At 56.7% G+C, this 57,671-nt stretch carries 51 protein-coding genes (2 of these 51 only partly in view); 30 read left to right on the top strand and 21 right to left on the bottom strand.

Features of this window, described 5'->3' with window-relative positions; translation table 11 throughout:
- From DFP86_RS09295 to hmpA, 4 genes are all read right to left on the bottom strand, one after another.
- Nucleotides 1-2,381 carry the 5' portion of a non-ribosomal peptide synthetase gene (locus DFP86_RS09295; RefSeq protein ID WP_243729356.1) on the bottom strand. The gene continues 250 nt to the left of window position 1, outside the view, so the window shows 2,381 of its 2,631 coding nt (coding positions 1-2,381); the start codon lies at nt 2,379-2,381; its stop codon lies off the left edge, out of view.
- A 234-nt stretch (nt 2,382-2,615) separates the two neighbouring features.
- The gene (locus DFP86_RS09290; protein WP_133680443.1) at nt 2,616-3,698 is read right to left on the bottom strand and encodes a methyltransferase; all 1,083 of its coding nucleotides are present in this window, start codon (nt 3,696-3,698) and stop codon (nt 2,616-2,618) included.
- Between the two features lie 270 nt (nt 3,699-3,968).
- Nucleotides 3,969-5,066: an HPP family protein gene (locus DFP86_RS09285; RefSeq protein WP_133680441.1), complete on the bottom strand. Its 1,098-nt coding sequence runs from the start codon at nt 5,064-5,066 to the stop codon at nt 3,969-3,971.
- Between the two features lie 118 nt (nt 5,067-5,184).
- A complete protein-coding gene (gene hmpA / locus DFP86_RS09280; RefSeq protein ID WP_133680439.1) occupies nt 5,185-6,402 on the bottom strand; it encodes an NO-inducible flavohemoprotein in 1,218 nt (405 codons plus the stop codon).
- 554 nt (nt 6,403-6,956) lie between these two features.
- On the opposite strand from hmpA, the gene DFP86_RS09275 reads away from it, so the two are divergent.
- Genes DFP86_RS09275 through fdxA form a run of 14 tightly spaced genes read left to right on the top strand, consistent with a single transcriptional unit; the run spans nt 6,957 to nt 19,045 of the window.
- On the top strand, nt 6,957-7,550 hold the full coding sequence (locus DFP86_RS09275; protein ID WP_133680436.1) for a hypothetical protein: 594 nt from the start codon (nt 6,957-6,959) through the stop codon (nt 7,548-7,550).
- Entirely contained in the window at nt 7,534-8,448 is a 915-nt protein-coding gene (locus tag DFP86_RS09270; RefSeq protein ID WP_133680434.1) for a Gfo/Idh/MocA family protein, read from the top strand. The genes DFP86_RS09275 and DFP86_RS09270 overlap by 17 nt, the downstream gene beginning before the upstream one ends.
- Nucleotide 8,449: 1 nt before the next feature.
- Nucleotides 8,450-9,418, top strand: coding sequence for a myo-inositol-1-phosphate synthase (locus DFP86_RS09265; RefSeq protein WP_133680432.1), 969 nt, complete (start codon nt 8,450-8,452; stop codon nt 9,416-9,418).
- A complete protein-coding gene (locus tag DFP86_RS09260) occupies nt 9,419-9,979 on the top strand; it encodes a hypothetical protein (RefSeq protein WP_133680430.1) in 561 nt (186 codons plus the stop codon).
- The gene (locus DFP86_RS09255) at nt 9,976-10,665 is read left to right on the top strand and encodes an SDR family oxidoreductase (protein ID WP_133680428.1); all 690 of its coding nucleotides are present in this window, start codon (nt 9,976-9,978) and stop codon (nt 10,663-10,665) included. Before DFP86_RS09260 ends, DFP86_RS09255 begins: the two co-directional genes overlap by 4 nt.
- Nucleotides 10,666-10,672: 7 nt before the next feature.
- On the top strand, nt 10,673-11,044 hold the full coding sequence (locus tag DFP86_RS09250) for a RidA family protein (RefSeq protein ID WP_166642215.1): 372 nt from the start codon (nt 10,673-10,675) through the stop codon (nt 11,042-11,044).
- Nucleotides 11,031-11,867: a carbohydrate kinase family protein gene (locus tag DFP86_RS09245; protein ID WP_133680423.1), complete on the top strand. Its 837-nt coding sequence runs from the start codon at nt 11,031-11,033 to the stop codon at nt 11,865-11,867. The genes DFP86_RS09250 and DFP86_RS09245 overlap by 14 nt, the downstream gene beginning before the upstream one ends.
- Complete coding sequence (locus tag DFP86_RS09240) at nt 11,864-12,757, top strand: hypothetical protein (protein ID WP_133680421.1); 894 nt, start codon at nt 11,864-11,866, stop codon at nt 12,755-12,757. The genes DFP86_RS09245 and DFP86_RS09240 overlap by 4 nt, the downstream gene beginning before the upstream one ends.
- On the top strand, nt 12,754-14,634 hold the full coding sequence (locus DFP86_RS09235) for a B12-binding domain-containing radical SAM protein (RefSeq protein WP_133680419.1): 1,881 nt from the start codon (nt 12,754-12,756) through the stop codon (nt 14,632-14,634). Before DFP86_RS09240 ends, DFP86_RS09235 begins: the two co-directional genes overlap by 4 nt.
- On the top strand, nt 14,603-15,256 hold the full coding sequence (locus tag DFP86_RS09230; protein WP_166642214.1) for a hypothetical protein: 654 nt from the start codon (nt 14,603-14,605) through the stop codon (nt 15,254-15,256). The genes DFP86_RS09235 and DFP86_RS09230 overlap by 32 nt, the downstream gene beginning before the upstream one ends.
- Complete coding sequence (locus tag DFP86_RS09225) at nt 15,240-16,298, top strand: hypothetical protein (protein WP_133680415.1); 1,059 nt, start codon at nt 15,240-15,242, stop codon at nt 16,296-16,298. Before DFP86_RS09230 ends, DFP86_RS09225 begins: the two co-directional genes overlap by 17 nt.
- Nucleotides 16,298-17,947, top strand: coding sequence for a carbamoyltransferase C-terminal domain-containing protein (locus tag DFP86_RS09220; protein ID WP_133680413.1), 1,650 nt, complete (start codon nt 16,298-16,300; stop codon nt 17,945-17,947). Before DFP86_RS09225 ends, DFP86_RS09220 begins: the two co-directional genes overlap by 1 nt.
- On the top strand, nt 17,944-18,741 hold the full coding sequence (locus DFP86_RS09215) for an inositol monophosphatase family protein (protein ID WP_133680411.1): 798 nt from the start codon (nt 17,944-17,946) through the stop codon (nt 18,739-18,741). The genes DFP86_RS09220 and DFP86_RS09215 overlap by 4 nt, the downstream gene beginning before the upstream one ends.
- Complete coding sequence (fdxA, locus tag DFP86_RS09210; protein WP_133680409.1) at nt 18,722-19,045, top strand: ferredoxin FdxA; 324 nt, start codon at nt 18,722-18,724, stop codon at nt 19,043-19,045. Before DFP86_RS09215 ends, fdxA begins: the two co-directional genes overlap by 20 nt.
- A gap of 177 nt (nt 19,046-19,222) precedes the next feature.
- On the opposite strand, the gene DFP86_RS09205 is transcribed toward fdxA, so the two are convergent.
- The 3 genes from DFP86_RS09205 to DFP86_RS09195 all read right to left on the bottom strand — a co-directional run bounded on the left by DFP86_RS09205 (nt 19,223) and on the right by DFP86_RS09195 (nt 23,532).
- Complete coding sequence (locus tag DFP86_RS09205) at nt 19,223-20,359, bottom strand: hypothetical protein (RefSeq protein WP_133680407.1); 1,137 nt, start codon at nt 20,357-20,359, stop codon at nt 19,223-19,225.
- Nucleotides 20,325-22,421, bottom strand: coding sequence for a peptidase domain-containing ABC transporter (locus DFP86_RS09200; RefSeq protein WP_133680405.1), 2,097 nt, complete (start codon nt 22,419-22,421; stop codon nt 20,325-20,327). Before DFP86_RS09200 ends, DFP86_RS09205 begins: the two co-directional genes overlap by 35 nt.
- Before the next feature lie 142 nt (nt 22,422-22,563).
- On the bottom strand, nt 22,564-23,532 hold the full coding sequence (locus tag DFP86_RS09195; protein ID WP_133680403.1) for a hypothetical protein: 969 nt from the start codon (nt 23,530-23,532) through the stop codon (nt 22,564-22,566).
- A 729-nt stretch (nt 23,533-24,261) separates the two neighbouring features.
- Here DFP86_RS09195 and DFP86_RS09190 point away from each other — a divergent pair.
- A complete protein-coding gene (locus DFP86_RS09190) occupies nt 24,262-25,041 on the top strand; it encodes a fatty acid desaturase (protein ID WP_166642213.1) in 780 nt (259 codons plus the stop codon).
- Here the strand turns inward: DFP86_RS09190 and DFP86_RS09185 are convergent.
- The 8 genes from DFP86_RS09185 to DFP86_RS09150 all read right to left on the bottom strand — a co-directional run bounded on the left by DFP86_RS09185 (nt 24,938) and on the right by DFP86_RS09150 (nt 34,081).
- Nucleotides 24,938-26,704 carry a B12-binding domain-containing radical SAM protein gene (locus DFP86_RS09185; RefSeq protein WP_166642212.1) on the bottom strand — a complete coding sequence of 589 codons (1,767 nt, stop codon included), beginning with the start codon at nt 26,702-26,704 and terminating at the stop codon, nt 24,938-24,940. The genes DFP86_RS09190 and DFP86_RS09185 overlap by 104 nt on opposite strands.
- A gap of 171 nt (nt 26,705-26,875) precedes the next feature.
- On the bottom strand, nt 26,876-28,114 hold the full coding sequence (locus tag DFP86_RS09180; protein WP_133680397.1) for a type II toxin-antitoxin system HipA family toxin: 1,239 nt from the start codon (nt 28,112-28,114) through the stop codon (nt 26,876-26,878).
- Nucleotides 28,115-28,116: 2 nt separating this feature from the next.
- Nucleotides 28,117-28,452 (bottom strand): helix-turn-helix domain-containing protein, encoded by a 336-nt coding sequence (locus DFP86_RS09175; RefSeq protein ID WP_133680395.1) that lies wholly within the window; start codon nt 28,450-28,452, stop codon nt 28,117-28,119.
- Nucleotides 28,453-28,728: 276 nt separating this feature from the next.
- Nucleotides 28,729-29,616, bottom strand: coding sequence for an aldose epimerase family protein (locus DFP86_RS09170; RefSeq protein WP_133680393.1), 888 nt, complete (start codon nt 29,614-29,616; stop codon nt 28,729-28,731).
- On the bottom strand, nt 29,606-30,523 hold the full coding sequence (locus DFP86_RS09165) for an SMP-30/gluconolactonase/LRE family protein (RefSeq protein WP_208108279.1): 918 nt from the start codon (nt 30,521-30,523) through the stop codon (nt 29,606-29,608). Before DFP86_RS09165 ends, DFP86_RS09170 begins: the two co-directional genes overlap by 11 nt.
- On the bottom strand, nt 30,507-31,271 hold the full coding sequence (locus DFP86_RS09160; RefSeq protein WP_133680391.1) for an SDR family NAD(P)-dependent oxidoreductase: 765 nt from the start codon (nt 31,269-31,271) through the stop codon (nt 30,507-30,509). Before DFP86_RS09160 ends, DFP86_RS09165 begins: the two co-directional genes overlap by 17 nt.
- 18 nt (nt 31,272-31,289) lie before the next feature.
- Nucleotides 31,290-33,011 (bottom strand): IlvD/Edd family dehydratase, encoded by a 1,722-nt coding sequence (locus DFP86_RS09155; RefSeq protein WP_133680389.1) that lies wholly within the window; start codon nt 33,009-33,011, stop codon nt 31,290-31,292.
- Between the two features lie 110 nt (nt 33,012-33,121).
- Nucleotides 33,122-34,081 (bottom strand): LysR family transcriptional regulator, encoded by a 960-nt coding sequence (locus tag DFP86_RS09150; protein WP_133680387.1) that lies wholly within the window; start codon nt 34,079-34,081, stop codon nt 33,122-33,124.
- Between the two features lie 114 nt (nt 34,082-34,195).
- Here DFP86_RS09150 and araD1 point away from each other — a divergent pair, with 114 nt between their 5' ends.
- The 8 genes from araD1 to infA all read left to right on the top strand — a co-directional run bounded on the left by araD1 (nt 34,196) and on the right by infA (nt 42,786).
- On the top strand, nt 34,196-35,200 hold the full coding sequence (araD1, locus tag DFP86_RS09145; protein ID WP_133680385.1) for an AraD1 family protein: 1,005 nt from the start codon (nt 34,196-34,198) through the stop codon (nt 35,198-35,200).
- The gene (locus tag DFP86_RS09140) at nt 35,197-36,636 is read left to right on the top strand and encodes an aldehyde dehydrogenase family protein (RefSeq protein ID WP_133680383.1); all 1,440 of its coding nucleotides are present in this window, start codon (nt 35,197-35,199) and stop codon (nt 36,634-36,636) included. Before araD1 ends, DFP86_RS09140 begins: the two co-directional genes overlap by 4 nt.
- Nucleotides 36,637-36,748: 112 nt before the next feature.
- Entirely contained in the window at nt 36,749-37,807 is a 1,059-nt protein-coding gene (gene chvE, locus DFP86_RS09135; protein ID WP_133680381.1) for a multiple monosaccharide ABC transporter substrate-binding protein, read from the top strand.
- Nucleotides 37,808-37,920: 113 nt separating this feature from the next.
- A complete protein-coding gene (gene mmsA, locus DFP86_RS09130; RefSeq protein ID WP_133680379.1) occupies nt 37,921-39,465 on the top strand; it encodes a multiple monosaccharide ABC transporter ATP-binding protein in 1,545 nt (514 codons plus the stop codon).
- Complete coding sequence (gene mmsB / locus DFP86_RS09125) at nt 39,458-40,645, top strand: multiple monosaccharide ABC transporter permease (RefSeq protein WP_133680377.1); 1,188 nt, start codon at nt 39,458-39,460, stop codon at nt 40,643-40,645. The genes mmsA and mmsB overlap by 8 nt, the downstream gene beginning before the upstream one ends.
- Nucleotides 40,642-41,568: a 2-dehydro-3-deoxygalactonokinase gene (locus tag DFP86_RS09120; protein ID WP_166642211.1), complete on the top strand. Its 927-nt coding sequence runs from the start codon at nt 40,642-40,644 to the stop codon at nt 41,566-41,568. The genes mmsB and DFP86_RS09120 overlap by 4 nt, the downstream gene beginning before the upstream one ends.
- Nucleotides 41,569-41,579: 11 nt before the next feature.
- Nucleotides 41,580-42,230 carry a 2-dehydro-3-deoxy-6-phosphogalactonate aldolase gene (locus tag DFP86_RS09115; protein WP_133680372.1) on the top strand — a complete coding sequence of 217 codons (651 nt, stop codon included), beginning with the start codon at nt 41,580-41,582 and terminating at the stop codon, nt 42,228-42,230.
- Nucleotides 42,231-42,525: 295 nt separating this feature from the next.
- A complete protein-coding gene (infA, locus tag DFP86_RS09110; RefSeq protein WP_133680370.1) occupies nt 42,526-42,786 on the top strand; it encodes a translation initiation factor IF-1 in 261 nt (86 codons plus the stop codon).
- Nucleotides 42,787-42,889: 103 nt separating this feature from the next.
- On the opposite strand, the gene DFP86_RS09105 is transcribed toward infA, so the two are convergent.
- On the bottom strand, nt 42,890-43,093 hold the full coding sequence (locus DFP86_RS09105) for a cold-shock protein (RefSeq protein ID WP_133680368.1): 204 nt from the start codon (nt 43,091-43,093) through the stop codon (nt 42,890-42,892).
- A 399-nt stretch (nt 43,094-43,492) separates the two neighbouring features.
- Here DFP86_RS09105 and DFP86_RS09100 point away from each other — a divergent pair, with 399 nt between their 5' ends.
- The 4 genes from DFP86_RS09100 (at nt 43,493) to DFP86_RS09085 (ending at nt 48,393) form a co-directional block, all read left to right on the top strand.
- The gene (locus DFP86_RS09100) at nt 43,493-44,212 is read left to right on the top strand and encodes a TetR/AcrR family transcriptional regulator (protein WP_133680366.1); all 720 of its coding nucleotides are present in this window, start codon (nt 43,493-43,495) and stop codon (nt 44,210-44,212) included.
- Nucleotides 44,209-45,645 carry an efflux transporter outer membrane subunit gene (locus tag DFP86_RS09095; RefSeq protein WP_133680364.1) on the top strand — a complete coding sequence of 479 codons (1,437 nt, stop codon included), beginning with the start codon at nt 44,209-44,211 and terminating at the stop codon, nt 45,643-45,645. The genes DFP86_RS09100 and DFP86_RS09095 overlap by 4 nt, the downstream gene beginning before the upstream one ends.
- 82 nt (nt 45,646-45,727) lie before the next feature.
- Nucleotides 45,728-46,861: an HlyD family efflux transporter periplasmic adaptor subunit gene (locus DFP86_RS09090; RefSeq protein ID WP_133680362.1), complete on the top strand. Its 1,134-nt coding sequence runs from the start codon at nt 45,728-45,730 to the stop codon at nt 46,859-46,861.
- Nucleotides 46,862-46,869: 8 nt separating this feature from the next.
- Nucleotides 46,870-48,393, top strand: a complete 1,524-nt coding sequence (locus DFP86_RS09085; protein ID WP_133680360.1) for a DHA2 family efflux MFS transporter permease subunit — start codon at nt 46,870-46,872, stop codon at nt 48,391-48,393.
- Between the two features lie 207 nt (nt 48,394-48,600).
- Here DFP86_RS09085 and ssb read toward each other — a convergent pair whose 3' ends face one another.
- The gene (ssb, locus tag DFP86_RS09080) at nt 48,601-49,101 is read right to left on the bottom strand and encodes a single-stranded DNA-binding protein (RefSeq protein WP_133680358.1); all 501 of its coding nucleotides are present in this window, start codon (nt 49,099-49,101) and stop codon (nt 48,601-48,603) included.
- On the bottom strand, nt 49,102-50,463 hold the full coding sequence (locus DFP86_RS09075; protein ID WP_133680356.1) for an MFS transporter: 1,362 nt from the start codon (nt 50,461-50,463) through the stop codon (nt 49,102-49,104).
- A 122-nt stretch (nt 50,464-50,585) separates the two neighbouring features.
- On the opposite strand from DFP86_RS09075, the gene uvrA reads away from it, so the two are divergent.
- Nucleotides 50,586-53,402: an excinuclease ABC subunit UvrA gene (uvrA, locus tag DFP86_RS09070; protein ID WP_133680354.1), complete on the top strand. Its 2,817-nt coding sequence runs from the start codon at nt 50,586-50,588 to the stop codon at nt 53,400-53,402.
- Nucleotides 53,403-53,453: 51 nt separating this feature from the next.
- The gene (locus DFP86_RS09065; protein ID WP_133680352.1) at nt 53,454-53,897 is read left to right on the top strand and encodes a VOC family protein; all 444 of its coding nucleotides are present in this window, start codon (nt 53,454-53,456) and stop codon (nt 53,895-53,897) included.
- 6 nt (nt 53,898-53,903) lie between these two features.
- On the opposite strand, the gene mnmA is transcribed toward DFP86_RS09065, so the two are convergent.
- Genes mnmA through DFP86_RS09050 form a run of 3 tightly spaced genes read right to left on the bottom strand, consistent with a single transcriptional unit; the run spans nt 53,904 to nt 57,115 of the window.
- Nucleotides 53,904-54,986, bottom strand: coding sequence for a tRNA 2-thiouridine(34) synthase MnmA (mnmA, locus tag DFP86_RS09060; RefSeq protein WP_133680350.1), 1,083 nt, complete (start codon nt 54,984-54,986; stop codon nt 53,904-53,906).
- A 54-nt stretch (nt 54,987-55,040) separates the two neighbouring features.
- Entirely contained in the window at nt 55,041-55,484 is a 444-nt protein-coding gene (locus DFP86_RS09055; RefSeq protein WP_133680348.1) for an NUDIX hydrolase, read from the bottom strand.
- A 56-nt stretch (nt 55,485-55,540) separates the two neighbouring features.
- A complete protein-coding gene (locus DFP86_RS09050) occupies nt 55,541-57,115 on the bottom strand; it encodes a YdgA family protein (protein WP_243729348.1) in 1,575 nt (524 codons plus the stop codon).
- A 199-nt stretch (nt 57,116-57,314) separates the two neighbouring features.
- Here DFP86_RS09050 and DFP86_RS09045 point away from each other — a divergent pair, with 199 nt between their 5' ends.
- Nucleotides 57,315-57,671, top strand: the 5' portion of a protein-coding gene (locus tag DFP86_RS09045) for a DesA family fatty acid desaturase (RefSeq protein WP_133680344.1). It continues 834 nt past the right edge of the window; the window shows 357 of its 1,191 coding nt (coding positions 1-357); its start codon is at nt 57,315-57,317; its stop codon lies off the right edge, out of view.

Here is a 57,671-nt window from a genome sequence, read left to right as displayed (position 1 = left end):
GTCAGCGAGTGGGCGAGCTTGGACCAGGCGGTGAATTTTTCCAGATCGAGATCCAATTCCGCCAGGCGCTCTGCGGGCGCGTTACGGATCAGCCAGGCGCGGAAGTCTTGTTCGGGCAGACCCGCGCGTAGTTTGTCCGGCAATTCGTCGGCCTGCTTTCTGTCGATGAGCGACAGGAAGAATGCCAGATGGACGGCGCCTCTGACCGGGTCGAATTCGCTCATCCGATGCTTGATATGCGGCGGTAGGTTGAAGATGCCGACAAAATCGACGCGTTCTCCCGCGGCTTCGAGCACTTTGGCGATCTCGAAGGCGACGGCGCCGCCGTATGAGTAGCCGGCAATGGCGTAGGGGCCGTGAGGCTGGCGCGCCCGGATCGCCGCGACATAGGTCGAAACCATCTCGTCAAAATCGGTGAAGTAGCTCTCCCCCTCGTTGAAGCCGCGCGCGCGCAAAGCATAGAACGGCCGTTCGTTGACAAAGTATTGCGCCAGGCTGACAAACACCAACACTTCGCCGACGCCTGGGTGCACGCAAAACAGCGGTGTTTTGTCGCCGCTGGTCTGCAGCGCAACGATCGGATCGTATTCGGCGATGTTCGGCGCACCGCCGGCTATGACGCATGCGGCCAGCGCGCGGACGGTCGGATGGGTCAAAATGGCGAGAATGGGCAGGCTGACACCGGTAAAGCGGCGTTCGATACCTTGCTTCAGTTTCAATATGTCGAGCGATGTGCCGCCCATATCGAAGAAACTGGTCGTGGCGCCGATCGCGTCGGGCGGGGTGTCGAACATCCGACCATAGATCTCCGCGATGGCGCGTTCGGTGTCGCCAGCGACGGGAACCCATTCGCCGCATTGGCGCACAGTCATTTCTTTGGTGCTGTTGACGTATTCGGCCAGCGATCCGTCCTCCAGGCGCCGGCGCAGTAAGGCGCGCTGGATTTTGCCCAGGCTGGTCTTGGGGAACGCCTCTCGCGGCAGCGGCAGAACCAGGCAGGGGCGGAATCCCCATAGCAGCAGCGTGGTGTTGCGGATGGCGATCATCAACTGGTGGAGCCGCGCTTCGTCCTGAACCGGGAAAGTCGGCGAGAAAGTCACCACCAGCTGTTCGGTGTCGGCGCCATGCTGACGTGTCGGGAAGGCGGCCACGAACAGCTTCTCGACACCATTGAGTTGGCCGATGGCGATTTCCAGCTCTTGGCTGAAGTAATTGGCGCCATTGACGATGATGCTGTCCTTGCTGCGGCCGACGAGGTGCAAGCGTCCGTGCTGGATGCGACCGATGTCGCCGGTGCGGAACCAGCCGTCGGCGGTAAAGGCGGCCTGGGTGGCCTCGGGGTTGTTGAAATATCCGCCGAACACCATCGGTCCCCGAACCTGCAGGTCGCCCGCTTCGCCTTCCGCCAGAGGGTGATCGGCCTCATCGACGACACGCATCTCCATCCCTTGGATCGGCTTGCCGAGCGCGGCGAATTCGCTGCCGATATCGCCGCCGGGGAATTCATGCGAAAAAATCGAACCGGCGCAGGTCTCCGTCATGCCGAAGCCCGGCGTGATCACCGACGCGGCAAGGCCGTGTGCTTCGAGCTGCAGGAGGAAGTGGCAGGCGGTTTGCACCACCACCGCCTCGCCGCCGGAAATGATGCGGCGCAGGCGCGAGAGGTCGAATCGCGGAGCCGGCGCCTTGACGCGGTCGAGCGCCGCATTGATTTCGCCGAACAGGAAGTTGGGGGTGAAACTCAGGGTGGCGCGATGTGTCTGCAGCAGCTGTAGGAACGACAGCGGATCGGCGAGAATATTCTCGGCGCCGACATGGACTTGGGTCATGCCGGCATACGTGGGCAGAAGCAATCCTTCGATCAGCGCCGCGACATGGTCGAACGAGATCCAGTTACAGCTGATGTCGGCAGGGGTCAGTTGCAGCCGATCTGTCTTGCCCGCCAGGCTGGCCAATAGATTGGCATGGCTGAGGACGACCGCCTTGGCGTTGCCGGTCGAGCCGGAGGTAAGGACGAAGACGGCCGGCCGGTGAGCTGCGACGCGTTGGACGACCCCCATTTGGTTGGCCTGGCGCAAGCCATCCACTGCGATGACGCTCAAGCCATGCGTCTGCAAGTCGCTTGGCGTTTTGATAATGAGCGCCGGGTGGCCGAGCAACTGATCGACGTGGTTCAAGTATTTTTCCCAACGGTCGGGGTCGTTTTTGATCTGCACCAGCGGGCAAGGAATATACCCGCCCAGGATGCAAGCCCAGAAAGCCGGGATGAAGTCTCCCGACTGTTCGAGCAACAAGGCGATTTTGTCGCCAGGCTTCAGACCCTGCGCCTGCAGGCCGGCCAACATCTGCTGGGCGTATTTCAGCAGTGCCGGGTACGGCATCTCCACGCGACGATGGATTTGTAGGTCGGGAACAAACCGGAGGCCGTGCGTCGGCTGACACGCGGCCGCGTGAAGCAGTAGGTCTCCGAGACACTCCCGTTTATCGCTCACTTGCGTCGTTTGACGGGCGGTTTGCGGGGGTTGTGCGAGCTCGATATTCATGCTGTACACCTCAAGATAATCTGGCCGATGCAGGCTGGCCGTTGGCGTCCGGCCAAGCCCGCAAAGGCCAAGTCAGGTTTTAAATTTTGTCCCCTCGATCACGCAGGTGGTCCCCGAAGTGGGGTTGATGCGGGTCAATTGCAGACCCGCGGCTTCATAAAGCCGTTTGAATTCTTCGATGGTGCGTTCGCGTCCGCCTGGATAGTTGACCAACATATGCAGGTCGAGCAGCTTGGCAAAATGAGGCTGGTTGGGGGGCGGAAGCACCATCTCGATCAGCAGGAGCTTGCCGTCCGCGGGCATGGCCGCGGCGCAGTTGGACACAAAGCGGATGGCGTGCGCATCGTCCCAGTCATGGACGATGTGTTTCATCAGGTAAATATCGCCGCCGGTTGGAACCGCCTCCAGAGCGTTGCCGACGATGACGTCGACGCGCGAGCTCAGGTCGCGCTCGGCAAACAACCGAAGCGCACCTTCCGCGGCATGTGGCAATTCGAGCAATATGCCCCGGGCTTTCGGGGTGGCGGCCAGAATCTCGGCCAGTAATAGACCGTGTCCGCCCCCGACGTCGACGATGGTTGCCGCAGCGGAGAAGTCGTAGGCGTCGACCACCGTCGGCGCCTCCTGCTCGCTCAGGCTCGCCATTGCGTCGTTGACGATCTCGGCCGCTTCCGGATGGGTGCCGATATAGTCGAATAAGGTTTGACCTGCCAGGCGATGGAATGCGCTTTGCCCTGTCCTGACGCTATAGAGCGTATTGCCCCACGACTGCCAGAGTATTTCTATGCCCATCTGGCGCACCAGGCTACGCAACGATCCCGGTCGCTCGCTCCGTAGCGTTTCGCTCAGTGCGGTATTGCGGAAAGTGCGCCCGGCATGTCCTTCCTGGAACAGGCCGACGCAGGTCAGGGCGCGTAGCAGTCGGTACAGCGCATCGGGATTCGCCCCGCTCGCCACGGCAAGATCGTTGACCGAGCGTTCGCCGTCGGCGAGATGGTCGGCAATGCTCAACTCCGCCGCCACGACGATCGCCTGCGATACCCACGCCCCGGTCACCAACCGCCGCATGGCCTGCTGCGCTTCCGCCTCGGTATTTTCATCCGGTTTTGCCGCGGGGACGGCAGGCGAGGGGGGCTGAACATTGTGAATAGCCATGGTTCCTCCTATCTGGCTTAAGTCGCACCGGGGGTGGTGCCATTAAAGCGGATATGCAATTTTCCTTGGCGGCGCGTGCCTAGGGCGAACCACTTGCTTGAAAGCGGCGGAGGGCTAGCCGTTGGATTTCTTTTAAATAATTTAAATGAATAAATTATTAATACAAATATCTATAGTAGATATCGACGGCTAGTCAATGGAAGATTTGTGATTGTAAGGTATTGAAAATTAAGTAATTTTACTGAGTTTTGAACGGGCGGGCAGGTGAGCTCAAGACTTGAACAATGCGGCAATCAGGTCGGATTGCGTAATCATACCGACCAGTTGCCTGTCGGCGTCGACGACTGGCATATGGTGCAACCCGCCATCGGAGAAGACCGAGGCCAGATCGGAAATCGGCTGGTGTGCAGCGACACATTGCACGTGACGGGTCATCACGTCGGCAACCGCCTGTTGCCGCCATGCCGGCGCACCGGATCGTCGGGCGGATTCGGTCAGGAAAAAATCGTGCAGCGTGATCATGCCGACCACTTGCCGTGTCGGATCGGTCACCGGCAATGCCTTGACCTTGTGATAAGACAGCTTGTCCCACGCCTCCTGCAGCGGTGCGTGCAAATCGACCCGGATCACATCGCGCGACATGATGTCCTCGCAACGGATGCCGGCGAAGTGCCGCTGCTGTGCCCGTTTCTCCGCATCGGCAATGATACTGAGCAGATCCTCTTCGCTGATGTCCAGCTCTTCGCCGAAGTTCGCCAGCGATTGTTCCAGGTCTTGCCGACTGATCCCGTTGCGCTCGCTTGGCATGGGGTCGGCCGTGTGATGCGCGTTCGGATGGGCATGCGGAAGATGAGGGTAGCGACGGTGCAGCAGGTTGTTGAATAGCAGCGCCATACCCAGCAGGACGGCGGAGTTGACGGCGACTGGAAACAAGATGAAATGGTAGCCCAGGCGGGTGATGGCCGGTCCGCCCAGCACCGCCGTCATCGCCACCGCCCCGCCGGGCGGGTGAAGACAGCGCAATTGAAACATGGCCGCAATGGCGAGCGCGACGGCCAGGCTGGTCGCCAATGCCGGGGAAGCGATGTAGTGTGCGCAACCGACGCCGATGGCGGCTGAAACCAGGTTGCCGCTCAGAATGGACCAGGGCTGTGCCAGAGGGCTGAACGGCACGGCAAACAGCAAAACCGCCGAAGCCCCCATCGGGGCAATGAACCACGGATTGAAACCGCCTAGCGCCAGATGGCTGATCCACTCGGTCAGCAACAAACCCAAACCGGCGCCAATACAGCTATAGACCCGCTCGCGCCGGCCCGCATTGAGGGCGGGCGGCAAGAACCCGTGTAGCCAGGCGGTCAGATTATTCATGTGTCGAAGTGCTGGCGTTAAAGCCAATATTGCCAATCATACCCATCCGAATAATGCTTTACGATATTTAATTGGTTTGTTCGCATCCCCCCGCCAAGCGGGGGGCTTATCCGCCGGATCAGCCGGCTATCGCATTCGAGCCGAACACTTCGTAATGAATGCGGGCACAATCAATGCCCCGTGCCAGCAAGCTGTCGCGTTGAGCCAGCATGAAAGCCACCGGGCCGCACAGGTAATAGTCTCCGTTTTCCGGCAGCATGTCGGCGTTCAGTTGCGCTAGATCCATGCGGCCGGCGCGATCGTAATCCACGCCAGGTCTATCCTGCGGACGCGGCGTCTCGTAATAAACCGCCACTTTCAGATTGTCATGCTGCTCGGCCAGTTGCCGGGTGTGCGCGTTCATCGCGTGAACCCCGCCATGCCGTGCTGCGTGCAGGAATCGGATGGTGCGCCGACTGGCGGTGTTGGCCAGATGCTGCAGCATGGATTGCATCGGTGTTTGTCCCACCCCGGCGCTGATCAGTACCACCGGCGTCTGGCGCTCTTCATGCAGAAAGAAGTCGCCGAACGGCGGGCTGACGTTGATGATGTCGCCTTCCTGCAGATGGCGATGCAATAAGCCGGAAACCTGGCCTGCCGGTGTATTTTCATGGGCATCTTCACGCTTGACCGAGATGCGCAGGTATTCGCCGTTCGGTGCGTCGGACAGGCTGTACTGCCGGGGCTGGGCCAAATTCAAGTCGCTAATGAAGTGACTCACGCTGATGTATTGGCCGGGACGGAATAGCGGCACTTTGCCCTCGTCGGCCGGGCGCAGGTAAAACGAAGTGATTTCTTCGCTTTCCGCCGCCTTGCGTTCCACTTTGAATGGGCGCCAGCCGCTCCAGCCACCCTCGGCCAATGCCGCTTCGCTATACAAGCGGTTTTCTTCGGCCACCAGCATGTCTGCCAGTTGGCCATACGCCGAGGCCCAGGCGTCGATCAAGGCGTCGTTGGCGGCGTCGCCGAGCACTTCGCGGATGGAGGCCAGCAGATGTTGGCCGACAATCGGATAGTGTTCGGCGCGAATGCCCAGGCTTGCGTGCTTATTGGCGATGCGCGTCAGCACCGGCGCCAGCACCGATGGGTCTTCGATATTCTCGGCATAACCCAGTACCGCCAGCGCCAGCGATTGCTGCTGTTGGCCGGCCTGCTGGTGGCTCTGGTTGAAGATATGTTTCAACGCCGGGTTGTGCCGGAACATTCGTTGATAGAAATGGCTGGTCAGTGCGACGCCGTGTTCTCTGAGAACCGGCACGGTCGCTTTGACCAAAGCACAGGTGGTGGCATCCAACATTGCAGTTTTCCCATAAAAGTATTTGTTGTTACCGTGGCTTTCGCGGTGCCAAAGGCCGGTAATTAAGATGCATTTAGAATACATTTTTATGTATGGGATGTCACTGCCTCTTCAGGCCGAGATGGGCTGCGGCGCTGTTTTTCTCTTCCTTGTTCCCCTCTTGTTTATCGTTTTCAACCATCTCGCTCATTCGAAAGACAAAAGCGCCAAGCAATTTAGATGACTTGTTGTGCGTCACTGACTCCAAAGGATGGGGCATCCCAATAGGTGTCGCACTGGCGGAGCGAGTCACATGGTGTCGGTCTGCGTTGGTAGTAATCCTCCTGGCATAAATGCCATTGACATTTAGAATGGGGTGTGTGATATTCCGGCGCTATGCCAATGCACTAATCCGGTGTCATTCAATTGTTCTTTTGCATAGTGTGCTCTGGGTGTCAAGGACAGAGCACACCTCTGAGAAGGTGTCGCCGTGACTTCACATTGCCAACGCTTCAGAAAGTGGCGGTTCGCATTTGGCCTTGCGGAAATTATTTATATGCAACAGGTGACATGTTTTGAATCTCACGCTTGAATTGCTAGCTCAGCACAAATCCATTTCCGTTGAAACACTGAATAAATTTTGTGTTCAACAGGCCCATCCAGGTTTTACCTTTCAATACTTCGGAGTTGATGGCGCCGAGGGGTGTTCGCGTCGACGCACTGGATTGAAAGGAGAAGGGAATTCCTTTTGGCTAGAGAGCGATAATCGAAATATTTCATTATATGCAAACTCACTCCGGCTACTGCCCATCCAAGAGGCCGTTTTTATTGTGGAGGGGGAGTCGGATTGCTGGAAGCTGTATGAAGTGGGGCTGCCCGCAGTGGGGGTTCCTGGGGGGGGTATGACACAACTGTTGGAGCAGTTGCGTTTGCCTTCCACTACCTGTGCTTATGTGGTTAGGGAGAATAATTTATCAGTTGCCACATTTGAGAGTGGCGTCGCCAAATATGTTTCTAAAGCGGTTGATGCTTTGCGTGAAAATAATATAAGTAGCCAAATTAAGATTGCAAATCTGCCATCGGTATACTCCGATATCTGTGATTTGCTCAATTCAAAGGCTGGTTTGGAAACGCTTAAACAGGTGATGAGAGATGCGGAGAACGTATAGCGTCGTAGGTCGTGGTTATGGGCTTGTTCACCATGAAAATATGGCGAGATTTACAGATTATTCGTTAGATGCGATTTATATCAACGATTTCTCCCATTTGTCTGATTCCCCGTTGAACCAATATTTCCGTCCAGTGCAGGATTTGGCAGCAGGGTCATCAGATATAACCTTCATATCATCGATCCCCGCAGCTCATTTTTCTCATATAACGTCCTGCAAAGGTCGTGTTATCGCCGATAAGCCTCTTGTCAATAGTATTGACGAGCTGGAAAAAGTTTCTGACATGATTGCCAAAGGGCGGTTAGCAGTTTTCTTTCAGTGGAGAAGTCATCCTCTGCTAGCTTTCTTGAAATCTATCTCGGGGAATATCGATCGTATCCAGATTGATTTCAATCACTCATTTCTTGCAAGTAGAGAAACAGCATTCAAATGGAGGCACCTTTCTGCGTTTAGTGCAGGAGGGGCTCTTGGCGATCTGGGTGTTCATTGTTTGGCAATCGTAGAGGAGATTTTCGGTAGTCTTGGCGATACTGTCGAATCTTCACTACAAATCCTCCATTCAGTAAGAACCTATCGTGGCGAAGATATTATTTGTGAAACGGATGATATTGGAGAAGTTCTATTAGATATTGACGGTAGAGCTGTGAAAATCACTTTCAACCGCTGTGCCGAACAAGATGAATTGCGCCTGCGGTGGTCTAGTGGCGGCGATAAAAATGCAGTGGTGCTTGATCCCAATACAGGTGCCGTTCTCTCCAGTTCGCTAGCTATGACACAAAGTGTGCCAAGGGATTGGCAGAGAAATTATTACAGATCACTCATTAACGATCAGTATATGGCAGATGTAAACAGTGAAGTTGAGATATGCAAGAGATACTTGGAAATTACGAGGCGCTAACATGCAACAGAAATTGAAATTGGCAATTGCGGGAATTGGTAATAATGCAAGCGCTTTGATGCAAGGCGTTACTTATTATGAATCACTACACCAGCAAGGCGTTAAACCCGAAGAGTGGCCAGGAATTCGGCAGAGTGTGCTTGGTGGCTTTAGTGTATTCGATATTGAGTTTGTGGCAGGTTTTGATATTGATGAGCGTAAAATTGGCCGCCCGCTAAGTGAAGCAATCTTTTGCGGAGAAAATAATTATCCCGTGATCGTAGCCAACTTGCCGGTAGGTCCATCCATTATGCGGGGTATTGCTGCCGAAGATGATGTAGCTGCCGTTGCCGAGGCGCTTAAGAGATCAGGTGCCGAAGTGCTGCTATATGGTCTGCCTACCGGTCTACAGCAGCAGGCCGAGTGGTACGCCGAAGCGGCTTTGGCTGCCAATGTGGCATTCGTCAATTGCACGCCTGAAAAAATTGCACGGACACCGGAGATCCTTGCGCGTTTCACAAAGCAAGGGACCGCGCTTTTGGGGGATGACCTAGCCTCTCACTTTGGTAGCTCTGTCATTCACAAAGGGCTTCTTAAGTTGATCTCTGACCGCGGATTGACGCTGCAGAGCTCATTCCAGGTCAATCTCGGTGGTAACTCAGACTTCAAGAATCTTGCGATTAACCCATCCTCCAAACGCGAGTCCAAGATGAATGCATTGGGAGGGGTCGATGCCGGCAAGGTTGAAGTGATTCCCTCGGGTGGTTTTTTGAGTCAATTGGAAGATACCAAGATCGCATACTTCAACATAACCGCAGCGGGCTGGGCGGGAACAGAAGTTGTCTTTGATGCAAAACTCAAGGTACAGGATTCATCGAACGCAGCCGGGGTGATTATCGACCTTGTCCGGGTCGCTGCGTCACAACAGCGCATGGGCTTGGGGGGGATGAGTCAGGAAGTCGCCTCATTGCTCAAGTCTCCAGGCATGTGAATGGATTCGATAAAAATACTAATAGAAGATGGCTTCGATGAATTTGATGTTCTTCCGATGTTAGCCATTCAATGCAAGCTAAATAGTGAAACGGATCCCACGATTACCTTTGTCGGCTGCGGCACTTCGTCTAAGTCTAAGACAGGTATAGAAATCCGTACGGAATCTATCGGCAACCAACTCCCGGGGATTTTAATACTTCCCGGGCATTCGGAAGACTATGTGGCTTCCGGTGATGCTCTGAAACTTATACAGAAGTGCTATAGGGAAGGTGTCAGGCTATTTTGTATTTGTTCGGGTTTAAGACTGTTGAAACAAGCGGGGGTTGGTGCCGAATCGGTGGTGAGCTGCCATTCACAAAAAATGGCTGAGTATGAAAATTATTTTTCTATTTCTCCTAATCGCATAACGATTAATCAGCAAATTGTCTCAATTGCCGGTAATGTCAACGACTATTACCTTAAGTCGGTGGAGGCAATATTGCTAGCTATAAAAATCGTTTCGCCAGAGGCATTTAGCCGCCTGACGGCAAGGTTAGAGATGGGGACGCACATAAAATGAGTGCCAGGGTAGCAATCATTAGCGGAAGCAGCCGGGGAATTGGTGCCGGATTGGCACACATGCTTCTTGCCAATGGATTCAAATGTTTTGGGTTGAGCAGAACACCAAATGAAGATCTGATTTCACATGATAATTACACACAGGTCATGTGTGATGTGCAGATTCCGGCTCAAATTGAGAGTGCCGTTAAACAGATAGCCAGCTCAGTATCAACCTTCGATTGTCTTGTTTTGAATGCAGGCATTGGAGAGTGGTTTGGTGCGACAAGCACCCCCTTAGCCGATTGGCAGGCGATGGTGAATACCAATATGTCGGCAAATGCGATTTTAGTGACGGAAGTGTTTAAAAATCTATCGCCGAGCGAGAATGCCAGATTGTTTGCTATATCAAGTGACGCCGCAGATAACGCCTATCCCAATCGCGCAGCATATTGCGCCTCCAAAGCGGGCTTCTCAATGTACGTCAAATGTTTGAGGGAAGAGCTGCGTTCGGCCTTTATCGGCGTGACAGAACTACGACTTAGTCGTGTAAACACGACGTTTCGTAATAAAAACCTTGGAAGCCGTCCTGGGAGCCTCGAGGTAGCAGATGTAAGCATGGTTGTAGAGAAGTTGCTTTCTTTGCCCAGCTATATCGAAGTACGCACGCTTGAGATCTCCTCAATTCACTCGACATATGGACAATAGAATTAGCATGCATAGCAAGCCGATTGGACATTACTCTCCTTATCAAACGGTACCGCTTTCCGATGGCACATTTATATTCATTTCAGGTCAGGTAGCCGTAGATAGTGATGGCAATACGATTGGATCGAATATTGGTGAGCAAGCAGTGGCCGTCTTTGAAAATCTTAAGGCTATCCTCGAGGCGTGTGGCGGCACTATCTCGGATCTGGTCAAGGTGACGATATTCCTTAGGTCTATGGCCGATTTCGAAGCATTCAATACCGTAAGAAATCGCTACTTTGATCAGCATCGGCCGGCGAGCACATTAGTAGAAGTCAGTGCACTGGCTGTTGAAGGACATCATGTCGAGATAGAAGGCGTGGCATATGTTCGGCGCTAGGATCGATGTATATGGCTCATTAAATCTGGATAACATCTTGTATGTTGAAGATCGATTTGGGGTTGAGGAGGCAACACGCGTAGTGAAGCGTGAGGTATGTCATGGCGGACACGGGGCCAACGTGGCAAAGGCCATTGTGGAAAATGGCCATGAAAGCGTCAGCTTAATATCGATGGTTGGCCAAGATGATGCCGGCGTTGCTCTACTGCAATCTCTTACTAAAACCCGTATTAATACCGAACGGGTTGCTGTGGACCCGATACTGCCAACTGGCCGGGTAGACATAATCGCCTATGCAGATAAGCGGAATTTATTGCTTTTCTCTAATGAGATATCAAGAAGCGAAAATTTTATTGAGCATGTGAGGAGCAGCTGGAAAGATGGGGCCGACATGTCGGTTATATTCGACTTGCCAACCGATTTGATGCTCTGGTTAATCGATAGGCTGGATCTTTCTCGTGCTGTATTGTGCCTAAACTCATTCAGTGCTCGCATCATTTCATTGCTCCCACCTTCAAAGTGGCCTAAATACGTCATTGCCAATATCGCAGAATTCAATGTGTCTGGTATATCGAGTGTACCTAAAGATAGCCAGGTAATTGTGACGTGCGGTAGCCAGGGGGTCAGGGTCTTGAACTCTGAAGGTGAAGCATTTTTTGAAGCCCCTTCAATCCCTGAGATTGTCGACACTATTGGTGCCGGAGATGCGTTTTCCGGTGCATTTGTTGCGGCAATGCAGCAAGGGCAAGCAATAGAATATGCTGTCAAATCGGCAATCAATTACTGTTCAAGAACTTTATCTATCCATGGGGCAAGGCAGTGACTCTGGATTCTCTGACTAATCATCCCCGAAAGTTGGAAATATTCAGCACGGATCCCTATTTTCGCGATGTCGTCGACGATATTGCTGAATTGGAGATAACAGACCTCAGCACCCTTAAGAGCTTTGTCCCCGTAATATTTCGTCCAGATAGTTTAATTACTGGGCATGCATTCGATGTGCTAGCTGCACTTGAGCGCGATGGCTATCGTTGTATTTGGGGAGATCGAATTCAATACAATCGATATACGATCCGCGAGTGCTGGAAATATCAGCTAAATGTTGCGACTAGAGAGCGAATCGATGCAATGGATTTGCTTTTGGACGGGTTGCCAGCATTTTATGCGCTCATGATTTGCAATGGCGCCGATAGCGATAAGCGTGGTGGTTTGCCGACACTGTTATCGAAACGAAAAGGCACAAGCAGTCCGACCACCCGTCAACCAGGAGATCTGCGACATTCTCTTTCGCGAGTGCAGGAGTCGGTACTTACTTTTATTCATATCCCAGATGAGTCTCTAGACTTTATTCGTGAGATGGGGATTTTTTTTCCATCAAATGTTAGGCGGAAAATACTTTCATTAAACAGTGCTGGTCGTTTTGATATCAAATGGGCGCTCCGCACTGTATTTTATGATAGTCCAAAGCATTCTTTAGCGTACAAAGATGCAAAAAGAGAAATTTTGGAAAGTTTGGCGCTAGATGATGTTTGTCATATACAGAATTTATTTTCAGCGCTTGAGGATGGAAAGATCAACTGGTTAAAACTTATTTCCGATGTTGAGCGTCTGCTTGGGCCAATGTCAAGAATGCACAAGATCGCCATTGCTGCACGATTCGCTAGTACACATTTCGCTAACGCTAAGCCGGTTATTGAGGACTGCCTAGTATGATGTCAATTCAGCCACTACGGCCTTTTTCCGCGGCACGAGTAGCAGCCGAACCAGAAGATAAAATTTGGTATAACACCGAACAGCGGAAATCAGTCGTTGTTTTGATACAGCCTTTTCTGTGGGAGGCTGCGGTTAAAAACAGAACAAAATTCACAGAAAGCCTAGCGTTGGCGTATTTGTCGGGGGCGCTCAAAAAGGCTGGTTTCGAATTTGAATGTATCAACGCCGAGATGGAGGTGCTTTCCGATGAGAAAGTCGTCGAAAGAGCCCTATCGATTGAAGATATTGCACTTGTCGGTATTTCTTGCAAGTCTGAGCGCTCCTATCGGCATGCCAAAAATATTGCAAAGCTGATTAAGCAAAATCGGCCAGATATTCATATTGCCATTGGCGGCATGATAGCCAGCAGCGCTGACGAGCTGGTACTTGCCGATTGCGAATATCTGGACACTGCATGCCGTGGAGAGGGAGAGTACCTCATCACCGAACTCGCCTATAAAATACTTTATGAGCAAGGCGTAAGCAGCATTCAGGGAGTGACTTTTCGCTCTAATGGCAAGATCATACGTAACCCATCCCGCAAACGCCTTGCAAATATCGATAATTTGCCGACGCCATTCCGCAGCGATTTCGAGTTCAAGGTAAAAAATAATCAAGACGTTTTTCCGTCTGCATACATGATGACCTCTCGCGGCTGCTTCGCATCATGTACGTTTTGCTCCATCCATCAAATCTATGGCGATCATAATGTCGTTCGGCGGAGTCCGCTCGATATTGTCAATGAAATGAAGTCGCTCATTGAAAATTATGGAGTACGCCGTTTTTCCTTTGTCGATGATTTATTCATTATGCCTTCGAACAAAGGACTGCGCTGGTTGGATGATTTTATCGGCGTGCTCGATCGCGAGAAAATTGACGTAAAATTTTACGCGGAAGTACGAGCGAATACAGTAAAACATGATCTCATTAGAAAACTGCAAGCGGTCGGCCTTTCCCATATCTTTATCGGAATTGAATCCGGTGTGCAGGCCATATTGGATAGGTGGCAGAAGGAGATCACAGTTGCTGAAAACGAGCAGGCAATCAATGAGCTTGAGCTAGCGGCTTTTCCGAAGGACAGTATTAATTTTGGGTATATTATGTTTGACCCGGAAATGACCTTTGAAGAGCTGAGGCAGAATTATGCCTGGTTACGTCAATCCGGTTTTGCCAAGGTCCAGCATCTTCAAAATAAGATGAATGTTTATTATGGTACGGAGGCATACAACCGTCTGGCCAAATCGTCCGATACGCCGCCTCCTGCACTTGGTGAAAGGTGGCGATATAAATTTCTAGATGGACGTGTACAAGTCTTTGAAGAAGCGTTTAGAAAATTCCATGTAAACCTGCAGGATAATAGCCTTGAAGAGTATGTGGCTGCGCAAGAAGAGTATCGCAGAGAGTCCAAAATATTTTTCGATATCTATGGAGATTGCCTGGAATATCGACTCTATCATGAAATCATGACTTTCCTGCATCATTCTGAGCGGCAATTATATTATCACTATTTTGATGAGTGCCTGCGTTGGCTCGCGGAAACGACGACTCTGGATGTGAGTGCATATCTAGATTTCGAATCCAGTGTTCGGGCCAAGATCTCATATAGGCTTGATGAATTACTTCTGGCATCCCGTTGTTTCAAGACTATTGTTAATCAGCGGCAATTAAAAGATGTAGAGACAGATTCATTCCCCGTGTTTGCACCCTTCCAGGACCATGAATTTGTTATTGAAAATTTTCAGTCTCCGTCGGCGAAAGATAGATATGAATCAAACGTGCGATTTGTTGGCATTAAACAAGCAGCAAGTGGAAATTTCCACGCTATTGTCCCGCATTGACTGGAATGATCTGCATGGGGCATACAATATATGCGAAGAAATTGCTGATCGATTGGTTGCTGAAGATGGTGCCCTGCTGAAAGTTTTCCTGCGTAATCTTGTTGAGCAAGAAGCGCTGCGTTCCCAATGCGAGCGGTTTAATTTATTTACTAAACTTGTGTTGTTAAAGGCGCCCAATGGAGCAAAAGTTCGTCTTCATCTTTTCGAAACTGAAGTAAAAGAGTTTCACAATCATCGTGCGCCTTTTTACTCGAGATTGCTGAGTGGGGAGTATGTGCATAAATTGTATGGCAATATTGAGTCCAGTGCTGATGGTGAAATAAAAAAGATGGAATTGCCTCCAGTTTTCATGCACAAATATACGAAAAATAGTGCCTATATATTGCCGTCAAGTTTCATACATTCGACAGAAGCTACCGTATTCCCCTCTGTTTCTCTCATGATACAAGGGCCGGCCGATCGTGAGTATTTGCAAATCTATAATTGTGATACGGGAGAGGTTCGTACCCGATATGGATGGGCGGTCACTTCTGAAATACAAGAAGGTGGCGAAATGCGGGTTGGTGACATGATTGAAGATATCACAGAAAAAATTGAGGTGGCCCTTGGCTGGAGAGCTTAAATCGCTGGTGGCCGAGGTCCAACTATGCTCGGCGATTATCACGCTTGGCCCGATGAAAGTGCGGGTTTGGTATACGCAGGAATACGCTTGCTCGTTAGATTTTTTCTGCCGCTGTGAGCACGTTTCTGATTCGCATGCCAGTGAAGTGGATTATGAGGTGTATCTGATAAGACGCTCAGCGCTCAGCGAGGAGACTGTCCGAAGGTTAGAGTCGCTTTCAGGGGAAACATTCCGCGATAAACGACTACGCGAGGGATTTTATCTTTCATTGCATTTTGGTCCGCCTGTGATTCGTCTGGTTGACTCCAAGTTTAAAGAATTCTTGTATTGTGGTGACTTCCCTCCGTCATTCATTTGGACTTACGTCACAAAATTTTTGTGCTCAATATATGCCATAGCTCACAATTTGATACACATAAAGGGCGCGCTTGCCAAGCTGCAAAATGGCAGTGGTGTATTACTCATCGGGAAAGGGAGTGGTGGAAAATCCTTCCTTCTAAAACATCTTTGTGACTCAGGCGCTCGCTTCCTGGCAAATACCCATGTTTTCCTGGATGGAAATTTTGGAATAGGCGTGGATACTGTCATACGTGTACGGAAAGGGGGCATCTATGACGAAATTATCGATAGTGGAGCCGCCAAGCCCTTCTTCGTCCGAGATCAATTTTCCATAAAACCGGAAGAAATATTTTTGATGGAGCGCAATCCAGTAAAGATATCAAAGGTGTTTGTCTGCGATTATTCTGGAAAACGCACAGAGGCATGTAGTATCCAGTCAGAGGATCTATATGCTGTTCTGAAGGATTTTGCTCATCCTGTAGGAACTTATGGGATGAAGGATGACTACTATGAGGCGCTCGGACAGGATATGAGGACCTATAGTACATTCATTTCGTCTGAATATAAAAAACTTCTAAATTTTTCTCTGCATACGAATGGTTTTTATATCGACTTCCCATTGAGAATCAAGTCGGAGTACCATCGACTAATGGAAGAACTAGGCTTGGAGTTTGATAAAATGACCGACTTCGTGAGGTTGTGATGACAAATAATGCTAATAATTTCTTGGGTTTAAAATTAACACACGATGGCTCGGTCGCACTCGTTCGTAATGGAAAGCTGGATTTCTGCTGGGAAGCCGAAAAAGTTGATGGGAATCGCAGATATGCTAATATTCCCGATTTGGAGCTCATGTTCCGAGTCTTGCGGCAGGAGGCTGTTGATATAGGTGACGTGGATGTGCTGTCTATCGATGGCTGGCGCAAACAGCATCGTAAGCAAGCACTGTTTGGCGAACCAATTGAATTTGATATTAACTCTTACATTAATCATTTTCCGAATACACTGGATCCATTTGACCCTGTGAATGGGAAAATTAAAGAATATCCGTTCGAAAGTTACGCACATTATATAAATCATGTATCCGTTGCCTATTTTTTAAGCCCTCACGCAAAAGCGCAGCCTGACCGAACTGTGCATGTGCTTGTATGGGATGGCGCAATGATGCCGGCAATGTACAAGGTTGACCCGGTAAAAAAATCGATAGAATTTGAATGTTTTCTATTTTTACTGTTGGGGGATGCGTATCACGAATTCGCACAGCATTTCTGGCCATTCGATGGCGGATTGGAGTGGCCGGCGACGCTTTCCATTCCCGGAAAGCTGATGGCATACACGGCGCTAGGAAAAGTTTCCAAGCCTGCCGTCCAGCAGTACGAGGAAATTTATGAATCAATATTCAAAGAAGCGATTCATACGGAGTTTGAAAGTAGGCAGCGCATTAAGCTTCTGATTCAGCAGGCCGTTCAGCTGCCCCTTATCGATCAAGATGCATTGGCGAGTTGGCATGAGTTCTTAGGGAAAAAGCTATGCCGTTCTGTCGAAGAGTATTTTTCTTCTCAGGCAGAACAAGATGCCGTGTTGCTCCTGGCCGGTGGCTGTGCTCTGAATATTAAGTGGAATACCGAGCTCTGCAAGGTTCCTGGCGTTGGCACTGTCTGGGTGCCTCCCGTTCCAAACGATGCAGGAAACGCGATTGGTGCCTGTCTCACGGCCAAAGCGGCTCGAGGAGATTTCAGCGCAGTCGCTTGGAGCGTCTTCTCTGGCCCGGAGATTATTCTCCCTGAGGAAGTGCCTGCGGGCTGGAAAAAGCAGCCGTGTTCTGTCGCGGAGCTCGCCATGCTCCTCGCATCGGGAGAGATTGTTGTATGTCTGACAGGACGCGCTGAGATTGGTCCGAGAGCGCTTGGCCATCGAAGTATCCTTGCGAGTCCTTTTGTAAAAGGTATGAAGGATAGATTGAATCTGATAAAAAAGCGTGAAAGCTATCGGCCAATTTCTCCGATGTGCCGGGAGGAGGCTGTCTTCAAGTACTTTGATGGGCCGACCTTAAGTGAATATATGCTGTTTGAAATGGATGTCCGCAGTGAATACGGCGAATTGCTTGCGGAGGCTTGCCATGTTGATGGAACCGCTCGAGTTCAATCTGTCAACGAGCAATTTGAACCGAAATTATTTCAGCTTCTTACCGAGTTTGAAAAACATACCGGCTACCCAATACTGTGTAATACAAGTGCCAATGATAATGGTACAGGTTTTTTTGGGAAAATTACAGACTGCATGAATTGGGGCAGAGTCGGGAAAATTTGGGATGGTGATGCTCTTTACACCAGAGAGAGTGAGTGGCAATGACGGATGTTAATATTCTAATTTCCGATGCGTTGCGAGGAATCGAACGAATAGGTTTAGATATTCTTTCTCCGGTGGTGATGGCGGAGAAAGAGTCGAGTGAACTTGTTTCAAATTTGGATCTCGCCATTGATGAATTCCTGAAACAGGCTTTGCCTGCTATTCGTCCTATCCCGTACATCAGCGAGGAAACGATCGACGGTGTGCAGAGTGCCGAGATGGAAGACATTCGCGATTTTTGGCTAGTCGATCCATTAGATGGAACAGTGAATGCCGTTCATGGGCTTCAGTACTTCAGTACGTCGGTTAGTCTTATCCTCGATAACCGTGTCGAGGCTGCGGCCGTTCTTAACATCCCGACAGGTGACATATTTTCCGCTACTCGTGGAGGCGGATTGGTAAAAAATGGCCAGCGGGTAACCATCCGAAAGAACCCCAGTAAAATTATTATGGCGACTGGTTTCGCCCATGACAAACGTTTGCATGCACTTCAAATCGAAGTGATGCGGCGTGTTTTGCCGAAGATCGATGATTTTCGCCGTTTGGCGTCGCCATGCCTCGACTTGGCCTTCGTGGCAGAAGGTGTGCTGTCTGGTTCATTCGAGTTCCTTAAGGCATGGGACTTCTGTGCAGGATCGCTCTTTCTTGATGAGGTTGGATTAACTCATAACCAGTCTGGGTTATTCCATCTGTCAGAACTTAATCGGCAGCATTGGTTTGTATGCGGCACTGCAGATATGGTCTGTTTAGTAACCAATATTTATGATGAGATAAGAAATGACCCATGTAGTGCTTGAGGGGTGCATTAATTGCAAATACACCACTTGTGTGGATGTGTGCCCGGTTAATTGCTTTCATGAGGGCCCCAATATGCTGGTGATTGACCCATTGGAGTGCGTTAATTGCGGAATTTGTATCCCAGAATGTCCTACGCAAGCCATTGTGCCGGAAAAGCTTTTGCAGGAACAAGAACAGCACATGTTGGAATTTAATAGAAAGTATGCAGGTATTTGGCCGGTAATCGACTCGATGAAACCGGCGATGCTCGATGCGGAAAAATGGGCGGGGTATGCCGATAAAGCACATCTTATCGAGTTCTGAGCCATCCACTTTGCCTGCATGCGGCACTGAGTTGCGCGAGAAGACATTGGTGCTGGTGCGCTGGTTTGACTCCGCCATACTCCAAACATTGGTGGATAGGTTTCTGGATCTTCAGGTTCTGCAAAGAGCCTGAAAAACAGGCTCTCTCATCTGCAAGCGGTGCCGCTACGTTGATCTTCAGTCTAAAATCGAATTACCAAAAAAATCCTTCATATCCTTTTCTGAAAGATTGTCGCCTTCAAAATTGACGATTTTATTCATTATGTCTGTTACAGCATTGATCTTTCCAATTAAAAAATGTCTCAAAGCGACATAATCGTTCTGTAGATTGGCAAGAGAGTTGACAGGTTGAGAGAGTGTGTCGTCAATAAATTTTATGAATGAATCTATATCAAAAGCCGTGGTTTTTAATTTGCCAATGATAATTAAAAATGTTTTCGCGAAATCGGAATGTAATGGTTTACGGAGTCTGCTTATATTATAGGCTTTTACACTAAAAGCAGTTGTAAACTTGCTGCTTGGCTTGTAGTGATTTCTTTCGGTTTTGTCACATAGAATCATCGCCTTGAGTAGGAAGTGACATCTTGTTGTTTCATATACAAAAAGAAGATATTGCAATACAATGGATAAAGTGCTGAACAACCGGAAGTCCTCATGCCCTAATGCCTCATCTGGGAGGTGCTCCTGGTTTTCTTCCTTCAAAGTCGAGGAGAATAGATTATCAATGAGTATATATGGGGCAGGGCATGCCTCACTCTTTCCAATTAACAGCTTGTTATCCTTTATGTACTGAATCATAAACTCTTGGTCGACATGTTCAGTAAAATCGATGCCGTTGTTGAGCATGTGACCAAGTAAGTGCATGATTCCTCTTGAGTACTTGAATGCAGCGGAATAGCGCTTGTCAATTTCAAAACTGTCTATGCCTTTATTTATTAGACCGCTTTTGAAGAAAAAATATGTCGGTGCCGATACCAGCGCAAAATTTAATATGTAATATTCCGCATAGGTAAGCTTTGAGGAAAGCCCAAGTGTGTTCTTAACGGTGGAAAAAATATTTAATATTTCAGGTTTGGATTTTATGATGCTCCTTAATGAATCCAAATTGATTTCCATTCCGAGCCGTTCATCACTATATTTGCATTTTTCATACAATATTCTATATTTGCCATTTTTAACGTATAATGAACCGCCCTCCAGTATTGGAACCCCATCTGTGTCCAAATAGTCCGAAGGTATGTTGATCAGGAGTGCTAAGTTTTTATTAAGATATTCATATTCAATCGGATACAGCGTTTTCTTTGATTCTTTCATGTAGGGCCCCATTGTTAAATTCGTACACTCTATCTGCCGAATCTATCGTTTCCTGACGATGCGCAATAATAATTCTTGTGGTGTTCATCTTTTTAATGGCCAAATTTACCTTTTCTTCTATGGCTATATCCAGATGACTGGTGGCCTCGTCTAAAATTAGAATTTTTGGCTTATGATATAAGGCTCTGGCAAGTAGGAATCGCTGCTTTTGCCCGCCTGATATTGATGTGGCACCTTCGCTTATTGTTGAGTCAAATTTCATGGGCAGCGAGTCGACAAAGCGATCGATAGAAGCTGCTTTGCAGCACTCCAGTACAAAATCTTCGTCACAATCGGCATTGAAAAAAGTTATGTTGTCCCTGATTGATCCTAAGAATAAGTGGTCGTGTTGCATCACGGTACCCACAAGTTGCCTTAAGTTGTTCAGGGGGAGTCGCTCGAAATTTATGTTTCCTAGCGAGATTTGGCCCTTGGTTGGTTTCAAAATTCCGCATAGTAGTTTTGCCAATGTGGATTTGCCACACCCCGTTTCGCCGACAATTGCCACGGACTCGCCTGGTCTGATTGTCAAGTTAAGTCCGCTGATAATAAATTTATCCTTCTCGCTGTATCTAAACCAAAGATCTTTAATCTCAATTCCGATATTTTTACCAGTTGCAACTGGAAAATCGCTTTTTAGAGAATTGTCCTCTATATCTGTTAGCAAAATATCGGCAACTCTATCCTTGTGAACTTTTAGTAAGATTAGTTCGATTAGACGGTCGCTTATAGAGGATGACCTGGCGCACAGCAGTTGTGCATAAGTGAGGCAGACAAAAAGCATCCCGACTGATATTTGTTTTGTTACAATTAATGTCCCGCCAATATAAATAATGAAAGTGATACAGATCCCATTAGCAAAAGTGGCGAACATGGTTATATTGTTTTGCAGCTGATTTTTTTTATACAGTGCATTAAACGATTCAGTGGCTCTGTTATACCACAAGCTTAATCTGAAGCCCTGTTTGTTGAATAACTTTACTGCCTGTATGCCCCTGACTGTTTCTAGGAAATGGCTCTGCTGCTTCGCTGTTCTTGCTACATATTCTTCGGTAAATTCAAGAAGCTTTGGCCCATTGATGTACCGGAATATGAAATTGGATAAAATGCAAAAGAAACAAAAAGCTGCAAACTGAGCTTGTATGTACATAAGAACTATGAGCGATGTAATTGACATGATGGAGTCAATCAATATTTCAACTAAATGTAGCGACAATGTTTTTTGTATGACATCAAGAGAGTTAAGTCGGGATGCGACATCACCAATCTGGCGTGAATCGAAATACGACATTGGAAGTCGAAGAAGATGGGATTGCAGATTAGACATCAGCGTCAAGCTCATGTTTGTATTGAGCTTGTTTACAATAAATTGCCTTGAACCTAAAAAAACCACTTGTGCTATAACCAAGCCCATCATCACACTTGCGATCAATTCAATACTAGCGCTTGGTGAATAATTGATGCTAGCATCAATGATTTTTTTTATACCTTGAGGCATTGCTAGCATTGTAATTTCTAGAAAAGCTGCCAAAAAAATGATTTTGCACAAATCGGCAACATTTGAATTATCCAATTTCAGTAATTTGAAAATAGATAGCTTTGGGAAATCTTTGGCTTCAAATTGATTGGATGGCGTGCACTCTAATGCAATCCCAGTAAAGGATCGTGAAAACTCTTCTTCGTCTAGTTGCTCTTTGCCGAAGGCGGGATTGTGAATGGTGTACTTTTTGTTTTCTACTTTTGTCAAAACGACGTAATGATCAAGATTCCAATGAAGGACAGCCGGAAGTTTTATATGGTTTATTTTTTCTAAATTTACTCGGACGGCTCTGCTAGTTAAATCCAGATCATTTGCAATTTCGATGAGTTGGGTTAGTGAGGCACCTCTCATTGAAATCTCATACATCTTTCTTGCATTTGACAGCGTATGATTCCGACCATAGTGAGCAGCAATCATCAGCAAGCAAGCTAAACCGCACTCGGTTGCTTCCGATTGCAATATTAGTGGGGTTTTGTTGTGCACAGTGGGTTAACCTAATACTAGATAGAGAAGCCAGATAAGCAACAGCGCAGTGGCCGTGCTAAGTATCATGATCCTGTTGGTGGATATGGAACCTGAGCAGAGAGGTTTTCCAATATGCCGTTCGCGGTATCCTACTAATGCCTCATGCCTGAATTTCATATTTTTTACTTACCAACTTTCGCTCGAAAATAAATTTTGTATGTTTATTAGCTTTTTCTTCTGAAATGTTAATATTTTTCTCGGCAAGATACTCATGCATGCACATCGCATCGTCCACAAGCTCGAGTGCATGCAAGATGAGAGAAAAATCTTTGTTTACTGATGCAAAAGGTGCGGGGTTGTTTAAATAAAGTGTGCCGGATATGAAGCTGATACTTGCTTTTTTTGAAATGACATACATTCTTTTGTTATCAGGAAAATTTTCTCCAAGTTCAGGAAGGTAGGTCAGTCTCCAGAAATACCGTGCTTTATCTATTAATTTGTCGAGCTGCCATTTTTTGTTTTCGTAAGATATTTCTCTTAATGCCTCAGTGGTATATTGATTTAATACATTTACATTCTTAATGAATTTTCTTGCTTGCTTTAATTTCCACTTGGCTCTAGTTTGCGTGCCGCCAAGGCTGGCCATGTATCCACTAAATGCATCATCCAGCAGTGAACTTGCAGTCAATATAGCAGAATCATAATCTTCCTCGGCGCAGAGACCATCAATGTCTTCTAGATGATTAGCTATGTTCCAAATATAAAATTCACTGACTCTTTTATCAAAGTCAACCCAGTCGATTATTTCTGTCAAACTGTCGCCATACAAGGGAATTGCTGTTTTTATCTTATGGCCAAATTTAATGAGATCATCGTTTAATTTTGCAGAAAATATGCTGTCTATTCGTTTTTCTAGTAATTCTTTTCCGATAAAGCAAACATCTGCTCTGATTCCATTGAAATTTAACTGCTTCCATGCCTCATTCTCTGCTTTGTTTTCAAATTGCACCACTAACAAATCGATATCCGATTTGGAATTGGCATAACCCTCAGCGACTGAGTTTATGAGGAAAACATGGCCATCTTTCTTGAGATCGATGGCTGATTCTTTTATTTTTTCAATATTCATTTTTTTTGAAAAGCATTGCTCGGAACTCCGAGCAATGCCTCTATCAAATGGGCAATTTACTGCTTGGAACGATTCGTACCGCCGTAAATCATCTCCAGATCTTCTGCTGCCAGTTCGATCACATCATCAATTTCCAGAAAATCTTCGTTATTAACGTTCATCATGATTCCTTTTATGGTTTGCCGAAATGGCTGTTTCATATTACAACGGCATATTTAAATTGTCAATCATATGTGGTATGTCGATCGAATTCAATATGCGGTTGTACTTATTAGTGGTTATTGCCGTTGTTGTTGTCTAAGCCGACTTTTCCCGCGAATCGCCCGCTGAGCGAAGTGGGGGCGGTAGGACGAGCTTTTAGGGCTGCGTTAATGACTCAGATAAGGTGGCTCGTGGCGAGTCGACGGTCTGTGAGGGGGGATGTCGAAAACGGCGTAAGGCCGCAAGCTGCTGGAGGCCATGGCAGCAGCATTTAGCGCCGCGGTTTTGTAACGGCGGGCTACATACAGCCACTTCAGCGGGCTTCGACTGTTGTGTTAACCAAAAAATGTAAGCATTTGGTATATCATTATTTTTATAGGGATTTCCTACCATTCCCCACCGGGCTGTCGCTGTTTGTACTTTCCATCGGAGCGAATGCATGCCGTGAATATTGCCGACTTCTCGACCGATGTTCCATCTGCGCCTATACCTTCGTACTTGACGCGTGGCGCGCATGAAGCGAAAGGGATGGGCAATCCGACTGTTTTGCTATTTACCCTGGCGCTGGGTGTGGGGGCGGCCGGCGTGACGGGGTATTTACGTTGGCACTGGCCTGACGCGGCCGTTCTGCTAATCGATGCGCTGGGTTTGTACCTGGGTTTTACCGTGTTGCACGATGCCGTTCACGGTGTCGCGCACGTCAATCGTCTGGCGAGCCGCCTCATGGCAACCGCGATCGGATTTCTGCTGACCTTTACCTATCCCTTCTTCCTGCGCATCCATTTGCGACATCACGCGCATACCAACTGCGCGGGAGCGGACCCGGACGCCATCCTCGCGGCGTTGCCGGCATGGGCCGCGCCTTGGTTGGGCGGGGTCTTGCTGTACGGTAGCTACCATTACAGCTTCTTTAGACAGAAATTGTGGCGCAGCCGGATGGAGTGCGTGGAGGTTGTCCTGTGCGATGCGGCGTACCTGGGTATTCTCGCCGGCGCGATTCACGGCGGCTGGCTGCACGGACTACTCGTTGTGTGGGTGCTGCCGTTGATCCTGACGCTACATTGGCTGGTCTATACCTTCGACTATCTGCCGCATGCGCCGCACGACAGCTCGGCCCGCCTGTACTGCGCGCGCGCTTATGGCGGTCGGTGGCTGGCCGTGCTGCATCTGAACCAGAACTACCATCTGATCCATCATCTCTGGCCTAAGGTGCCATGGTTTCGCTATCGGCAAGTCTACCTGGCGCAGGCCCCGGCACTGGCGAAGTTGGGCTGCCGGGTCGGCTGGAAAGAGAGGCCGCCGTCGTGACCCCGGCCTCCTCATGGCTCTCGGCCAGCGTGCGGTCGACGTAGTCGCGTAGCGCCAGCGCGTAGCTCCAGTTGGCGACGATCGTGCGCAGGCGGCGACTGAATTGACGCGGCTTAGCGAGCGCAAGCGCCAAGGACGCCAGGAAATATCCGCAGCGGCGCGGCCCGCCGCGCGCGATGCCATGGCGTAGGAGCCCGAAGAAGATCGATCCCCACTCCCTGGGCGGGAAATGGTAGTTCGGCGGAGATTCCAGATAGCGCAGCTTGTTCGCCAACCGCCGGTGGATGTTGCGGTCGTCGAGCAGTTCGCGATGCAGCGCGGCCGTGCCGTGCTGGAGCTCTGCCCGGGTCATTTGCAGCGGAATGATGTTGGTGGACATGCCCGCATTGATGAGGGCGCTTTGTACATCGTCCGAGACCAAACGTCCTTCCTTGGCGAGACGTTGGTAGAGCGGCGTGCGCGGCGGTGCCATCAGCATGCCGACCATGGCGAGGACGATGCCGGCGTCGACGATGAAGTCGCGTTGAATGTCGAATATGGACAGATCGTCCGCGTCGAAGCCGACGATGAAGCCCCCGAAAACGTCTATGCCATGGGCGTAGATGGCCCGGATGGCGGTCAGCATGTCGCCCTTGAGATTCTGGGTCTTGCGGGTCTCTGCCAGCGATTGTGCATTGGGGGTTTCGATACCGATGAACAGCCAGGCGAAGTTGGCCAGGCGCAGCAGCGTGAGAACATCCGGGTGGCTCGCCACATTGATGGTGATTTCGCCGCCGAACACGAAAGGGTAGCGATGACGCTGCTGGTATTCGACCAGAAAAGCCAACAGCGCTCGGCATGCCGCCGGGTGTCCGAATAGATTGTCGTCGACGAACACGACGTTGTGCACGCCGCGCAAGCGCATGGCATCCAGTTCGGCTTCGATTTGCTGTAGGTCTTTTTGTCTTGGCTTGCGGCTGAACATCACGATGATGTCGCAAAATTCGCATAGGAAGGGACAGCCACGCGAGTACTGGATGGCTCCGGCGAGATAGCGATCCCACTTGATCAGTTCATGGCGAGGGCAGGGGGAGCCGGCGAGGGGAACGTCGCCGGTTTCGACGTAGACCGACAGCGGGCGTTGCGCGGCGAAGTCCTGGCAGAACGTGGGCCAGACCTGCTCCGCCTCGCCCAGAACCAGGGTGTCCGCGTGCGGACCGTATCGTTCGGGGCACAGCGTGGCGTAGCTTCCGCCCGCCACCACATACCGACCTCGCTGCCGGAACGCATTCAATATTTCGATCTGCCTACCGGATTGAACCGACATGCCGCCCACCGCGACCAGGTCGACGTCGGCATCGAAATCGATCGACTCGATGTTCTCGTCGACCAAGGTCACCTGCCAGTCGCTGGGCGTGAGCGCGGCAAGCGTGGCTAGGCCTAGCGGCGGATTGACCGCCGCGCGGCCGGTGATGACATGCTTGAACACCCAATCGAACGTCCAGAAGCCTTCGGGGAAACGGGGGAGTACCAGCAGCAGACGCACCGGTCGGCTACCGATCCCGCTGAGCGCTTGGTGTTTCACCGTTGTGGCGAGCGGCACGCCGACGCTTCGCCCCTGCTTGCCGCCGCCGGCAACTATCGTCGCTCGCTCGGGTTTGCGGGCACTTCCCTGGGTATCCATATCCAACGCCATCCTCCGGGGTTGCAGGCATCCAAATTAACGCTAGGCCAGCGGCGGGGAGAGGGAAAACCGTCCTTATGGCCAGTACCTAAGAATTAAGCGGAACGGATGACGGACGGAGCCACGGCAGTGACCGGGGGTGGCATTGGCGACGCGAGTGATTAACCCCTTTCAGGGCAGACCGATAATCTCCGCTTGTCGTCGAAAACAAGCATCGACGCGTTTGATCGAAGCCGCGTCCGCTCCCAGCGACTCGAACAAGGGTTTCCAGCGACGGACACCTGCCGCAACCTCGCCGATGATCTGCTCGGCCTTGGACGAGTTAAGCCCAAAGTGGGGGGCTTGTTCGCGCGCGATATCCAGATGGGCATCCAGTTGCTCGCCTATGATGGCCATGCCCATATAGCCAAGATTAGTCAGTTGTGGAACCAGGTCGAACGCGGGAGACAAGGCATAACGATTCTCCCCGGTGTGTAGCACACCGTGGTTTTTGACGTGATCGTCGCTATTGTCGATGGCCATATTGAACACCATACGCCGGAACACTTGTTCCAGATCCGCGACGACCTTGCTGCCATATCGCCGCAATTGGTGTGCAAGTTTCATATAACTGCCTGCATTGGAGTGGTAAGGACTATCGGTAAATGCCGCCGCGGAGAGGTAGTGTATCCGGGCGCCATCCCCGATCTTGCCTGGGCGGTCGAAGCGTCGTAGCAGTAGGGCGTGAATTTTTCCAATGCGCGCCACTTCGAAGTGCGGAACCCGGATCCCACACTTCGCAGCCAGCGACAACGTGCACGCCTCGATCAGTTGGACATCGATCTCATCGTCTTTTGCCGGGAATTTGGCTATCCAAAGTTCATCGTTTCGCACTATCGACGCCTTCGGACGGGCGCCGCCAAGACTTCCTCCCTGGCCTAGCAGTCGCCGCAATGCCGGTGGCGCCTCCATATTGAATTCAAGCGCATGAGCGGCATGTGCCAGTTCTTCGAGGCTGAACGGTTGCAACGCGAGATCGAGTTCGAGAATTTCTTCCTGCTGCGAGGCAAAGACCATGGCACCGACACGGTCGGCATTGGTCTGCAGCAGAACATCCACATCGCTGATCGCCTGCCAGCCGTTTCGTGCTTGAATGACTAGCCGGCCCCAGGCGTCTGGCAGGGCATCTTTCAACGTTAGATTCAGTGCGCCGCCGTCACGGCTACGAGCGGCAGGCAGCGGCAAAATATCGGGCACGAGCGGCAGATAGGCGGGGTTGAGCGCAATGGCGTCATCCAATGCCAGATACTGCCGACCGTAAGCAAATATTCCCTCTTCCAGTACGCCGCGCTGCTGAAGTTTCGCTATGGCGGCCGGCACCGCCTTGCGCCGTCCTGGAAGCAGCATACCTGTGTAGATTGTGCGTTCCATTGTTAGAAGTCCAGGTCCGTACTTGATAGGGTTATGTTCCCGGATCGTACGCGTTTGGCCCGGCGGCCAGCGGCCAATGTGGCAGAAACCGGCGCAACCTCTTTCAGCGTTTCCAGTTGCCCAAGGAGCCAGAGCGCATTCGCGAAGTTACCCAGGCTGGCCGTTGGTTTTCCAGCTTCCAAATCGCGATAGGTATTGATCGCACACAGCATTTTTTCAGCCATCTGGGCAATCGTCAGGTTCTGGCCGATTCTGCTTGCTCGCAGTCGTTCACCCAGCGCCTCCAGTGCTTGTTTTGCCTCCGGGATAACTGTGACGGCGATATTTTTCTTAAGCATGATCAATTTGCTGATAGTTAGTCCTGTTAACGTTCACTATATTGCATATTTTTCGTGATAACAAGAAAGGATGGCGGTGATGCCCTGGTTGGGGGGGCTTGTGGCTTCGCGAAGGGTAATGACGATGGGGGTACTTTGATGCTTGATATCAATATACTAAATTTTATTGCCTGTAAATATCAATATAATGAACAATTTATCGGAATGGGCAGAAGAGGACGACGCATTTCCCGTTGCGGATCGATCCTGCCGGCCGGTGCCGAAAATGCAGGGCTATTACAGCAGCCGATAGCGGCAGCTCAGCGTCAACGTGTCGCCAGGCCTGAGCCAGTGGCCGCCGCGCAGGGCTGGCGCTGTGGCGGCGTGGTTGGCGAAGTCCGGCACGTGGGTGCAGGGCTCCAGACAGAAAAAATCCTGTCCCGCCGGGGTATAGAGCGCTACGAAGCGGCTATCGGCCTGCAGCCGTAGCGCGTGGCTGCCCCAATCGATGTCCGCATGGCGCTGCCAGCCGTAAAAGGTGCTGTCGAGCACGCGCCGGTCCGGCGACCAGCCAAATTGCAGTTGGCGTCGCAAGGCGGATGCCGGTACCGGCCGTAGCGGCAGAATGGCCTCGTCCACCTGCCAGAGCCCGGCGGCGTGGAGGCGGATGCGGCAGTCGGGCGAGCGTGGAAAGTATGGGTGCAAGCCGAGCCCGCAGGGGTGGGACAGCGGGTTGTCTCCGCGCAGGGTCAGCCGCAACGTGTGGCTAAAGCCGGCCTCGTCGAGGGTGATCGCCTGCTCGGCCAGGAAGGGAAACGGCCACTGGCCGCTGTCGACCGTCAACGACAGGATGGCGGCGTGCTCGCCGAGCTGCTCGGCCTGCCAGGGCAGGCGCCAGCCGATGCCATGCAGGCTATGGCGCGCGCCGTCCGGCAAGGTGCGCCATTGGCCGTCGGCATCGGGATAGCGGCCGTGACGCACGCGGCCGCAATGCGGCAGCAGCGGAAAACAGGCCATGCCCTCCACCGCGCTTTGACGCAACGCCTCGGCGCTCGCTGGCCGTAGCCAATGCCGCCGCTGGTCGCCTTGCTGGCTGTAACAGCGAGCGATGCTGCCGCCGATGTTTGGCGCCAGTTCCAGCCGCAGCGCGCCGTGGCGCAGCGTCAGCAGTGGCTCAGCCGCCATATTGCCATGCCGGCATGCCGCGCACCCCTTCGTTGTCCAGTTCGAACAAGCCGCCAGCCAGCGGCTCGCGTGCCAACTGCTCGGCACTCAAGCCGTCACGCGCGCTGGTGACGATCAGCCGATCGAGTCGCGGGCCGGCAAAGGTCAGGCTTGTCGGTTGCGATACCGGCAAGGCGACGCGGCGCAGCAAGCGGCCATCGTCGGCGAAGCGCGAGATACAGCCGGCGCCCCAGTGGGCGACCCATAGTGCGCCTTCGGCATCCACGGTCATGCCGTCGGGAAACCCCTCCGGCTTGCTGAAGCGCTTCCAGACGCGCCGCGGCCCCAGCGTGCCGTCGGCTGCCAACGGATAGGCATAGATGACGCGGCGGGCGGTGTCGCTGTGGTACAGCGTGCGCTGGTCGAGGCTGATCGCCGGGCCGTTGCAGATGCGATATCCGCGGTCGACGGTGTGTAGCACGCCGTCGGCGTCGAGTCGGTACAGACAACCGTCGGAACGGTCGGTGTCGCTGTCGTTCATCGAGCCCGCGAAGATCTGTCCGCCAGGGCCGGCCTTGGCGTCGTTCAGGCGCATGGCCGGGTCATGCGGATGCGGATCGACCAGTCGTTGCAGGCGCCAAGGATCGAGTTGCAGTAGGGCGATGCTGTCTTGCAGACCGACCACCAGACCGCCGGCGGCGCGTTCGATCGCCCAGCCGATCTGCGTCGGTAGCGTCCAGCTATCGAGCGCGCCGCTGTCGAGCGATAGCGCATGGAGCGTGGCCGCGCGGATGTCGACGAAGTACAGCCGGCTATCGCGTTCCGACCATAGCGGCCCCTCGCCCAGCGTGGCTTGGACGTCAAGCAGCAGGCGCGCTCCGGCGCCGTCGCGGGTCAGCGCGCCCATGCCGTCAGGTCCAGCCGGCATCGACGACGAATTCCTGTGCCGTGATCATGCGGCTATCGTCGGCGGTCAAGAAAAGCGCCATGTTGGCGATGTCCTCGCCTTGCAAGCGGCCAGGCAGACATTGGTTGTCGTCCAGCATCCTCTCGCCATTGGCGTCGACCCAAAGCCGCAATTGCTTGTCCGTCATGACCCAGCCCGGCGTCAGGGTGTTGACGCGCACGCCCTGTTTGCCCAGGTCGCGCGCCAACGCGCGAGTCAGGCCGATCATGGCCGACTTGCAGGTTTCGTATACCGGATAGCCGGCGCCTTTGATCTTCCAGCTGATAGAACTGAGATTGACGATGACGCCGGCGCCGGCCGCGGTCATGTCCGCCGCCGCGCACTGGGTCGCGAAGAAATGGGCGCGCAGGTTGATGGCGCTCATCTGCTCGAAATAGTCCAGGGTGACGTCTTGCAGCCGGTGGCGGTCGTCGTTGGCGGCGTTGTTGATCAGCGCCTGGATCGGTCCCAGCGCGGCGCGCGCCTGCTGAAACGCCTGGCGGATCTGCTCGACATCGGTCATGTCGCAGGCCAGGAACAGCGGTCTCGGCCCGACGGCGTCGGCAGCGGCGACGACCTTGTCGGCCGCGGCGGCGTCGCGGCCGGTGAAGGCCACGCGCGCACCCTGTCGGGCGAAGGCCCGCACGAGGTCGGCGCCGATGCCGGAGCTGCCGCCGCTGATGAAGACCGTTTTGCCGGCCAGACTGGGATAGCTAGCGTAGTGTGTCATGCCAAACCTTTGCTCGTGTCAGTGGGATTCGCGCGGTACTGGGGCGCCGCTGCCGCCCACTAGGAAATCGAGATCCGCGCCCAAATGGGCTTGTTGCACGTGATTGACGTAGAGGCGATACCAGCCGCGTTCGGGCTTGGCCGGCGCCACCCATTGTTGTCGCCGCCGAGCGAGTTCGGCCTCGTCGACGTGCAGATGCAGCTTGCGTGCCGGTACGTCCAGTTCGATCAGATCGCCGTTCCGCACCAGCGCCAGCGGGCCGCCGACGGCGGCCTCGGGCGAGGTGTGCAGCACCACGGTGCCGTAGGCGGTGCCGCTCATCCGCGCGTCGGACAGGCGCACCATGTCGGTGATGCCCTTTTGCAGCACCTTGGGCGGCAGTTGCATGTTGCCCACCTCGGCCATGCCGGGATAGCCTTGCGGCCCGCAGTTTTTCAACACCAGCACGCAGTGTTCGTCGACATCCAGTTCTGGATCGTCGATGCGGGCGTGATAGTCGTCGATGTCCTCGAACACCACCGCGCGGCCGGTGTGGCGCATCAGGGCCGGCGTGGCGGCGGAGGGTTTGATCACCGCGCCGTCCGGCGCCAGGTTGCCCTTGAGCACGGCGATGCCGGCATCGGGTTTGAACGGCTCTTGCAGCGGGTGGATGACGTCGCGGTTGTAGCAGGGCGCCTCGGCGCAGTTGGCGACCAGGGTACGGCCGTTGACCGTCCGCGTGTCGGCGTTGAGCCGGGGGGTGACTTCTCGGATGACCGCCGGCAGGCCGCCGGCGTAGTAGAAGTCTTCCATCAAGTATTTGCCCGAGGGCTGCAGGTTCACCAGGCACGGCATCTCGTGCCCGAGCGCGTCCCAGTCCTCCAGCGTGAGCGGCACGCCGATACGGCCGGCCAGCGCCAGCAGATGGATGACCGCGTTGGTACTGCCGCCGATGGCGGCGTTGATGCGGATGGCGTTCTCGAATGCCTGGCGGGTGAGGATTTTCGACATGATCAAGTCCTCGCGCACCATCTCGACAATGCGGCGGCCCGTGAGTTGCGCCAGACGGTTGCGTTGCGCATCCACCGCAGGAATGGCGGCGTTGCCCGGCAGCGACATGCCCAGCGCCTCGACCATGCTGGCCATGGTCGAGGCAGTGCCCATGGTCATGCAACTGCCCTTGGATCGCTGCATGCACGACTCGGAAGCAACGAACTCCTCCATGGTCATCTGGCCGCCGCGCACCATTTCCGACATCATCCACACGCCAGTGCCGGAGCCGACATCCTGGCCGCGGAACTTGCCGTTGAGCATCGGACCGCCGGACAAACCGATGGTGGGCAGGTCGCAGCTGGCGGCGCCCATCATCAGCGCCGGGGTGGTCTTGTCGCAGCCCATCAGCAGCACCACGCCGTCGATGGGGTTGCCGCGGATGGACTCCTCCACATCCATACTGGCCAGGTTGCGGAATAGCATGGCGGTGGGGCGCAGTTGGGTTTCGCCCAGCGACATGACCGGGAACTCCAGCGGAAAGCCCCCCGCTTCGTAGACGCCGCGTTTGACGAATTCCGCCAGTTCGCGGAAGTGGCCGTTGCATGGCGTCAATTCCGACCAGGTATTGCAGATGCCGATCACCGGGCGGCCATCGAACAGATCGTCGGGGTAACCCTGGTTTTTCAGCCAACTGCGATGCATGAATCCATCCCGGTCCTGCTTGCCGAACCAGCCCTGACTGCGTAACGGCTTTTTTGTTGTGGTCATGATGCGTTCCTTGGGTTCGCACGCGTTTGTGCATGATGGGCTGCATCTTAATCAGGGCTTGCGATGTTGTTCCAATGAATAAATCGGCTCAATAGATATTAAAAAACATATCAATTGGCCGGGGCGGCGGGATAGATCTCGGCGGCGACCTCCTTGAGCGCTGTCAGTACGATGTCGGCGCCGGGCGACAGGCGCTGGTCGCGCCGGGTGATGAAGCCGAACTCGTCCATTTTGCTGGGCAAAGCCAACGGCAGGATCTTCAGCATGCCGTAGCGGCCGTAATGGTCGGCAAGGCGCTGGGCGATCGCCGCCAACATGTCGGTGGACTCCAGGAGTGCCGTGGTCATCAGTTGCGCGGCGGTTTCCACCACGTTCATCGGCGGCTCGAGGTTTTGCTGACGGAAGGCCATGTCGACGCGATGGCGCAACACGCTGCCCGCTGGCGGCAGGATCCAACCCATGGCGGCCACGTCGCGCAGGCTCAGGCGGGGCACGCCGAGTAGCGGGTGTTCGGGACGGCAGGCGATGGCGATCGGCTCCTCGGCGATGCGTTCATAGATCAGATTGGTCTTGTCGTGTTGCTGCAGCAGGCGGCCGATGACGATGTCGAGCTTGCCGGTCAATAGCCGCGGCAGCAGCATGTCGCTGGTGTCGACCGCGACGTGAATGTCCAGTAGCGGGTACTGCTGTTTGACGCGGGCGATCGTGCGCGGCACCAATTGGGCGCCCGGGTCGGTGATGGCGCCGAGCCGTACCTGGCCCATGCGGCCCGACTTGAGCGCGCCGATCTCTTCCTGGGCCTGGTTTAGGTTCGACAGCACCATGCGCGCGTGCCGGATCATGATTTCGCCGTACCAGGTGGGTCTCATGCCGCGCGGCAAGCGTTCGAACAGGGCGACGCCCAGCGCATCCTCCAGTTCTTTCAGTAGCTTTGAGGCCGCCGGCTGGGTCATCAGCAAGGCCTCGGCGGTGCGATGGATATTGCGCTCCTCGTCCAGTGCCACCAATAGCAGCAATTGGCGCGTTTTCAGTCGGGCTCGGATAAACCAATTGGAATAGCTGCCTGCCATCTTCCCGCTCCTGTGATATCTATTTTGCTATTGATCTTAGTCATTATTTCATTAGAAGCATATCTTTCTGTCGGATAGCATGCAGCAGACATAGATCTCGTGCGGAAGGTGATCATGCTGTTGATTCAATATCTAGATCGGGGACGACTGCCCTGTGTCGGGTTGCTGTCGGAGGATGGCGAGCAGTGCCGCCCGGTGCTCGGCGCGGCGTCTTGTTATGACTTGGCCTGGGCCGCCATTGCCGCCGGGCGCGACCTGGCCGCCGAGCTGTCGACGCGCCGGCTGGGCGAACCGGTGGCCTTCGCCGAGCTTGCACAGGCCAGGTCGCTCTTGCCGCCGCTGACGCACGCGGACGCGGCGCATTGCCACGTCACCGGTACCGGGCTGACGCATTTGGGTAGCGCCGCCACGCGCGACCAGATGCATCAGGCTCAGGCCGAAGCCGACGGCAAGGCGCCAACCGACAGCATGAAGATGTTTCAGTGGGGCGTGGCCGGCGGCAAACATAGCCCCGGCAGGCCCGGCACACAACCGGAGTGGTTCTATAAAGGCGACGGCGGCATTGTCGTCGCACCCGGACAGCCGCTGCCGTCACCCGATTTCGCCCTCGACCACGGCGAGGAGCCCGAGCTCGTGGGGCTGTACCTGATCGGCCCAGACCGCCGCCCTTATCGGCTGGGCTTCGCCGTCGGCAACGAGTTCTCCGACCATGTGACCGAGCGGCAGAATTACCTGTATCTGGCTCATTCCAAGCTGCGGCCTTGCGCCATCGGTCCGGCGCTGCGTGTCGGGCCGCTGCCGGCGGACTTGACCGGCGAGAGCCGCATCGAGCGTGGCGGCAAGGTGTTGTGGCAGCGGACGTTCCTCACCGGCGAGGCCAATATGTGCCACAGCATCGCCAACCTGGAATATCACCACTTCAAATACGCACAGTTCCTGCGGCCGGGCGACGTACACCTGCATTTCTTCGGCACCGCCACGCTCAGCTTCGCCGACGGCGTGCACGTCGAGTCGGGCGACACCTTCGAGCTGCGGCTGCCGGGCTTCGGCCCGGCGCTAAGGAACACGGTGGCATTGGCGCCGACCCATTTCTCCATCGAAGCGGTGGTGAGCCTATGAACCTGCCTGTGTATCGCAACTACATCAACGGCCGCTGGGTGCACGGTTCCACCGTGGGCTTGGATGAGAACCCGTCCGAACTCGACGCGCCGGTGGGCGAGTATGTGCGCGGCAGCGTCGCCGATGCCGAGGAGGCGGTGGAGGCGGCCGCCGCGGCGCAGTCGGTGTGGGCCGATTGCGGCGTGCAGCGCCGCGCGGACATCCTGGACGCGGCCGGTACGGAGCTGTTGGCGCGCAAGCAGGAGCTGGGGCTGCTCTTGGCGCGCGAGGAGGGCAAGACCCTGCCGGAGGCGGTGGCCGAGGTGGCGCGCGCCGGACAGATTTTCAAGTTCTTCGCCGGCGAGGCGTTGCGCATTCCGGGTGAGAGCCTGGCCTCGGTGCGGCCGGGCGTCGAGGTGGAGATCCGGCGCGAGCCGGTCGGCGTGGTTGGCCTGATTACGCCGTGGAATTTTCCCATGGCCATTCCGGCGTGGAAGATCGCACCGGCGCTGGCCTACGGCAATACCGTGGTGTTCAAGCCGGCCGAGCTCGTGCCGGGCTGCGCCTGGGCGCTGGCGGATATCTTGCATCGCGCCGGGGTGCCGGCCGGGGTGTTCAACATGGTGATGGGCAGCGGCCGCCAGGTGGGGCAGGCCCTTGTCGCCCACGCGCAGGTCGACGCGGTCAGCTTTACCGGCTCGACCGCAGTCGGACGCCAGATCCGGGACAGTGCCGGGCGGCGCGGCGCGCGGGTGCAGTTGGAGATGGGCGGCAAGAATCCCCTGATCGTGCTGGACGACGCCGACTTGGAGGTTGCCGTCAATGCCGCCGTCAACGGCGCCTTTTTCTCCACCGGCCAGCGTTGCACCGCGTCTAGCCGCCTGATTGTGCAGCGGGGCATTCACGACCGGTTCGTGCAGGCGGTCAAGCAGCGCCTGTCGACGCTCAAGGTGGGCAACGCGGTGGCGCAGGGCGTGGAAATGGGCCCGGTGGTGGACGCCAAGCAGTTGCAGACCGATCTGGACTACATCCGCGCCGGGGTCGAAGAGGGCGCCAAGCTGCTGTATGGCGGCGACATACTGCCGCTCAGCCCGCGCGGGCATTACCTACAACCGACATTGTTCGCCGGCGCGCCGTCGATGCGCATTGCCCGCGAGGAAATCTTCGGGCCGGTGGCGGTGGTTTTGCCGGTCGGCTCTTTCGAACAAGCGATGCAATTGGCCAACGAGACCGAATTCGGCCTGTGCGCCGGCATCTGCACTCAGTCGTTGAAACTGGCCAGCCAGTTCAAGCGCCAGGCGGCGGCCGGCATGGTGATGGTGAACCTGCCGACCGCCGGCGTGGATTATCACGTGCCGTTTGGCGGGCGCAAGGCCTCCAGCGCCGGGCCGCGCGAGCAGGGGCGCCATGCCGTCGAGTTTTATACCACGGTGAAGACGGCCTACACCGCCGCCTGAATCGGGTTGTTGGGTCGTAAGGCCGTACCCGTCCCGCTTGCGGGGCATGAGGCAGTTCGCAGCCCGGTTGTGGCCGGCTGCACACTAAATAGAACAGACAAAGGAGATGACCATGAAACGACACGCCCTAGGCCTGCTGCTGGCGGCCGCCACCCTGATCCCTAGCTTCGCCCACGCCGCCGAGAAGGGGCTGGTGGCGATTTCCATGCCGACCAAGTCGTCGGCGCGCTGGATCTCCGATGGCAACAGCATGGTGAAATTCTTGCAGGAGCGGGGCTATCGCGCCGATCTGCAATACGCCGAGGACGATATCCCCAACCAACTGGCGCAGATCGAGAACATGATCACCAAGGAACCGAAAGTGCTGGTGGTCGCGCCGATCGACAACAAGTCGCTGACCGACGTGCTGAGCAAGGCGGCGAGCAAGGGCATCAAGGTGATTGCCTATGACCGCCTGATCCGCGACAGCAAGAACGTCGACTACTACGCCACGTTCGATAATTTCCAGGTGGGCGTGCTGCAGGGCGGGTATATCGTTCAGGCGCTACACCTGAAAGACGGCAAGGGGCCGTTCAATATCGAACTGTACGGCGGTTCGCCTGACGATAACAATGCCTATTTCTTCTACAACGGCGCCATGTCGGTGCTCAAGCCGTATATCGACAAGGGCAAGCTGGTGGTGCGTAGCAAGCAGATGGGCATGGATAAGGTGTCGACCCTGCGCTGGGACGGCGCCACCGCCCAGGCGCGTATGGACAATCTGCTCAGCGCCAACTACGGCAATGCCCACCTCGACGCCGTGCTGTCGCCGTACGACGGCATCAGTATCGGCATCCTTTCCTCGCTCAAGGGCGTGGGCTATGGCGGCGCCGGCAAGCCGATGCCGGTGGTGACCGGTCAGGATGCCGAGCTGCCCTCGGTCAAGTCGATCCTGGCGCATGAGCAAGCCTCCACGGTGTTCAAGGACACCCGCCAACTGGCGCGCGACACCGTCGGCATGATCGACACCATGCTGAGCGGCCAGAAGGTGCCGGTCAACGATACCAAGACCTACAACAACGGCGTCAAAGTGGTGCCGGCCTTGCTGCTCAAGCCGGTGAGCGTCGATATCGGCAACTGGAAGCCGGTGCTGGTCGGCAGCGGTTACTACCGGGAAAATCAGATTCACTGACGCCTTGCGCGATCCCAGGTCCGCCGCCGGCCGCGTCATGACGATGCAGCCGGCGGCGGTGGTTGACGCAGATCCGGGCCGGTTGGGCCGGACCCATCCGCATAGGTGGCAGAGTGGAAGCGATTCTGGAAATGCGCGACATCACCAAGGAATTCCCCGGTGTCGTCGCCTTGAGTCACGTTAATCTCAATGTTCGCGCCGGCGAGATTCATGCCATCGTCGGCGAGAACGGCGCGGGCAAGTCGACCTTGATGAAGGTGCTCAGTGGGGTCTACCCGCACGACTCCTATCGCGGCGATATCGTATTCGATGGCCAGGTGCAAGCGTTTGGCGGCATCGCCGACTCCGAGCGCCAGGGCATCATCATCATTCACCAGGAGCTGGCGCTGGTGCCGCAGTTGTCGATCGCCGAGAACATTTTTCTCGGTAACGAGCCGGCGCGATGCGGCGTGATCGACTGGGCATACGCCCATACCCGTACTCGGACCTTGCTGGACAGGGTGGGGTTGCGGGAGTCGCCGACCACGCCGGTATCCGAATTGGGCGTGGGCAAGCAGCAACTGGTGGAAATCGCCAAGGCGCTGTCCAAGAACGTGCGGCTCCTGATTTTGGACGAGCCGACCTCCAGTCTGAACGAAACCGACAGCGACGCCTTGCTGGACTTGCTGCTGGAGCTGCAGCGCGAGTCGGGGGTGACCTGCATCCTGATCTCGCACAAGCTCAACGAAATCGCCAAGGTGGCCGATCGCATCACCGTCATCCGCGACGGCGCGGTGATCGAGACCATGGATTATGCGGAAGGCGACATCAGCGAGGGCCGGGTGATTCAGCGCATGGTGGGGCGGGAGATGTCCGACCGCTATCCGCGCCGCACGCCGAAGATCGGGGACGTGGTGTTCGAGCTGCGCGACTGGCGCGTCCAGCATCCGGCGCATCCGGATCGGCTGGCGATCAAGGGTGTCGACCTGGCGGTGCGTAAGGGCGAGATCGTCGGCATCGCCGGCTTAATGGGGGCGGGCCGCACCGAACTGGCCATGAGCGTGTTCGGCCGTGCCTACGGCAAGCATGTCGGCGGCGAGGTGCGGCTGCATGGCCGTGCGGTGGATGTCAGCACCGTGCGTAAGGCCATCGACCACGGTATCGCCTACGTCACCGAGGATCGCAAGGCCTTGGGGCTGATTCTGCACGACGACATTGTGCGCAATATCACCTTGCCTAATCTCGACCGGGTGTCGAGGCACACGGTGATCGACCGCGGACGCGAGTTCCGCGCGGCGGAAGACTTTCGCGCCAAGCTGAAGATCCGTTCTTCCGGCGCGACCCAGCCGGTGATGGATCTTTCCGGCGGTAACCAGCAGAAAGTGGTGCTGAGCAAGTGGCTGTTCTCGCAGCCGGAAGTGTTGATTCTGGACGAGCCCACGCGCGGAGTGGACGTCGGCGCCAAGTACGAGATCTACACCATCATCAGCCAGTTGGCCGCCGAAGGAAAATGCGTGCTGATGATCTCGTCGGAGATGCCGGAACTGTTGGGGATGTGCGATCGCATCTATGTGATGAACGAGGGGCGGATGGTGGGCGAGTTCACCGCCGCACAGGCCTCGCAGGAAAATATCATGGGCGCCATCGTGCGTGCCTCGGGAGTAGCTAACTATGGATGAGACGGTTGTCATGCCCGCCGAGAAAAAACACTACGGCGGTTTCTTGCGCAAGAACCTGCGCGAATACGCCATGTTCCTGTCGTTGCTGGCGATCATGCTGTTCTTCCAGGTCAAGACCGAAGGCACGCTAATGATGCCGCTGAACCTGACCAATCTGCTGCTGCAGAACAGTTACATCGTCATCATGGCGCTGGCCATGCTGCTGGTGATCGTGGCCGGCCACATCGATTTATCGGTAGGGTCGGTGGCCGGCTTCATCGGCGCGCTGGCGGCGGTTTTGATGGTGCAGTATCAGCTGCCGGTCGCGTTGGCCGCCGTGCTGTGCCTGCTGGTTGGCGCGCTGATCGGCGCGGCGCAGGGGTATTTCGTTGCCTACCACCGCATTCCCGCTTTCATTGTCACCCTGGCCGGCATGCTGGTGTTCCGCGGCTTGACGCTGACGCTGCTGGATGGCCAGTCGATCGGCCCGTTCCCAGAGTTTTTCCAAAAACTCAGCTCGGGCTTCATCCCCGAGTTCATCGAGCCGCAAGGGCTGCGGCTGACCTCGCTCCTGATCGGTGCCGCGGTGGCGCTCTCGCTGTTGGCGCGCGGCATCCGCCACCGCCAGGCGCATCTGCGCCATGGCATGGAAGACGAGCCGGCGCCGTTCTTCTGGCTGAAGATGCTGGCCATTACTGTCTTCATCTTGTTTTTCAGCTACAAGCTATGCGATTACAAGGGGCTGCCAAACGTGCTGATCATCATGGGCGCGCTGGTGGCGGTCTACCACTTCGTCACTAATCACACCACCTTGGGCCGACGCGTCTACGCGTTGGGCGGCAACGAAAAGGCGACCCGCCTGTCAGGCATCGACACTCGTCGACTGGCCTTCTACACCTTCGTCAACATGGGTGTGCTGGCGGCGCTCGGCGGGCTGGTGTTCGCTGCGCGGCTGAACACCGCGACGCCCAAGGCCGGGCTCGGCTTCGAGCTGGATGTGATCGCCGCCTGCTTCATCGGTGGCGCCTCGGCCTCGGGTGGCGTGGGCAAAGTGATGGGGGCGGTGATCGGTGCCTTCATCATGGGGGTGATGAACAACGGTATGTCTCTGCTGGGCATCGGTATCGACTACCAGCAAGTGATCAAGGGACTCGTGTTGCTGGGGGCGGTATGGGTGGACGTGTATTACAAGAACAAATGACGCCGGCCGCCTTGATCGGGGTGGACTGGGGCTCCAGCAACGCCCGCGCCTTTCTGTTCGGTCGCGACGGCGGCGTGCTGGCGGAACGCGCCGCCGCTATCGGCATTGCCCATCACCAGGGCGAGGCTTGTGCTGGCGTGCTGGCCGACTGGCTCGGCGATTGGCTGAACGATTGTCCCGCCCTGCCGCTATTGCTGTGCGGTATGGTCGGTAGCCGCAACGGCTGGCGCGAATGCGGCTATCTGCCGACGCCGGCTTCCCTGGCCGATTTGGCCGCCAGCCTACACGCTTTCGACTGGCGGGGGCGCCAGGTGGCGATTGTGCCGGGCATCAGCCATGACAATCGTCGCGATGGCTTCCGCGACGTCATGCGCGGCGAGGAAACCCAGATCGCCGGCTTACCGGCGGTCTGTCCGCGGTTCGAACAGCTGGATTGGCTGCTGACGCCGGGCACGCACTGCAAGTGGATCCGGCTACGCCAAGGCGGCATCGCCGAGTTGGCCACCTATATGACCGGCGAGATGTACGCGCTGTTGAGCCGGCATAGCTTGCTGGCCGGGCTGATCGTCGAGGGCGACTGGCGGTCCGAGCCTTTCTTGCAGGGTGTGGAGGCGGCGGTGGCGCACCCGGACTGGCTGCACCAGCTGTTCGGCGTGCGCGCCCGCGGTGTGTTGGACGCCATGCCGGCCGAGGCGTTGACGTGGTGGCTATCCGGCTTGTTGATCGGCTATGAAATCCAGGCCGGTCTCGCGCGCGCCACCGACACGCCGGTTCGGCTATGCGGCATCGTTGCCGCGCCGCGCCTGGCGCACTGCTACGCCACCGCACTGCGGTCGTTCGGCGTCGATGCCGTCTGTATCGACGGCGACCAGGCTGCCGCGGCCGGTTTATGGTCGTTGGCCCGGCAGGCAGGGTGGTTATGAAGGGGAAAGCGATGGACAAGGTAGGCGATCCGCCGCTGAGCCTGGCGGCCGCCATGGCGGCGTTGCCGCTAGTGGCGATTTTGCGCGGCATCACGCCAGACGTGGTCGAGCCGGTGGCCGAGGCGTTGTATCTGGCCGGCTGGCGCATGGTCGAGGTGCCGCTCAACTCGCCCGAGCCGCTGGAGAGTATCCGCCGCCTGGCCGCGCGCTGGGGCGGGCGCATGCTGATCGGCGCCGGCACGGTGTTGTCCGCGGTTCAGGTGGGGGCGGTGGCGGCGGCGGGTGGCCGGCTGATCGTGGCGCCCAATCTGGACTTGAATGTGCTGGCGGCAGCGCATGACCAGGGCTTGGTCACGTTGCCGGGAGTGCAGACGGCCAGTGAGTGCTTCACCGCGCTGCGCCACGGCGCGCATGGGCTCAAGCTGTTTCCCGGCGAGGCGGTGCCGCCGTCCGCGCTCAAGGCGCTGCGCACCGTGCTGCCGGCCGAGGCGCGCATGTTGCCGGTGGGCGGCGTGACGTTGGAGAGCGTGCCGACTTGGCTTTCCGCCGGCGCGGATGGCTTCGGCATCGGCGGCGCGCTCTTCCGACCGGGGCAAGCGTTGGCCGAGACCCGCGAAAAGGCGGCCGCGTTTGCCGCGGCCATGCGTGAGCGTTTCCTGTGAGTTGGCCCGCCGTTTGGCGCGCCCATGAAAAATGGTTGAGCACTTGCTCAAGGTCGGGAGAGCGGTGGGTGCCTTGCCCCCGCTGTATTAAACGGTATTTAAAAAATTGACAAATCAATGATGTGGCATGCAAGATGCCACCATCTCTTCAAGGTGGCACGCCCGACCGCTGCCTGCCTCGCCTTAACTGCTGTCGTTCCGTACAGCACTTTCCGCCCAGGTTTACGAAGTCATCAACTACGCTGGCGTGTGTTCGTACGCGCTTGGCTCGCTACTTTTTCGTATTGGAACTACTGTGTCAAAAGAAGACATGATTGAACTGGAAGGCGTCGTTATCGAGATGTTGCCGGAATCCCGCTTTCGAGTCCGACTAGACAACAACGTGGAAATTCTCGCTTATGGCTCCGGCAAAATGAAACTGCACCGTATTCGTGTGCTTGCAGGGGATCGTGTCACTGTTGAAATGTCGCCCTATGACCTCACCAAGGGGCGAATCAATTTCCGACACCCAACAGCCAAGCTAGAGCATATGGCGCCAAGAAGGCCCAGACGTTAACAGCCACGCGCAGCGTGCTGGCTATAAGGTAAATAACTGAAAATAAATCGCTATTAATAAAAAAAGCCCCATGTGGGGCTTTTTATTATTGCAGAGGCAATGCTTACAGCGGCTGGATAGCGGTTGCAGCCGGGCCTTTTTGGCCCTTTGCTCTGGTGAAGCTCACTTTTTGGCCTTCATGCAGGGATTTGAAGCCATCCGCACGAATCTCGGAGAAGTGAGCGAAAAGATCATCGCCGCCATTGTCCGGGGTAATAAAGCCAAAACCTTTGGCGTCATTGAAAAATTTAACGGTACCTGTTTCCATAATGCACTCCTTGTTTCAGTAAGAGCAATACAATTGCCAGAAAGCATGATAGTCAAGGAATAGATATGGAAACAAAGAAGACCAACTTGGTGGGCAACGAGGTATCGATAGATATGGCACTTGAAAATCCTGCTGAGGCATTCTACTTGCCAATTGATAATCTGTCAATGGTGGTGTTTTGATCTTGAAATTTTTACCAAGTTTGTTGTTATGAGGTAACAAAGCAGTCGCTGCGTCTGATTAGGCCGCCTGTATTTGTCCCTCCGTTTCAAGCGTCCATTCTGTATCCAGTGCTGACGCCTCATTGCAAAGGCTGCGGCCGAAATCGTGCTGCCAAGCGTCAAAAGCCAAACGAACACTGTTCTTGACGAACGGTGTTCGTTTGGTTATTGTGCCGGAATGGAAAAGAAAAACTCCCCCTCTACCGTCAGCCGCCGCGCGCGGCCGGCCAAAGCGCCACTGAGCCGCGAGATCATCGTGCAGACCGCGCTCGACGTCCTCGCCCAAGGCGGCCTGGAAGGCTTGAGCATGCGCAAGGTGGCCGCGGCGCTCGATACCGGCGCGGCCTCGCTCTATGTCTACGTCGCCAATCTGAGCGAGCTGCATGGCCAGATGTTCGATGCCGCGGTTGGCGAGGTTTCGCTGGCGGCACCGGCCAACGAGACGTGGCGCGAAAAGCTCAAACGCGTGCTGATCTCCTACCTGGACGTGCTGATGGCGCGCCCAGGCATGGCGCAGCTGGCACAAGCAACGATCCCCTTCGGCCAGAACACGCTGCGGCTGGTCGAGTACATGCTGGGGCTGCTGCGCGAGGGTGGCATCGAGCAAGAGCGCGCCGCCTGGGGTTTTGACCTGCTGACGCTCTACGTCACCGCCATTGCGGCCGAACGCGGCTTTCGCGAGGCCCGCAGCGAGGTGCTGACGCACGTGAAGGCAACGCTGAGAAACATCTCCGCGGATGAGTTCCCCCACATCCATGCCACGCGCCACGCCATGACCTCGGGCGAATTCGCCCGTACTCCCTGGGCGATCGAGGTGATGATCGACGGCCTGATCCACTGCACGTTCCCACCGCTGGACACCCTCCCAGGCCAACCGGCAGAGAAGGGGCGTTCATGATCGACGCACGCTCGCCACGACGCTGGATCCTCGGTTTGCTCTGGGCCGGCCTCGGTACGATCGGACTGAACCAGACGATGGCGGCGACGGCGACATTGCCCGTGCCCAAGGCGGTCGACAGCTATGCCTCGACGCAAAGCCTGCTCTCGACGCCCTCATCCTGGCCCGGTGCGCGCTGGTGGACCCGCTATGGCGATCCGCAGCTCGATGGCCTGATCGACGAAGCGCTGGCCAATGCGCCGGATATCGCCGCCGCCCGTGCCCGCCTAACGCAAGCCGCCGCCATCGCCGGACAGACGGCCGCCGATCAGCACCCCAGCGTCACCGCCAACGCCGACGTCAGCGCCGAGAAGGCCAGCGTCAATATGCCAGCCTCGCGGCCAGGCAACTGGCAACACGCCGGGGAGGCCACGCTGGACTTCCGCTGGGAGCTCGACTTCTGGGGCCGGCAGCGTGCGCAACTGGCGCAAGCCATCAGCGAACGCGAGGCGCGGCGGGCGGAAGTCGCCCAGGCCAGCCTGACCCTGTCCTCCGCCATCGTCAGCGCTTATGCCGATCTGGCTCAGCGTTTCGCCGAGCGCGACGCGCAACAGCAAAGCACTCGCGTGCTGACACAACAAGAGGCCCTGCAACGGCAACGTGTCTCTGCCGGCATGGATAACCAGGTGGCGATGCTGCAAACGCAAAATCGCCTGGCGCAAGCCGAGGCGGAGACGGCGCGCATCGATGCCGGCATCGCCGAAACCCAGCATCAGATTGCCGCCCTGATGGGTGCCGGGCCAGACCGCGGGCAGGCGATACGGCGCCCCTCGGCCCGCATGCTGGTTGCCTACGCGTTACCGTCGCAGGTCACGCTGAACCTGATCGGACGGCGTCCCGACCTGACGGCCGCCAGGCTGAGGGTGGTGGCACACCGACAGCACATCGACGAGCGCCAAGCCGCGTTCTATCCCGATATCAGCCTGTCGGGCCTGCTTGGCTTGCAGTCGGTCGGCTTGAACGTGTTGACCCAGCGCGGGTCGCTGACCGCCAGCTATGGTCCCGCCGTGTCGTTGCCGCTATTCGATCGCGACGGATTGCGCGCTCAGCTGCGCGATGCGGAGGCGTCGTATGCCGAGTCGGTGGCGGACTACGACCGCTGCGTGGCGCAGGCGTTGCGCGTGATCGCCGACGTGGGCGCGGAGATCAACGCGCATCAGCGGATTCTTGCGCAACGGCAGGCCGCGCGAAACGCCACGGCTGCCGCGCGCGATATCGCCCGGCAGCGCTTCGCGCTGGGCATCGACGCCTATCTGGATGTGCTCGCCAGCGAACAGGACGCCATCGACAGCGAGCGCGACCTCGCGCAGCAGGAAGCGGTGGCGCTGAAATTGGACATCGCCTTGCAAAAGGCACTCGGCGGCGGCTACGCCGACCCGGCGACGCCGAACTAATCCCAAAAATTGATGACCACTTTGCCGCCACGCGCGGCAAAGCGGGATCGGTGTGCCCTCGGCACACGGAAAGGAGCTTCTCATGCCTCAGGAACACCCAACGACGGCGCCGCAAGATGGCACGGCCATGAAGGCGCTGCGCAAGAAACTGTTTCTCGCCCTGGCGGCCACGGTCGCGCTGGGCGCGGCAGCCGGCTACGGCTACTGGCGTCTGGTCGGCTCGCGCTACGTCGGCACCGACGACGCCTATGTCGCAGCGGACATCGCCCAGGTGACGGCGCAAACCGCCGGCGTGGTCAAGACTGTGCCGGTGGAGGATACGCAAGTGGTCAAAGCTTCCGACGTGCTGGCGCTGCTGGACGATAGCGATGCGCGTATCGCCGTGGAAGCGGCGGCGGCGGAACTGGAGCAAGCCAAGCGTCGGGTGAGGGGCTATCAGGCCACCGACAGTTCGCTGGCGGCGCAAACCCTGGCGCGCCAATCGGAAGTGCGGCGCGCCGTGGCGCAACTGGCCGCGGCGCAATCGGATGCGCAGCGGGCAACGGCCGAGTGGCAACGCCGCCAGGCGCTGGCCGCCACGGGCGCGGTCTCGGTGGAAGAGTTGGCCAAGAGCCAAAGCGCCATGGTGACCGCGCAAACCAACCTGACCGCCGCGCGCGCTGTCGCCAAACAGGCCGACGCGACCTACTCGGCCGCCGTGGGCACGCGTCAGGCCAATGCCACCCTCATCGACCACGCTTCGGCCGACGACAACCCAGAGGTGCTGTTGGCGCGCGCGCACTGGCAAAAGGCACAGCTCGATCTGGCGCGCACGGTGATCCGTGCGCCGGTGGACGGCGTTGTCGCCCGGCGGCAAGTCCAGCCCGGGCAATACGTGCAGGCGGGCAACCTGTTGCTCAACGTGGTGCCGTCGCGCCAAGTCCACGTCGATGCCAATTTCATGGAAGGGCAGCTGGCGCGCGTCCATGTCGGCCAATCGGTGCTGCTGACTTCGGACCGCTACGGCTCCGCGGTGCGCTATCACGGGTATGTCGAGGGCTTCAGCGGCGGCACCGGCGCCGTGTTCGCCGTCATTCCGGCGCAGAACGCCACCGGCAACTGGATCAAAGTCGTGCAGCGCTTGCCAGTGCGTATCCGCCTAGAGGTGGGGGAGCTCGCCGCCCATCCGTTGCAGGTCGGCCTGTCGATGACCGCCGCGATCGATTCGCGCTCATGAGGCCCGCCATGCCCGCCCACACGCCTCGAGACGAGACTGCCGGCAGTCTGCAGGGCTTGGCACTCTGGGCCGCGGCCTGCTTGCTTGCAATGGCCAACTTTATCGCGGTGATGGATATGACCATCGCCAATGTTTCATTGCCGCATATCGCCGGCGCCCTGGGCGTTTCGCCGACGCAAGGCATCTGGGTGATTACCGCCTATAGTGTCGCGGAAGCCATTGCCGTGCCGCTGGCGGGATGGCTTGCCGCCCGTTTCGGGCCGGTGCGCGTGCTGGTGACCGCGATGACCTGCTTTGCCGTCTTCTCGGCGCTCTGCGGCCTGTCCGTGTCGTTGCCGATGCTGGTGGGCGCCCGCGTGCTGCAGGGCCTGTCCGGCGGGCCGATGATTCCGATGGCGCAAACGCTGCTACGGCAGATTTTTCCGCGCAACAAGCTGAACACCGCCATGACCCTGTTCGCCATGACGGCCACGCTCGCCCCCATCGCCGGGCCGATGGTCGGCGGCTGGATCTGCGACCAGCTTTCCTGGCCCTGGCTGTTCTACATCACTGTGCCGATCGGCCTCGCCGGGGCCGTGCTCATCGCCAAGACGCTGCGCCGTTACGAAACGCCGAGCCAACGGCGGACAGTCGATGTCGTCGGCTTCGGCTTGCTCGTCGCCTGGGTTGCGCCGCTGCAAATCATGCTGGATCTGGGCAAGGATCATAACTGGTTCGCCTCCGCCCTGATCTGCGCCTTGGCCATCGCCGCCGCCATCGGCTTTCTGGCCTTTCTGATCTGGGAGCTGACGGAACCGATGCCGATCATCAACCTGCATGTTTTCCGCCACCGCAACTTCGCCATTGCCACCGTCACGCTCTGCGCGGTCTTCGGCGCCTTTTTCGGCGTCAACGTGATCGTGCCTCTGTGGCTGCAGACCAGCATGGGCTACACCGCCACCTGGGCCGGGCGCGCGACGGCGTGGGGCAGTATTTTCTCTCTGGTCATGGCGCCGCTGATGCCGCGCATCGTCGCCGTGGTCGACCGCCGCTGGCTGGTTTCCGGCGGGGTGGCCTGGGTGGCGGCGGTGACGATTTTCGCCCGGGCGGCCGCCACGCCCCAGATGGACTATTGGCACATCGCGTTGCCGATCATGCTCGCCGGCCTGGGCATGCCATTTTTCGTGGTGCCGCTCACCTCGCTATCGCTCTCCAGTGTCGAACCACACGAGGTCGCCTCGGCCGCCGGGTTGAATAGCTTTGTCCGCACCTTTTCCGCCGCTTTGGCCGCGTCGGTGCTGGGTACGCTCTGGGAAAGCGACACCACCGCCATTCGCGCCTCCCTGGCGGGACGGCTGCAGCCGCAGTGGCTGGCTGGGGATAGCAATCCGGATAGCCAGCGCGGCGTGCTCGATCGCCTGTTGCAAGACCAGGCGGTCACGTTGGCGACCAACCACGTCGTGTGGCTGCTTGGCTTTTCCTTCGTCGCCGGCGCCGCACTGATTTGGCTGGCGAAGCGGGATGATCACAGCGGACAGCCATTGCCGAAATGAGATCGCGACCGATCTCGTTTTTCAAGAAATCGCTATCGGAGATTTCGATACGATCGAGTCGAAAGTATTTCTTGTTCACTCCCGTTAAGCAGTGATCGTGATCAGACCCGGATGGCCGGCAAAATGGATCGCTGGCCTTATTCGCGAAATACAAAAAACCCCAGCCAAACCAATGGCTGGGGTTTTTACGTTGTAATAACTTCCGGGTCAGAACGGAATATCGTCGTCGATATCGTCCAGTTTCGGTGCCGGGCGCGATTCCTGACGGCGCGGTGCTGCCGGCGCGGCGGCAGGCGGCGGGGCATCGTTGCGGCCGCCTTGATAGCCGTAGTCGTCGCCGCCATCCATCGGGGCGCTGCCGCCGCCACCGCTCTTGCCGCCCAGCATCTGCATGCGGTCGCCGCGGATTTCGGTGCTGAAGCGATCCTGGCCGGTTTCCTTGTCCTGCCACTTGCGGGTACGGATCGAGCCTTCGACGTAAACTTGCGAACCCTTCTTCAGGTATTGCGCGGCGACTTCGGCGGTCTTGCCGAAAAACACCACACGGTGCCATTCGGTCTGTTCCTGGCGTTGGCCGGACTGCTTGTCCATCCAGCTATCGGTGGTGGCGATGGACAGCGTGGCGATCGCGTCGCCGGACGGCATGTAGCGCACTTCCGGGTCGCGGCCGAGATTGCCGACGAGAATGACTTTGTTGACGGACGCCATTTAGTTGGTCTCCTGAATCAATTGTTGTACCGAGGCTTCGTCCCAGTCCTTTTGGGACACCTTGAGGTAGGCCACGCGTTCTTCCAGCATGACGACCGCTTCCTTGACCCCGCGCTGCAATGCCAGCATGCGCGACAGCTCGCGCGGATTGCCGCGCCAGTTCTCGCCGATGTGGAACATCATCGACTTGACCGGCTCAGGCGGCACCATGGTCATGGCCATGATCAGCCAACTGAGCATCATCAGGCCGGTGAAGCAGAATACGCCGGTGCTGCCGAAGTGGGTATATAGCAACCCACCGGCGGCGGCGCCTAGGAATAGGCCGAAAGATTGGGCGGTATTATACACGCCAATCGCCGTTCCCTTGGCATCGGCCGGAGCGATTTTGGAAATGATCGACGGCAGAGTCGCTTCCAGGATGTTGAAGGCGATGAAATAGGCGCCGAGCCAGCCGACGATCCACCAAAACGAGGTCAGTGCGAAAGCCATGCCCAACTGCGCCACGGTCATCAGCGCCACGGCGCCGACGAACACCTGCTTGAGCTTATGCCGGGTTTCGCCGTAGACGATGGCCGGTACCATCAGCAAGAAGCCGCCGAGGGTGACCGGCAGGTAGACTTGCCAGTGATGCTGCTTGTCGAGATGCCCGGTGCTGATCAACGCGAACGGGATGACCACGAACATCGCCATCTGCGCGCCGTGCAGCGCGAAGATACCGAAGTTCAGCCGCAGTAGCTGCGGGTTTTTCAGAACATCCATCAGGCGGCTGGTGTTGGTTTCGGTGTCGGAGTGAAAGCGCGAGATCACCGGGTCGGGAATGATGTATTTGACGCCGACGAGCGCCATCAACGTCAACACGCCAGTGAGCGCGAAGATGCCGTTGACGCCGATCCAGTGTGCGAGCAAGGGGCCGACGACCAGGCTTACGGCGAAGGTGGTGCCGATGCTCATACCGATCATGGCCATCGCCTTGGTGCGGTTCTCCTCGCGCGTCAGGTCGGCCAATAGCGCGGTCACGGCGGCGGAAACGGCGCCCGAGCCCTGGATGACGCGGCCGGCGATCAGCCAGCCGATGTTGTGCGCTTCGGCGGCGACAAAGCTACCGAGCGCGAACAGAATCAGGCCGAAATAGATCACACGTTTACGGCCGATGCGGTCGGACCACATGCCGAACGGCAATTGCAGCAGCGCCTGCGTCAAGCCGTAGCTGCCGAGAGCGATGCCGATCCAGGTCGGGCTGTCGGCGCCGGGTAGGGTCTTGGCGTAGAGCGCGAACACGGGAAGGATCAGGAACATCCCGAGCATGCGCAGGGCGTAAATGCCGGCGAGGCCGAGACTGGCGCGAAGTTCAAGCGGATTCATGAGTAAATGGGGCAGTTCTCGTGTTATTCGAATTACAAAATTGATGCTCATCTAAGATGCGGGTGGAGTTGGCATCCACAACTCGGGTATATTATCAGGTTCTCCGACCCTGTGAGTGAGGCATGGAAACCATTCGTATACGTGGCGCCAGAACCCACAATCTCAAGAATATCAATCTCGACCTGCCGCGGCATCAGCTGATCGTGATCACCGGCCTGTCCGGTTCCGGCAAGTCGTCGTTGGCGTTCGATACGCTCTATGCCGAGGGGCAGCGCCGCTATGTCGAATCGCTGTCGGCCTATGCGCGTCAGTTTTTGCAACTGATGGAAAAGCCCGACGTCGATCTGATCGAAGGCTTGTCGCCGGCGATCTCCATCGAGCAGAAGGCCACTAGCCACAATCCGCGCTCCACCGTGGGTACGGTGACGGAAATTCATGACTATCTGCGCTTGCTGTATGCCCGCGTCGGCGATCCGCACTGCCCGGAACATGGCGTGCCGCTGTCGTCGCAGACGGTCTCGCAGATGGTCGACCATGTGCTGGCCATGCCGGAGGACACCCGGGTGATGATCCTGGCGCCGGTGGTGGTGGGGCGCAAGGGCGAAAACCTCGACCTGTTCGACGAACTACGCGCCCAGGGCTTTGTGCGCGTGCGGGTGGATGGCGAGGTGCTCGAGCTGGACAATGTCCCCAAGCTCGACAAGAACAAGAAACATACCGTCGAAGTGGTGATCGACCGTATCAAGGTGCGGCCGGATATGCAGCAGCGCCTGGCGGAGAGCTTCGAGACCGCGTTGCGCCATGCCGAGGGCCGGGCGATCGCCGTGGAGATGGATAGCGGCGCCGAACACTGGTTCTCGGCGAAATTCGCGTGCCCGGTGTGCTCGTACAGCCTGCCGGAACTCGAGCCTCGACTGTTTTCGTTCAATAATCCGATGGGCGCCTGCCCGAAGTGCGATGGTTTGGGCGAACTGACCTTCTTCGATCCGCGGCGTGTGGTCGCGCACCCCGAGCTCTCGTTGGCCGCGGGGGCGATCAAGGGTTGGGATCGGCGCAACCAATTCTATTTCCAGATGCTGCAGTCGCTGGCGGCGCATTACGGTTTCGATCTCGATCTACCGTTCGAGGTGTTGCCGGAGCGGGTACGGCACGCCGTGCTGCATGGCTCTGGCCGCGATAGCATCGAATTCATGTATATGTCGGAGCGCGGCACGCGCTTCGCGCGCAGCCATCCGTTCGAGGGTATTCTGCCCAACCTGGAGCGGCGTTATCGCGAGACCGATTCGAGTGCGGTGCGCGAGGAGCTGGCCAAGTACCAGAATAACCAGACCTGTCCGCATTGCCAGGGGACGCGCCTACGCCTGGAGGCGCGCCATGTACTGGTGGCAGGATGTTCGCTGCACGATATCAATCAGATGTCGCTCAGGGAGGCCGCGAGCTTTTTCGACGGTCTGACCTTCAGTGGGCAGAAGCAGGCCGTGGCGGAAAAGATCGTCAAGGAAGTGCGCGAGCGCGTGTCCTTCTTGAACAACGTCGGGCTGGACTATCTGTGTCTGGCGCGCTCCGCCGATACCCTGTCGGGCGGCGAGGCGCAACGCATCCGCTTGGCCAGCCAGATCGGTTCGGGCCTGACCGGGGTGATGTACGTGCTGGACGAACCGTCGATCGGCCTGCATCAGCGCGACAACGATCGGCTGTTGGCCACACTGGTGCGTCTGCGCGACCTGGGCAATAGCGTGATCGTGGTGGAGCACGATGAAGATGCGATCCGCAGCGCCGATTACGTGGTCGACATGGGGCCGGGCGCCGGCGAGCACGGCGGCGAAGTGCTGATTGCCGGTACGCCGAAAGAAGTGGCCGACTGCGCGACGTCGGTGACCGGCGAATTCCTGTCGGGTCGTCGCAAGATCGATCTGCCGTCGGCGCGCCGGCCGGTGGATCCGGAGCGGATGCTGCGCCTGATCGGCGCAAGCGGCAATAATTTGCAGGACGTGACCTTGGATCTGCCGTTGGGCATGCTGGTGTGCGTTACCGGGGTGTCCGGCTCCGGCAAGTCGACGCTGATCAACGATACGCTGTACAAGATCGCCGCGCGCGATCTGAACGGCGCCAGCGAAGAGCCGTCGCCGTACCGCGACATCGAAGGGCTGCAGCATCTGGACAAGGTGATCAATGTCGATCAAAGCCCGATCGGGCGCACGCCGCGCTCCAATCCGGCCACCTATACCGGTTTGTTCACCCCGATTCGCGAATTGTTTTCCGGGGTGCCGATTTCGCGCGAGCGCGGTTACGGTCCGGGGCGTTTCTCGTTCAACGTCAAGGGCGGCCGCTGCGAGGCCTGCCAGGGCGATGGCGTGATCAAGGTGGAAATGCATTTTCTGCCGGACATCTATGTGCCGTGCGATGTCTGCCACGGCAAGCGCTACAACCGCGAGACGCTGGAAGTGCGCTACAAGGGCAAGAGTATCGACGAAGTGCTGGAAATGACGGTGGAGCAGGCGCTCGAGTTCTTCAGCGCCGTGCCGACCGTGGCGCGCAAACTGCAGACCTTGATGGATGTCGGCCTGGGTTACATCCGGCTTGGCCAGTCGGCGACGACCTTGTCGGGCGGCGAGGCGCAGCGCGTCAAGCTGGGGCTCGAACTGTCCAAGCGCGACACCGGCCGCACGCTGTATATCCTGGACGAGCCGACCACCGGTCTGCATTTCCACGATATCGATCTATTGCTGAGGGTCTTGCATCGCCTGCGCGAGAACGGCAACACCGTGGTGGTGATCGAGCATAATCTGGATGTGATCAAGACGGCCGACTGGCTGATCGACCTGGGGCCGGAAGGCGGCGGCGGGGGCGGGCAGATCATTGCCGCCGGCACGCCGGAGCAGTTGGCCGCGCATCCACAGAGTCACACGGGGCGCTATCTGGCGCCTATGCTTAAGTAACCGGCGAGGGTGTGCCCGGTTGCGCAAAGTGAAAAGAAATAAAGGAACAGCATGTTGTCGTTAGGGAAGATCGATCACATCCATATTTGCGTGTCTGACGCGGCCCAGGCGATCGCCTGGTACCAACGGGTATTGGGGCTCAACCCCGACCCGCGCTACCGTCAACTGCAGGACGAGCCGCATGCCACGACCATGCTGGCCAATCCGAGCGGCACGGTGCGGTTTGCCGTCAGCCAGGAGGAGGCGACCAGCCGCCTGCCTGGCTCGATTGCCTTCGTGGTGAGCGGACAAGATTTTCTGGATTGGATCGATCGCTTGGCTAGCGAGCGCGTGACGAGTCGCGAGGGGGTGACCATCGCCCGCGACTCGGTGTGCGATCACCATTTCTTCTGTTCGATTTCCTTCGTCGACCCGTTTGGGAATCCGTTCGAAATCGTCAGCTACGACCATACCTGGCTGGTGGGCAAGTTGAAGCTGGCGAGGACCTCGGCCTAGCCCGACTTATACGATGACCCCGCCGCCCAGGCAAATATCGCCGTCGTACAGCACTGCAGACTGACCGGGCGTCACCGCCCATTGCGCGTCGCGGAAGGTCAGTTCGGCGGCGCCGTCGCGCACCGGTGTGAGCGTGCAGGCGGCGTCGGGCATGCGGTAGCGGTTCTTGGCGCTGTAGTCGCCCGCGTCTGGCGCGGCGTCGAGCGTCCAGCTCAGATCGGCCATTTTCAGTGTGTGCTTCAACAGCAACGGGTGATCGTGACCCTGCACCACGATCAGGCGGTTGGCCGGGATGTCCTTGCCGGCGACGAACCACGGTTCGCCTTGGCCGCCGATACCCAGTCCCTTGCGCTGGCCCAGCGTGTAGTACATCAAACCCATGTGTTCACCCATGATCCGGCCTTCCGGCGTCACCATTTCGCCGGGGTGGGTCGGTAGGTAGCGCTGCAGAAATTCGCGGAACGGACGCTCGCCGATGAAACAGATGCCGGTGCTGTCCTTCTTGGCCGCGGTCGGCAGCTTGGCCTCGGTCGCCAGGCGGCGCACTTCGCTTTTGCGAATATCGCCCAGCGGGAACAGTGCCTTGGATAGCTGCGATTGTTTGAGGCGGTAGAGGAAGTAGCTCTGATCCTTGGTGTCGTCGACCGCTTTCATCAGGTAGTGCCGGCCGTCGCGTTCGAGCTTGCGCGCGTAGTGGCCGGTGGCGATGCAGTCGGCGCCCAGCTGCATGGCATAGTCGAGGAAGGCCTTGAATTTGATCTCGGCGTTGCACAGCACATCCGGATTGGGGGTGCGGCCAGCCGAGTATTCCGCCAGGAAGTAGGAGAACACGCGATCCTTGTATTCTTTGGCGAAATTAACGATCTCCATGTCGATGCCGACGATGTCGGCGACGGACAGGGCATCGAGCGAATCCTGTTTGATCGAGCAGTATTCGCCATCGTTGTCGTCTTCCCAGTTCTGCATGAAGACGCCGATGACTTCGTGGCCCTGCTGTTTGAGCAGCCAGGCGGTCACCGATGAGTCCACGCCGCCCGACATGCCGACGACAATGCGCTTTTTGCCCGTCACGGGAAATCCTTCCTGCAAGAATGCGTTTAAAAACCGAACATTATACCAAGATGGGGGCTGACCCGGAAAGGATCAAGCCAGCGTCTGGATCAACGACAGCGGATAGCGTTGGCCCGCCAGGTAGTCGTCGATGCAGCGCAGTACGGTGGGGCTGCGAAGCTCGCGCTCGCGGACTTCCGTCGGCGTGAGCCAATGGGTGTCGAGAATGCCGTCGTCCAAGGGGTGGTTTGGCTGTTCCCGCTCGGCCTGGCAAATAAAGGCGAAACGCAGGTAGGTGATGGTGCCGTCGAGGGATTCCGCTTGGTAGATGCCGAGCAGCGCTTGCGGTTTGACCTGCCAGCCGGTTTCCTCCAGCGCCTCGCGCGCCACGGCGTCGATCAGCGTTTCGCCATGCTCCAAGTGGCCGGCCGGCTGGTTGTAGCGGATGCCGTCAGCCGTGCGTTCGCGAACCAGCAGGAAACGGCCGTCGCGCTCGATGACCGCCGCCACGGTGACATGGGGTTTCCAGCGTTCCATTGTGTTCTCCCAAAAGCAACAAGGGGGCTTGCGCCCCCTCGATCATTGGCCTGCAGTCATTGGCCTGTGCCGGCGGATCCCTCTGGGACGTCTTTTTCTTCCCATGGCAGCGACACGCGTTTGTCGCGCACACGCAATTCGCCGTTCTGGTAGTTGATGCGCGTGCTGATCTGCCCCTTATCGAGCTGGATGTAGCCTTGTTCGGTCCATTGCGACAACTGGCTGTCGAGCAGATTCTTCGCCAGGTCGTCGATCTCGTTCAAGTTGGGCTGGTCCTCGGCGCTCTGGTCGACCGTGAACAGATTACGCGCTTGGGTGACCACCAGGTTTTCCAGCGTGAGGCGCGGCAGTGCGACAGCGGCGTTCACCTGGACGCGCTTGAGTACCAGCAACGGATCCTTCAGATCGGTCTCGCGGAAACCCTTGAGCGCCAACTGCCCCTTGAGGGTGGCCTCGCCGCTCGGCATCTTCAGGTAGAAGTCGTTGACCACCAGTCGCGGATCGTTTTCCAACAGCGGGATACCGTATTTCTTGATGGTGTCGATGTAGCTCTTGCGCAGCGTGGCGGCATCCATGCCCTCGATCGGCAATTGCGAAATGGCCTGATCGAGCTTGACCAGCGTCGGGCCGTGCAGATGGTTGGCCGAGACGTCCAGCCGCATCGGGCCGTAGACCTGATCGTTATAGCTGAAGGTGTCGAAGCCGAGTTTGCCGCGCGAGTCGACGTACGGCTCTTCTTCCGAGGTGACGATCTGGTAGCGCAGCCCCTTGAGCGTGACGCTAGACGGCTTGAACTCGCCGGACGGATTGATGAATTCGCCGACGTGCATGCGGGTCAGCAGGTAGACCAAGTCGTTGAGCTTGATGCTGTACGGAATGCTGTCCTTCCAGTTGAGCTGGACGTTGCCGACCGTCAGTTCGCTGGTGCCGAGCTTGACGCCGGTGGCGCCCGGCCGAATGTCGGATACGTAGCGCACGCCATCGAAATGGACGGTGCCCTTGCTGGCGGCCTCGAGCGAGAACGAGGGCGAGTCGGCCTCGGTCTGGTACTGCTTGAAGCCCTGTTGGTAGTTGACCGCCAGATTGAAGCCCTGCCATTTGACCTTGACGCCGGACAGCGCCTCTTGGTAATCGAAGGCCGGAACGTTGACCTTGAGCTCGCCGCCGCCGCCGAAGCCCAGGCGGTTGATCACGGTGATCGGCTCTTTGTCGCCGAAGAACAGCGCCAAGGTCTTCCTGGTGCTGTCGCTCATATCGAACTGCGTGGTCACCAGCGCGCGGGCCGGACGCAAATCGAAGCTGGAGAATCCAGGGAACGGACCGTGCTTGACGATGTTGGTGAAGCGGATGGTCGAGCCAAGCAGCGGACGGATATTGTCCGGCAACATGCCTTCGTAGGGGCCGATCAGTCGACGGTTGAACACCAGCTCGGTGGTTTCTTGCGACGAGAACCATCCGCGTTCGTAGGTGTGCGACTTGACCTTGAACAAGGGCAGGCTGGCCAGCATGCGGTGTTGTTCTTCCAGGGTTTCTTCGGCTTTGACGCCGGCCCAGTAAGTGGCGCCGCCATAAAGAACGAACAGGCCGCCGAGGGCCGCTGCGGCGAAAGTCAGGCGTTGTTTTTGCAACACAGGATCTTTTCTGAAGTAATGAGGACCAGGCGCTAATGGTACACCATGTCCGCCCATGCAATGAACCCGTGTGGCGATGGTTCTGACAAAACAGGGCGAACCTTTATATAATAGAGCGATAACACTAACGAAAATCATTATCGCTGCGGACTTCACTCAGTCCTTCTTTTTCATCCCTGTACCGAGGAACCGGATAAGCATGTCTGTAATACTTTATGGTCTGACCGACCTGCCGTGGTGGGGCTACGTGGTGGCCGCCCTGGCGTTGACGCACGTGACCATCGCGTCCGTCACGATTTTTCTGCACCGTCATCAAGCGCACCGCGCACTCGATCTGCATCCGCTGATCAGTCATTTCTTCCGTTTCTGGTTGTGGCTGACCACCGGCATGGTCACCAAGGAGTGGGCGGCGGTGCATCGTAAACATCATGCCCGCTGTGAGCGCCAGGACGATCCGCACAGCCCGCAAGTGCACGGCATCTGGACGGTGTTTTTCAAGGGCACCTGGCTGTACCGCGACGCTTGCGCCATGCGCGAGGATATCGAGAAGTTCGGC

The sequence above is a fragment of the Paludibacterium purpuratum genome, assembly GCF_004363805.1.
In the GTDB taxonomy this organism is placed as follows: domain Bacteria; phylum Pseudomonadota; class Gammaproteobacteria; order Burkholderiales; family Chromobacteriaceae; genus Paludibacterium; species Paludibacterium purpuratum.
The sequence above is the reverse complement of the archived record's forward strand: the minus strand, read 5'-3'. Positions and strand labels throughout refer to the sequence as shown.

Bases quoted from the DNA above. Each gene is read 5' to 3' on its own strand.
- DFP86_RS09290 (WP_133680443.1), bottom strand. From the start codon at position 3,698: ATGGCTATTCACAATGTTCAGCCCCCCTCGCCTGCCGTCCCCGCGGCA.
- DFP86_RS09285 (WP_133680441.1), bottom strand. From the start codon at position 5,066: ATGAATAATCTGACCGCCTGGCTACACGGGTTCTTGCCGCCCGCCCTC.
- hmpA (WP_133680439.1), bottom strand. From the start codon at position 6,402: ATGTTGGATGCCACCACCTGTGCTTTGGTCAAAGCGACCGTGCCGGTT.
- DFP86_RS09270 (WP_133680434.1), top strand. From the start codon at position 7,534: ATGCGGAGAACGTATAGCGTCGTAGGTCGTGGTTATGGGCTTGTTCAC.
- DFP86_RS09265 (WP_133680432.1), top strand. From the start codon at position 8,450: ATGCAACAGAAATTGAAATTGGCAATTGCGGGAATTGGTAATAATGCA.
- DFP86_RS09260 (WP_133680430.1), top strand. From the start codon at position 9,419: ATGGATTCGATAAAAATACTAATAGAAGATGGCTTCGATGAATTTGAT.
- DFP86_RS09255 (WP_133680428.1), top strand. From the start codon at position 9,976: ATGAGTGCCAGGGTAGCAATCATTAGCGGAAGCAGCCGGGGAATTGGT.
- DFP86_RS09250 (WP_166642215.1), top strand. From the start codon at position 10,673: ATGCATAGCAAGCCGATTGGACATTACTCTCCTTATCAAACGGTACCG.
- DFP86_RS09245 (WP_133680423.1), top strand. From the start codon at position 11,031: ATGTTCGGCGCTAGGATCGATGTATATGGCTCATTAAATCTGGATAAC.
- DFP86_RS09235 (WP_133680419.1), top strand. From the start codon at position 12,754: ATGATGTCAATTCAGCCACTACGGCCTTTTTCCGCGGCACGAGTAGCA.
- DFP86_RS09220 (WP_133680413.1), top strand. From the start codon at position 16,298: ATGACAAATAATGCTAATAATTTCTTGGGTTTAAAATTAACACACGAT.
- DFP86_RS09215 (WP_133680411.1), top strand. From the start codon at position 17,944: ATGACGGATGTTAATATTCTAATTTCCGATGCGTTGCGAGGAATCGAA.
- fdxA (WP_133680409.1), top strand. From the start codon at position 18,722: ATGACCCATGTAGTGCTTGAGGGGTGCATTAATTGCAAATACACCACT.
- DFP86_RS09205 (WP_133680407.1), bottom strand. From the start codon at position 20,359: ATGAAAGAATCAAAGAAAACGCTGTATCCGATTGAATATGAATATCTT.
- DFP86_RS09195 (WP_133680403.1), bottom strand. From the start codon at position 23,532: ATGAATATTGAAAAAATAAAAGAATCAGCCATCGATCTCAAGAAAGAT.
- DFP86_RS09190 (WP_166642213.1), top strand. From the start codon at position 24,262: ATGGGCAATCCGACTGTTTTGCTATTTACCCTGGCGCTGGGTGTGGGG.
- DFP86_RS09185 (WP_166642212.1), bottom strand. From the start codon at position 26,704: ATGGATACCCAGGGAAGTGCCCGCAAACCCGAGCGAGCGACGATAGTT.
- DFP86_RS09180 (WP_133680397.1), bottom strand. From the start codon at position 28,114: ATGGAACGCACAATCTACACAGGTATGCTGCTTCCAGGACGGCGCAAG.
- DFP86_RS09175 (WP_133680395.1), bottom strand. From the start codon at position 28,452: ATGCTTAAGAAAAATATCGCCGTCACAGTTATCCCGGAGGCAAAACAA.
- DFP86_RS09170 (WP_133680393.1), bottom strand. From the start codon at position 29,616: ATGGCGGCTGAGCCACTGCTGACGCTGCGCCACGGCGCGCTGCGGCTG.
- DFP86_RS09165 (WP_208108279.1), bottom strand. From the start codon at position 30,523: ATGCCGGCTGGACCTGACGGCATGGGCGCGCTGACCCGCGACGGCGCC.
- DFP86_RS09160 (WP_133680391.1), bottom strand. From the start codon at position 31,271: ATGACACACTACGCTAGCTATCCCAGTCTGGCCGGCAAAACGGTCTTC.
- DFP86_RS09155 (WP_133680389.1), bottom strand. From the start codon at position 33,011: ATGACCACAACAAAAAAGCCGTTACGCAGTCAGGGCTGGTTCGGCAAG.
- DFP86_RS09150 (WP_133680387.1), bottom strand. From the start codon at position 34,081: ATGGCAGGCAGCTATTCCAATTGGTTTATCCGAGCCCGACTGAAAACG.
- araD1 (WP_133680385.1), top strand. From the start codon at position 34,196: ATGCTGTTGATTCAATATCTAGATCGGGGACGACTGCCCTGTGTCGGG.
- DFP86_RS09140 (WP_133680383.1), top strand. From the start codon at position 35,197: ATGAACCTGCCTGTGTATCGCAACTACATCAACGGCCGCTGGGTGCAC.
- chvE (WP_133680381.1), top strand. From the start codon at position 36,749: ATGAAACGACACGCCCTAGGCCTGCTGCTGGCGGCCGCCACCCTGATC.
- mmsB (WP_133680377.1), top strand. From the start codon at position 39,458: ATGGATGAGACGGTTGTCATGCCCGCCGAGAAAAAACACTACGGCGGT.
- DFP86_RS09120 (WP_166642211.1), top strand. From the start codon at position 40,642: ATGACGCCGGCCGCCTTGATCGGGGTGGACTGGGGCTCCAGCAACGCC.
- DFP86_RS09115 (WP_133680372.1), top strand. From the start codon at position 41,580: ATGGACAAGGTAGGCGATCCGCCGCTGAGCCTGGCGGCCGCCATGGCG.
- DFP86_RS09105 (WP_133680368.1), bottom strand. From the start codon at position 43,093: ATGGAAACAGGTACCGTTAAATTTTTCAATGACGCCAAAGGTTTTGGC.
- DFP86_RS09100 (WP_133680366.1), top strand. From the start codon at position 43,493: ATGGAAAAGAAAAACTCCCCCTCTACCGTCAGCCGCCGCGCGCGGCCG.
- DFP86_RS09095 (WP_133680364.1), top strand. From the start codon at position 44,209: ATGATCGACGCACGCTCGCCACGACGCTGGATCCTCGGTTTGCTCTGG.
- DFP86_RS09090 (WP_133680362.1), top strand. From the start codon at position 45,728: ATGCCTCAGGAACACCCAACGACGGCGCCGCAAGATGGCACGGCCATG.
- DFP86_RS09085 (WP_133680360.1), top strand. From the start codon at position 46,870: ATGCCCGCCCACACGCCTCGAGACGAGACTGCCGGCAGTCTGCAGGGC.
- ssb (WP_133680358.1), bottom strand. From the start codon at position 49,101: ATGGCGTCCGTCAACAAAGTCATTCTCGTCGGCAATCTCGGCCGCGAC.
- DFP86_RS09075 (WP_133680356.1), bottom strand. From the start codon at position 50,463: ATGAATCCGCTTGAACTTCGCGCCAGTCTCGGCCTCGCCGGCATTTAC.
- uvrA (WP_133680354.1), top strand. From the start codon at position 50,586: ATGGAAACCATTCGTATACGTGGCGCCAGAACCCACAATCTCAAGAAT.
- DFP86_RS09065 (WP_133680352.1), top strand. From the start codon at position 53,454: ATGTTGTCGTTAGGGAAGATCGATCACATCCATATTTGCGTGTCTGAC.
- DFP86_RS09055 (WP_133680348.1), bottom strand. From the start codon at position 55,484: ATGGAACGCTGGAAACCCCATGTCACCGTGGCGGCGGTCATCGAGCGC.